General features: G+C 53.8%; 58 protein-coding genes, 2 tRNA genes and 1 riboswitch (2 of these 61 cut by a window edge). Of the genes, 20 read left to right on the top strand and 40 right to left on the bottom strand.

The window, feature by feature from the left end:
• The 5 genes from JXQ85_RS06260 to gltX all read right to left on the bottom strand — a co-directional run.
• Positions 1-693, bottom strand: the 5' portion of a protein-coding gene (locus JXQ85_RS06260; RefSeq protein ID WP_421748026.1) for a metal ABC transporter permease. It extends 183 nt beyond the left edge of the window; 693 of the gene's 876 nt are visible here — the first part of the coding sequence; it begins with the start codon at positions 691-693; its stop codon lies off the left edge, out of view.
• Complete coding sequence (locus tag JXQ85_RS06255) at positions 686-1,450, bottom strand: metal ABC transporter ATP-binding protein (RefSeq protein WP_421748025.1); 765 nt, start codon at positions 1,448-1,450, stop codon at positions 686-688. Before JXQ85_RS06255 ends, JXQ85_RS06260 begins: the two co-directional genes overlap by 8 nt.
• On the bottom strand, positions 1,450-1,626 hold the full coding sequence (locus JXQ85_RS06250) for a hypothetical protein (protein WP_421748024.1): 177 nt from the start codon (positions 1,624-1,626) through the stop codon (positions 1,450-1,452). Before JXQ85_RS06250 ends, JXQ85_RS06255 begins: the two co-directional genes overlap by 1 nt.
• Positions 1,627-1,725: 99 nt before the next feature.
• A riboswitch (cobalamin riboswitch) is annotated at positions 1,726-1,933 on the bottom strand.
• A gap of 133 nt (positions 1,934-2,066) precedes the next feature.
• Positions 2,067-3,362, bottom strand: a complete 1,296-nt coding sequence (gene gltA / locus JXQ85_RS06245; RefSeq protein ID WP_421748023.1) for a citrate synthase — start codon at positions 3,360-3,362, stop codon at positions 2,067-2,069.
• A 110-nt stretch (positions 3,363-3,472) separates the two neighbouring features.
• Positions 3,473-4,879, bottom strand: a complete 1,407-nt coding sequence (gene gltX / locus JXQ85_RS06240; RefSeq protein ID WP_421748022.1) for a glutamate--tRNA ligase — start codon at positions 4,877-4,879, stop codon at positions 3,473-3,475.
• A 144-nt stretch (positions 4,880-5,023) separates the two neighbouring features.
• On the opposite strand from gltX, the gene JXQ85_RS06235 reads away from it, so the two are divergent.
• On the top strand, positions 5,024-7,066 hold the full coding sequence (locus JXQ85_RS06235) for a ComEC/Rec2 family competence protein (protein WP_421748021.1): 2,043 nt from the start codon (positions 5,024-5,026) through the stop codon (positions 7,064-7,066).
• A 19-nt stretch (positions 7,067-7,085) separates the two neighbouring features.
• Here JXQ85_RS06235 and lexA read toward each other — a convergent pair whose 3' ends face one another.
• From lexA to JXQ85_RS06200, 7 genes are all read right to left on the bottom strand, one after another.
• Positions 7,086-7,793 (bottom strand): transcriptional repressor LexA, encoded by a 708-nt coding sequence (lexA, locus tag JXQ85_RS06230; RefSeq protein ID WP_421748020.1) that lies wholly within the window; start codon positions 7,791-7,793, stop codon positions 7,086-7,088.
• Positions 7,794-7,965: 172 nt separating this feature from the next.
• On the bottom strand, positions 7,966-9,141 hold the full coding sequence (gene glp / locus JXQ85_RS06225) for a gephyrin-like molybdotransferase Glp (RefSeq protein ID WP_421748019.1): 1,176 nt from the start codon (positions 9,139-9,141) through the stop codon (positions 7,966-7,968).
• Positions 9,138-9,623 (bottom strand): cyclic pyranopterin monophosphate synthase MoaC, encoded by a 486-nt coding sequence (gene moaC / locus JXQ85_RS06220; protein ID WP_421748018.1) that lies wholly within the window; start codon positions 9,621-9,623, stop codon positions 9,138-9,140. Before moaC ends, glp begins: the two co-directional genes overlap by 4 nt.
• Positions 9,623-10,435, bottom strand: a complete 813-nt coding sequence (gene trpC / locus JXQ85_RS06215) for an indole-3-glycerol phosphate synthase TrpC (RefSeq protein ID WP_421748017.1) — start codon at positions 10,433-10,435, stop codon at positions 9,623-9,625. Before trpC ends, moaC begins: the two co-directional genes overlap by 1 nt.
• Positions 10,432-11,073 carry a uracil-DNA glycosylase gene (locus JXQ85_RS06210; RefSeq protein WP_421748016.1) on the bottom strand — a complete coding sequence of 214 codons (642 nt, stop codon included), beginning with the start codon at positions 11,071-11,073 and terminating at the stop codon, positions 10,432-10,434. The genes trpC and JXQ85_RS06210 overlap by 4 nt, the downstream gene beginning before the upstream one ends.
• 23 nt (positions 11,074-11,096) lie before the next feature.
• Complete coding sequence (gene trpD, locus JXQ85_RS06205) at positions 11,097-12,119, bottom strand: anthranilate phosphoribosyltransferase (RefSeq protein ID WP_421748015.1); 1,023 nt, start codon at positions 12,117-12,119, stop codon at positions 11,097-11,099.
• On the bottom strand, positions 12,116-12,697 hold the full coding sequence (locus JXQ85_RS06200; protein ID WP_421748014.1) for an anthranilate synthase component II: 582 nt from the start codon (positions 12,695-12,697) through the stop codon (positions 12,116-12,118). Before JXQ85_RS06200 ends, trpD begins: the two co-directional genes overlap by 4 nt.
• A gap of 174 nt (positions 12,698-12,871) precedes the next feature.
• Between JXQ85_RS06200 and JXQ85_RS06195 the strand changes: the two genes are divergently transcribed.
• The 3 genes from JXQ85_RS06195 to JXQ85_RS06185 all read left to right on the top strand — a co-directional run bounded on the left by JXQ85_RS06195 (position 12,872) and on the right by JXQ85_RS06185 (position 15,920).
• Complete coding sequence (locus tag JXQ85_RS06195) at positions 12,872-14,254, top strand: divergent polysaccharide deacetylase family protein (protein ID WP_421748013.1); 1,383 nt, start codon at positions 12,872-12,874, stop codon at positions 14,252-14,254.
• 300 nt (positions 14,255-14,554) lie between these two features.
• Positions 14,555-15,190, top strand: a complete 636-nt coding sequence (locus JXQ85_RS06190) for a hypothetical protein (protein ID WP_421748012.1) — start codon at positions 14,555-14,557, stop codon at positions 15,188-15,190.
• A 106-nt stretch (positions 15,191-15,296) separates the two neighbouring features.
• On the top strand, positions 15,297-15,920 hold the full coding sequence (locus JXQ85_RS06185) for a LysE family translocator (RefSeq protein WP_421748011.1): 624 nt from the start codon (positions 15,297-15,299) through the stop codon (positions 15,918-15,920).
• Between the two features lie 29 nt (positions 15,921-15,949).
• Here JXQ85_RS06185 and JXQ85_RS06180 read toward each other — a convergent pair whose 3' ends face one another.
• From JXQ85_RS06180 to fabI, 7 genes are all read right to left on the bottom strand, one after another.
• Positions 15,950-16,342 (bottom strand): hypothetical protein, encoded by a 393-nt coding sequence (locus JXQ85_RS06180; RefSeq protein WP_421748010.1) that lies wholly within the window; start codon positions 16,340-16,342, stop codon positions 15,950-15,952.
• Positions 16,343-16,411: 69 nt separating this feature from the next.
• Positions 16,412-17,923 (bottom strand): anthranilate synthase component I, encoded by a 1,512-nt coding sequence (gene trpE, locus JXQ85_RS06175; protein WP_421748009.1) that lies wholly within the window; start codon positions 17,921-17,923, stop codon positions 16,412-16,414.
• 12 nt (positions 17,924-17,935) lie between these two features.
• The gene (locus JXQ85_RS06170; RefSeq protein ID WP_421748008.1) at positions 17,936-19,780 is read right to left on the bottom strand and encodes a SurA N-terminal domain-containing protein; all 1,845 of its coding nucleotides are present in this window, start codon (positions 19,778-19,780) and stop codon (positions 17,936-17,938) included.
• 213 nt (positions 19,781-19,993) lie between these two features.
• A complete protein-coding gene (locus JXQ85_RS06165; RefSeq protein WP_421748007.1) occupies positions 19,994-21,175 on the bottom strand; it encodes an aminotransferase in 1,182 nt (393 codons plus the stop codon).
• A gap of 3 nt (positions 21,176-21,178) precedes the next feature.
• Entirely contained in the window at positions 21,179-21,697 is a 519-nt protein-coding gene (gpt, locus tag JXQ85_RS06160; protein WP_421748006.1) for a xanthine phosphoribosyltransferase, read from the bottom strand.
• A gap of 40 nt (positions 21,698-21,737) precedes the next feature.
• On the bottom strand, positions 21,738-22,346 hold the full coding sequence (locus JXQ85_RS06155) for a LysE family translocator (RefSeq protein WP_421748005.1): 609 nt from the start codon (positions 22,344-22,346) through the stop codon (positions 21,738-21,740).
• Between the two features lie 114 nt (positions 22,347-22,460).
• On the bottom strand, positions 22,461-23,273 hold the full coding sequence (gene fabI, locus JXQ85_RS06150; RefSeq protein ID WP_421748004.1) for an enoyl-ACP reductase FabI: 813 nt from the start codon (positions 23,271-23,273) through the stop codon (positions 22,461-22,463).
• A gap of 109 nt (positions 23,274-23,382) precedes the next feature.
• Here fabI and pdxH point away from each other — a divergent pair, with 109 nt between their 5' ends.
• From pdxH to JXQ85_RS06130, 4 genes are all read left to right on the top strand, one after another.
• Positions 23,383-23,988: a pyridoxamine 5'-phosphate oxidase gene (pdxH, locus tag JXQ85_RS06145; protein WP_421748003.1), complete on the top strand. Its 606-nt coding sequence runs from the start codon at positions 23,383-23,385 to the stop codon at positions 23,986-23,988.
• Positions 23,989-24,112: 124 nt separating this feature from the next.
• Positions 24,113-24,637 carry a cold-shock protein gene (locus JXQ85_RS06140; protein ID WP_421748002.1) on the top strand — a complete coding sequence of 175 codons (525 nt, stop codon included), beginning with the start codon at positions 24,113-24,115 and terminating at the stop codon, positions 24,635-24,637.
• Positions 24,638-24,643: 6 nt separating this feature from the next.
• Positions 24,644-25,162 carry a DUF192 domain-containing protein gene (locus JXQ85_RS06135; RefSeq protein WP_421748001.1) on the top strand — a complete coding sequence of 173 codons (519 nt, stop codon included), beginning with the start codon at positions 24,644-24,646 and terminating at the stop codon, positions 25,160-25,162.
• Between the two features lie 69 nt (positions 25,163-25,231).
• Positions 25,232-25,308 (top strand) — tRNA-Pro (locus JXQ85_RS06130).
• Between the two features lie 13 nt (positions 25,309-25,321).
• Here JXQ85_RS06130 and JXQ85_RS06125 read toward each other — a convergent pair.
• The gene (locus JXQ85_RS06125) at positions 25,322-25,816 is read right to left on the bottom strand and encodes a GNAT family N-acetyltransferase (RefSeq protein ID WP_421748000.1); all 495 of its coding nucleotides are present in this window, start codon (positions 25,814-25,816) and stop codon (positions 25,322-25,324) included.
• A 169-nt stretch (positions 25,817-25,985) separates the two neighbouring features.
• Here JXQ85_RS06125 and JXQ85_RS06120 point away from each other — a divergent pair.
• The 3 genes from JXQ85_RS06120 to JXQ85_RS06110 all read left to right on the top strand — a co-directional run bounded on the left by JXQ85_RS06120 (position 25,986) and on the right by JXQ85_RS06110 (position 30,974).
• Positions 25,986-26,062 (top strand) — tRNA-Pro (locus JXQ85_RS06120).
• A 608-nt stretch (positions 26,063-26,670) separates the two neighbouring features.
• The gene (locus JXQ85_RS06115) at positions 26,671-30,309 is read left to right on the top strand and encodes a vitamin B12-dependent ribonucleotide reductase (protein WP_421747999.1); all 3,639 of its coding nucleotides are present in this window, start codon (positions 26,671-26,673) and stop codon (positions 30,307-30,309) included.
• A 299-nt stretch (positions 30,310-30,608) separates the two neighbouring features.
• Positions 30,609-30,974 (top strand): hypothetical protein, encoded by a 366-nt coding sequence (locus JXQ85_RS06110; protein WP_421747998.1) that lies wholly within the window; start codon positions 30,609-30,611, stop codon positions 30,972-30,974.
• 36 nt (positions 30,975-31,010) lie between these two features.
• Here JXQ85_RS06110 and JXQ85_RS06105 read toward each other — a convergent pair whose 3' ends face one another.
• Both JXQ85_RS06105 and soxR read right to left on the bottom strand, forming a co-directional pair.
• Entirely contained in the window at positions 31,011-32,552 is a 1,542-nt protein-coding gene (locus JXQ85_RS06105; RefSeq protein WP_421747997.1) for a trimethylamine methyltransferase family protein, read from the bottom strand.
• Positions 32,553-32,764: 212 nt separating this feature from the next.
• Positions 32,765-33,244: a redox-sensitive transcriptional activator SoxR gene (soxR, locus tag JXQ85_RS06100; protein ID WP_421747996.1), complete on the bottom strand. Its 480-nt coding sequence runs from the start codon at positions 33,242-33,244 to the stop codon at positions 32,765-32,767.
• A 74-nt stretch (positions 33,245-33,318) separates the two neighbouring features.
• Here soxR and JXQ85_RS06095 point away from each other — a divergent pair, with 74 nt between their 5' ends.
• From JXQ85_RS06095 to JXQ85_RS06075, 5 genes are all read left to right on the top strand, one after another.
• Positions 33,319-33,693, top strand: a complete 375-nt coding sequence (locus tag JXQ85_RS06095) for a VOC family protein (RefSeq protein ID WP_421747995.1) — start codon at positions 33,319-33,321, stop codon at positions 33,691-33,693.
• A complete protein-coding gene (locus JXQ85_RS06090; protein ID WP_421747994.1) occupies positions 33,686-34,594 on the top strand; it encodes a DMT family transporter in 909 nt (302 codons plus the stop codon). The genes JXQ85_RS06095 and JXQ85_RS06090 overlap by 8 nt, the downstream gene beginning before the upstream one ends.
• A gap of 173 nt (positions 34,595-34,767) precedes the next feature.
• Complete coding sequence (gene cysS / locus JXQ85_RS06085; RefSeq protein ID WP_421747993.1) at positions 34,768-36,276, top strand: cysteine--tRNA ligase; 1,509 nt, start codon at positions 34,768-34,770, stop codon at positions 36,274-36,276.
• A gap of 112 nt (positions 36,277-36,388) precedes the next feature.
• Positions 36,389-38,014 carry a citramalate synthase gene (cimA, locus tag JXQ85_RS06080; RefSeq protein ID WP_421747992.1) on the top strand — a complete coding sequence of 542 codons (1,626 nt, stop codon included), beginning with the start codon at positions 36,389-36,391 and terminating at the stop codon, positions 38,012-38,014.
• Positions 38,015-38,800 (top strand): squalene/phytoene synthase family protein, encoded by a 786-nt coding sequence (locus JXQ85_RS06075; protein ID WP_421747991.1) that lies wholly within the window; start codon positions 38,015-38,017, stop codon positions 38,798-38,800.
• On the opposite strand, the gene JXQ85_RS06070 is transcribed toward JXQ85_RS06075, so the two are convergent.
• Positions 38,784-39,476 (bottom strand): helix-turn-helix transcriptional regulator, encoded by a 693-nt coding sequence (locus tag JXQ85_RS06070; RefSeq protein ID WP_421747990.1) that lies wholly within the window; start codon positions 39,474-39,476, stop codon positions 38,784-38,786. The two genes, JXQ85_RS06075 and JXQ85_RS06070, sit on opposite strands and share 17 nt — an antisense overlap.
• A 161-nt stretch (positions 39,477-39,637) precedes the next feature.
• Between JXQ85_RS06070 and JXQ85_RS06065 the strand changes: the two genes are divergently transcribed.
• The 4 genes from JXQ85_RS06065 to JXQ85_RS06050 are packed head-to-tail and all read left to right on the top strand — an operon-like array spanning position 39,638 to position 42,010.
• Entirely contained in the window at positions 39,638-39,862 is a 225-nt protein-coding gene (locus JXQ85_RS06065) for a twin-arginine translocase TatA/TatE family subunit (protein WP_421747989.1), read from the top strand.
• A gap of 3 nt (positions 39,863-39,865) precedes the next feature.
• On the top strand, positions 39,866-40,294 hold the full coding sequence (tatB, locus tag JXQ85_RS06060) for a Sec-independent protein translocase protein TatB (RefSeq protein ID WP_421747988.1): 429 nt from the start codon (positions 39,866-39,868) through the stop codon (positions 40,292-40,294).
• The gene (gene tatC / locus JXQ85_RS06055; RefSeq protein WP_421747987.1) at positions 40,291-41,178 is read left to right on the top strand and encodes a twin-arginine translocase subunit TatC; all 888 of its coding nucleotides are present in this window, start codon (positions 40,291-40,293) and stop codon (positions 41,176-41,178) included. The genes tatB and tatC overlap by 4 nt, the downstream gene beginning before the upstream one ends.
• Positions 41,168-42,010, top strand: coding sequence for an ATP-binding protein (locus JXQ85_RS06050; protein WP_421747986.1), 843 nt, complete (start codon positions 41,168-41,170; stop codon positions 42,008-42,010). Before tatC ends, JXQ85_RS06050 begins: the two co-directional genes overlap by 11 nt.
• Positions 42,011-42,087: 77 nt before the next feature.
• Here the strand turns inward: JXQ85_RS06050 and JXQ85_RS06045 are convergent, their stop codons facing one another.
• The 17 genes from JXQ85_RS06045 to JXQ85_RS05965 form a co-directional block, all read right to left on the bottom strand.
• Positions 42,088-43,302: a peptidoglycan DD-metalloendopeptidase family protein gene (locus JXQ85_RS06045; protein WP_421747985.1), complete on the bottom strand. Its 1,215-nt coding sequence runs from the start codon at positions 43,300-43,302 to the stop codon at positions 42,088-42,090.
• Between the two features lie 136 nt (positions 43,303-43,438).
• Positions 43,439-44,086, bottom strand: a complete 648-nt coding sequence (locus JXQ85_RS06040) for a protein-L-isoaspartate(D-aspartate) O-methyltransferase (protein WP_421747984.1) — start codon at positions 44,084-44,086, stop codon at positions 43,439-43,441.
• Positions 44,083-44,865: a 5'/3'-nucleotidase SurE gene (gene surE / locus JXQ85_RS06035; protein WP_421747983.1), complete on the bottom strand. Its 783-nt coding sequence runs from the start codon at positions 44,863-44,865 to the stop codon at positions 44,083-44,085. Before surE ends, JXQ85_RS06040 begins: the two co-directional genes overlap by 4 nt.
• Positions 44,866-44,969: 104 nt before the next feature.
• Positions 44,970-45,614 (bottom strand): SDR family NAD(P)-dependent oxidoreductase, encoded by a 645-nt coding sequence (locus JXQ85_RS06030; RefSeq protein WP_421747982.1) that lies wholly within the window; start codon positions 45,612-45,614, stop codon positions 44,970-44,972.
• 82 nt (positions 45,615-45,696) lie between these two features.
• Complete coding sequence (locus JXQ85_RS06025; RefSeq protein ID WP_421747981.1) at positions 45,697-46,188, bottom strand: phosphoribosyl-AMP cyclohydrolase; 492 nt, start codon at positions 46,186-46,188, stop codon at positions 45,697-45,699.
• 116 nt (positions 46,189-46,304) lie between these two features.
• Entirely contained in the window at positions 46,305-46,733 is a 429-nt protein-coding gene (locus JXQ85_RS06020) for a DUF1284 domain-containing protein (protein ID WP_421747980.1), read from the bottom strand.
• Positions 46,734-48,242 carry an amidophosphoribosyltransferase gene (purF, locus tag JXQ85_RS06015; RefSeq protein WP_421747979.1) on the bottom strand — a complete coding sequence of 503 codons (1,509 nt, stop codon included), beginning with the start codon at positions 48,240-48,242 and terminating at the stop codon, positions 46,734-46,736.
• Positions 48,227-48,541 carry a hypothetical protein gene (locus JXQ85_RS06010; RefSeq protein WP_421747978.1) on the bottom strand — a complete coding sequence of 105 codons (315 nt, stop codon included), beginning with the start codon at positions 48,539-48,541 and terminating at the stop codon, positions 48,227-48,229. The genes purF and JXQ85_RS06010 overlap by 16 nt, the downstream gene beginning before the upstream one ends.
• 180 nt (positions 48,542-48,721) lie before the next feature.
• On the bottom strand, positions 48,722-49,276 hold the full coding sequence (locus tag JXQ85_RS06005; RefSeq protein WP_421747977.1) for a CvpA family protein: 555 nt from the start codon (positions 49,274-49,276) through the stop codon (positions 48,722-48,724).
• A 36-nt stretch (positions 49,277-49,312) separates the two neighbouring features.
• Positions 49,313-50,680 (bottom strand): DNA repair protein RadA, encoded by a 1,368-nt coding sequence (gene radA, locus JXQ85_RS06000; RefSeq protein WP_421747976.1) that lies wholly within the window; start codon positions 50,678-50,680, stop codon positions 49,313-49,315.
• Between the two features lie 43 nt (positions 50,681-50,723).
• A complete protein-coding gene (locus JXQ85_RS05995; RefSeq protein WP_421747975.1) occupies positions 50,724-51,152 on the bottom strand; it encodes a paraquat-inducible protein A in 429 nt (142 codons plus the stop codon).
• 125 nt (positions 51,153-51,277) lie between these two features.
• Entirely contained in the window at positions 51,278-52,081 is an 804-nt protein-coding gene (locus JXQ85_RS05990) for a DNA repair protein (protein ID WP_421747974.1), read from the bottom strand.
• 163 nt (positions 52,082-52,244) lie between these two features.
• Complete coding sequence (locus tag JXQ85_RS05985; protein WP_421747973.1) at positions 52,245-52,664, bottom strand: hypothetical protein; 420 nt, start codon at positions 52,662-52,664, stop codon at positions 52,245-52,247.
• Positions 52,661-53,419 carry an ABC transporter ATP-binding protein gene (locus JXQ85_RS05980; protein ID WP_421747972.1) on the bottom strand — a complete coding sequence of 253 codons (759 nt, stop codon included), beginning with the start codon at positions 53,417-53,419 and terminating at the stop codon, positions 52,661-52,663. The genes JXQ85_RS05985 and JXQ85_RS05980 overlap by 4 nt, the downstream gene beginning before the upstream one ends.
• Positions 53,416-54,201: an MlaE family ABC transporter permease gene (locus JXQ85_RS05975; RefSeq protein ID WP_421747971.1), complete on the bottom strand. Its 786-nt coding sequence runs from the start codon at positions 54,199-54,201 to the stop codon at positions 53,416-53,418. The genes JXQ85_RS05980 and JXQ85_RS05975 overlap by 4 nt, the downstream gene beginning before the upstream one ends.
• Positions 54,198-55,232, bottom strand: a complete 1,035-nt coding sequence (gene alr / locus JXQ85_RS05970; RefSeq protein ID WP_421747970.1) for an alanine racemase — start codon at positions 55,230-55,232, stop codon at positions 54,198-54,200. Before alr ends, JXQ85_RS05975 begins: the two co-directional genes overlap by 4 nt.
• A gap of 59 nt (positions 55,233-55,291) precedes the next feature.
• Positions 55,292-55,428 carry the final stretch of a hypothetical protein gene (locus JXQ85_RS05965; protein ID WP_421747969.1) on the bottom strand. The gene runs 238 nt beyond the window's last position, so the window shows 137 of its 375 coding nt (coding positions 239-375); its start codon lies beyond the right edge, outside the window; its stop codon occupies positions 55,292-55,294.

The following is a 55,428-nucleotide window of genomic DNA, read 5'->3' as shown; positions in this document are numbered from 1 at the left end:
GATAAAACCAAGAACCAGTTGTCCGGTGATGGTCGCCGCCCAATAGCGCGCAGCGGTGGCAGGCAGGATCATCAGTCCAACCGCCATTAATGTGCCAAGGGTCTTAAAGGCTGCCAGCAAATTCAAAACGAGCAGCAACATAAAGCCCTGATCGATCAGCCACGGATGTTTTGCACGTGCTTCGAAAAAGACCGGGTCACAGGTGCTGACGATCAAGGGGCGCAAAAGGACAGCAAAGCTAAGAAGCGTGACGGTTGCAACGCCTCCAACAAGCAGCATGGAGGCATCATCGATGCCCAAGATCGATCCAAAAAGGAAGCTTTTCAATGGCACAGCAGATCCGGCTGCTGACAGGATGAAGATCCCTGCTGCCAGAGCGATCAGGTAAAGCGACGCAAGGCTCGCGTCACTGCGCAGGATGGTTTTGCGCGCCAAAAGCGCGGTTAAGATTGCGACGCCAACGCCGGCAATAAGCCCGCCAATCAAAAGTGACATGACCGATAGACCCGCGGTGACAAAGCCAATCACGATGCCCGGCGTGATCGCATGCGCCATGGCTTCACCGGCCAACGACAAGCGGCGTAGCACCAAAAAGGCCCCAACAGGCGCAACAGAGGCTGACAGCACCGTGGTCGCCACAAAGGCGCGCTGCATAAAGGTGAAGCCGAACATTTCAGCAAAAAACTCAAACATGCTCTGCCCCTTCGGGTGTCGTTGAAGCGGCGCTGCGGAACATCCAAGAGGCTTGGCTTTCCGACATGTATTTCTGCCCAATCAGATTTTCTGGGGTCAGCACGTCATCGACGGCGCCATGCGTGGCGCGTCCACCGCCCAAAAGGAGCGCATCGGTGCAGTGATCCAATACCGACGAAAGATCATGCACAACCAGAACCACAGCCCGGCCTTCGTTGCGCCAGCGATCGATGATCGCCAAAAGATGTGCTTCGGTGCTTTGATCGACGGCTGCAAAGGGCTCATCCAGCAAGATAAGCGGGGCGTTTTGCATGATCACTCGGGCAAACAGCGTACGTTGCAATTGCCCGCCAGACAGGGTGTGAATCGGTTGGTCGGCAATCGACAAGACACCGGCTTCTGCAAGGGCGGCAGACACCCGGTCTTGGGCCGCGCGATCAAGACGACGGCGCATCCCAAAGCCACCCCAAGCACCCATCGCGGCAAGATCGCGGACACGGATTGGGAACCGGCTGTCAAATTCTGCCATCTGCGCCAAATAGCCAATTTCACGCGGACGACCGGCAGGCCAATTTAGCCCGCCAGATAGGGGTTTCATCAGGTTTAGCATCATTTTGACAAAGGTGCTTTTGCCAGAACCATTGGCACCAAGAACCGCCAAAGTTCTTCCAGCTTGGATGTCAAAGGACAGATGCTCAAACAGCACCTTATTCGGATAGCCGAGAGATAGGTCTCGGACCTCAAAAACTGTCGTCATCAGAGAACAGAGATGATCGCAATCCAAAGAAGAGACGAAAGCGCGAGCGCTCCGCCGACGAGACCCAGCGTGCTGAGTTCTGTCAAACAGGGCAGGCGACGTGCGTCGACCCTGACCTGAGTGTCAGACCACATTGATGTCTGTTCGGTGTTTGATGCGTTGGACAAGCTATTCACATCCGCCTCCATTTGACTGGGGCAGAAGGGAACCAAATTGTCTTTTGACGGCGTGCGTCAGATACATGTTGCCTCTCTTCCAGGACACCCCGCCTGGGTTGGTGATTCAGTTAAATGGCAGGTCTCCTGACTTGCGGGTCGATGCTTCCTCGGTCCTTCCCAGGCCTAAGCCCAGTGGTTTAATTCGAGGTCGCTCGCCGCTTACAGTTGCGGGGGCAGTCGCGGAATTGATGCGTGAACATCGCACCGCGTTCCTTTTTCAGCCTGCGTCACATGTGACGCAAACACCATTGATGACACAGGTGTCACACTGGAACTTTTCTGTCCAACGAAAAATCGACGCATCACGAAGTGTCTGCGACTTTTGGCTGGTTGGATCAGTTAAGGAAATAAAATAAGCCGCCCCAAAGGGACGGCTTTCTGTCTTAGATTTAAACCGTTTAGCGGTTTTCGATGTCTATGTAATCGCGGGTCGTTTCGCCCAGATACAGCTGACGCGGACGACCGATTTTGTTCTGAGGATCGCCGATCATTTCTTTCCACTGTGAAATCCAGCCAACTGTACGAGACAGCGCGAAGATCGGTGTGAACATAGACGTTGGGAAACCCATCGCTTCCAGAATGATGCCGGAATAGAAATCCACGTTCGGGAAAAGCTTCTTTTCCTTGAAGTAAGGGTCGTTCAGGGCTGTCTGTTCCAGCTCTTTGGCGACCTGCAGCAGTGGGTTGTCTTCGACACCCAGAAGTTCAAGCACTTCGTCAGCAGATTGTTTCAGAACCGTCGCGCGTGGGTCAGTGTTTTTATAAACACGGTGACCAAAACCCATCAGGCGGAATGGATCGTTCTTGTCTTTTGCACGGGCGATGAATTCAGGGATACGGTCAACAGAACCGATCTCTTTCAGCATCTCAAGGCAAGCTTGGTTCGCGCCACCGTGGGCAGGGCCCCAGAGGCAAGCGATACCAGCAGCGATACATGCAAATGGGTTTGCACCAGAAGAAGACGCCAGACGCACAGTCGAAGTCGACGCGTTTTGCTCATGATCCGCGTGCAGTGTGAAGATCCGGTCCATCGCGCGCGACAGGATTGGGTTCACTTGGTATTCTTCGGCAGGCACAGAGAAACACATGTGCAGGAAGTTTGCCGCATAATCCAGATCGTTGCGTGGGTACACAAACGGCTGACCGATGGAATATTTATACGCCATCGCAGCAATGGTTGGCAGCTTCGCGATCAGACGGATCGCAGCCACTTCGCGCTGCCATGGGTCAGAAATATCTGTGGAGTCGTGATAGAAGGCAGACATCGCGCCAACAACGCCCACGAGGGTCGCCATTGGGTGTGCGTCACGACGGAAACCACGGAAGAAGTTGTGCATTTGCTCATGCACCATGGTGTGGTTTGTCACACGTGTTTCAAAGTCTTCTAGCTGCGCAGCGCTTGGCAGTTCACCGTAAAGCAGCAGGTAGCAGACCTCGAGATAGTGGGATTTGCTTGCCAGCTGATCGATTGGATAACCGCGGTGCAGCAGCTCGCCTTTGCCGCCATCAATGAAAGTGATGGTGGAATCGCAAGATGCAGTAGATGTGAAACCCGGATCGTATGTGAATACACCCGCCTGCGCATATAGCTTGCGAATGTCCAGAACGTCTGGGCCAGCGGTCGGTGAGAAGATCGGCAGTTCGTAGGATTCGCCATCCAAAGTCAGTGTGGCGGATTTCTTGCTGTCGGTCATAGTATTCCCTTCCTCAGTTGACCCTGGGCTTTCACCCAGGTTGGGCCTTGGGTCGAAACCCATGGCCTTCGTTTGTGCAATAGGATCGGGTCGGCAGACCGACCGCGACCTTACATAGGCTCCGCTACATCCTGCAGGCGCGCGATGGTCTCGTCGCGCCCGAGAACGAGCATCATATCAAACACGCTTGGAGTCACCGCTCGGCCTGCAAGGGCCGCACGCAGCGGTCCTGCCATCTTGCCGAATTTGAGTTCCTTTGCCTCAGCAAAGGTATTGGTGACCGCCTCAAGCCCCTCGCGGGTCCAGCTAGCATTTTGCAACTGCGGCGTCAATTCACTGAGTATACCACGGGATACTGAATCTAGATTTTTTGAGGCCTTTTCGTCTGGCGAAATCGGACGCTCAGCCAGAACAAACTCAGCTTTTACAAGAAGTTCCGGGAAAGTCTTCGCGCGATCTTTAAGGCAGTACATTGCATCCCGTAGAAGTACGGTAACGTTGTTTTTTAGGGCTGGCTCACCTTTTACGTGTAGATAGGCTTCGATTTCTTGCAGCAGTGCGGCATCGTCGGACACAGCGATATGCTGACCACAGATGTTTTCCAGCTTTTTGAAATCAAAACGCGCTGGGGATTTGCCGATACCGCCAAGATCAAACCATTCTTGCGCCTGAGCGTCGGTAAAAAATTCGTCATCGCCATGGCTCCAACCTAAACGGGCCAGATAGTTGCGCATGCCAGCGGCAGGATAGCCCATCGCTTGATATTCTTGCGCACCTGTCGCGCCGTGTCGTTTGGACAGTTTTTTGCCATCTGGTCCGAAGATCAGCGGGATATGCGCCCAAACAGGAACATCCCAGCCCATGGCATTGTAGACTAGCATCTGACGTGCTGCGTTGTTTAGGTGGTCATCCCCCCGGATCACATGGGTCACGCCCATGTCATGATCGTCTACAACAACAGCCAACATGTACACGGGCGTGCCATCAGAGCGTAACAGGATCATGTCATCCAGTTGGTCGTTCTTGATGGTGACGTCGCCCTGAACCTCATCCTTGATGACGGTTTCACCGCTCTGAGGTGCTTTGATCCGCACCACATAAGGTGCATCTGGATGTGTTGAAGCATCCGCGTCCCGCCAAGGGGAGCGATAGAGCGTGGATTTACCCTCGGCGCGTGCTGCGTCCCGGAAGGCGGCAATTTCATCTTGGGTTGCAAAGCATTTGTAGGCTTTGCCTTCTGCCAGAAGCTGCAGCGCAACTTCGGCATGACGTGCTGCGTTTTCAAACTGGCTGACGATCTCGCCGTCATGATCCAGACCGAGCCACGCCATGCCCTGCAAAATGGCATCTGTTGCTTCCGGCGTAGACCGCTCGCGGTCCGTATCTTCGATGCGCAGTAGGAATTTCCCGCCGCGACCGCGCGCATAAAGCCAGTTGAACAGCGCCGTGCGGGCACCGCCGATGTGAAGGAACCCAGTAGGGGATGGTGCAAACCGTGTGACAACCGTGCCGGACATGACAGGCTTAACCTTTCAGTAACCAAAAGAGGAATAATTTGAGGTCTGTCTAGCGATCAGACAGCCCAAGAACAAGGTCCAGAACCAAGTGAAGTGAGCAAGTTCAATCCTGATAGTCGACGCAGCGATGGAAAAGGACAGGATGTGTCTGTCTTAACTTGGATCGAAACAGAGCTTTCTAAACAGGTTGGGCAGATCCTTTCCTGGACGGCCGTATGTTTCGGACTGGGTATCGCGATTTACTTTGCCTTACGCTTTGAACCCGATCTATGGGGCTTAGGTATCGGGGCAGGTGGTCTGTCACTGATCACGTTTTTTCTATTCAGATTAAAGGCGCCCAGCCGGTTCATCGCCTATTTCCCAACTGTGATCCTTTTAGGAGGATTTGCCGCTGGCCTTTCGGCTCATTTGCATAGCGCACCTCGGTTAAACTTGCACTACTATGGCCCGATTTATGGGCGGGTGGTGACGATTGATCGTTCTGGCTCTCATGCGGTACGCCTGACGTTGGATCAAGTTGTGCTTGCCCGTATCGAGCCTAAGAAAACGCCAACGCGCATTCGGATTTCAATGCACGGAGAGCAGGACTGGCTCGGTCCTATGCCCGGGCAATACATAGGGACTACCGGGCATTTGTCTGCTCCGAATGGTCCAACAGAGCCCGGTGGTTTTGATTTTCAACGACATGCTTGGTTTTTGCAGCTTGGGGCGGTGGGCTACACGCGGGTCCCGGTTCTAGAGATGAATCCGCCGGAAGGCGCAATGTATATTGGCCGTATGCGCCGGACGATTTCGCAATACGTTTCCACTTATTTGGGGGGTGACATCGGCGGCTTTGCAGCGGCTGTCACAACAGGTGATCGGAGTGCGTTCTCCACTGAAGCCATGCAAGCCTTGCGCGTGTCCAACCTTGCGCATCTTCTAGCGATTTCAGGCCTGCATATGGGGTTGTTGGCGGGATTTCTGTTTGCGGCCATACGTTATGCTTTGGCACTTTGGCCACCCTGGGCGTTACGATGGCCAGTGAAAAAGATTGCCGCTCTTACAGCGCTCAGTGGGGCCACCTGTTACTTGATTTTATCCGGCGCCAGTATCGCCACGCAAAGGGCTTACATCATGGCAGCAGTCGCTTTGATTGCAGTCAGTTTGGATCGGCGTGCTTTGACCCTGCGTGCCGTGGCCATCGCCGCATTGATGGTCATGGCCCAGAAGCCCTCCAGTCTGCTATCTGCGGGATTTCACATGTCTTTTGCAGCAACCACAGCCTTGGTTTGGGTCTTTGGCCTAATGCGTAATGGGCCGGATGTAGGGCTGAAATCCTGGCAGCGTACAGTCTTTGGTTTGTTTGTGTCATCAGCCGTTGCAGGGCTTGCCACTGCGCCCTTTGCTGCGGCGCATTTTAATCAATGGGCAGCATATGGGCTTTTGGCCAATATCACTGCAGTTCCCGCGATGGGGATCATTGTCATACCAGGGGCCGTATTGGCCGCGTTACTGCACCCAATCGGGTTAGACTGGGTCGGATTTGAGATCATGGGGCTTGGGCTGCGGTGGATATTGGCGATTGCACATTGGGTCAGCGCCATGGATGGCGCGCGGGTCGCAATTGTATCTCCGCATTGGGCTGTTCTGCCGATCTTAAGCCTTGCTGCGTGTTGGATGATATTATGGCAGGGGCGATTGCGTTGGCTGGGTGTGCTGACAATCGCCCTAAGTCTTTTCATTTGGACCCAATCTGACCGGCCTGAGGTCCTCATTTCAGGGGACGGTAAGCTTATCGGCGTCATGGGCGATGATGGGCGTATCCTGAGCAAAGCCAACGGTCAGGGATTTGTCGCCAAAAGCTGGCTTGAAAATGACGGGGATGCTGCGGATCAGTTCGAAGCTGCAGGGCGAAAACAATCCGACATCTTTGGTGTTTTTAGATCCTCAATCAACGCCAAGACCTTTGTGCATCTGCAAGGTAAACGCGGGGTGAAAGCCTTTACTGGATGTCATGAAAAGGAAATCATCATTTCCGATCAAGTCATTGAAAAACCTGTGGATTGTCAGGTTATTGATGCGCGTTTTTTGAAAAACTCTGGCGCCATCGCCATCCGGGTCACCAAGACGGGGGCCTTAAGAGTTCAAACGGTCACGCAAAGACGTGGGCAGCGATTATGGTCCCCGCCCACGCCCCTGCCATAAATGGGCAGGGTGTTTTGAATTAATAGCTTCGGATCAGTCCGACCAAGCGGCCCTGAACACGTACTTGATCGTCTGGAAATACGCGCGTTTCATAAGCTGGATTCGCGGCCTCAAGCGCAATTGAGCTGCCTACGCGCCGGTAGGTTTTCAATGTGGCTTCTTCGTCTTCGATCAGCGCAACAACAATGTCACCATTGTCGGCAGAACCGGTTTCACGCAGGATCACAACATCACCGTCGTTGATACCAGCGTTGATCATGGAATCGCCTTTGACCTCGAGTGCGTAATGCTGACCGCCTGATTTCAACATCTGGCCGGGCACTGCGACGTGGTGGTGCACATGGCTGATGGCCTCAATTGGGACACCGGCTGCGATGCGGCCCATCACGGGCAATTCACGGGCAAAGAGCTGAACTTCGTCTGGCGTCACATTGGCTGCTTGAGCAGGAGAGGGATGTGGGCCATCGATGACTTTGGGTTCAAAGCCGCCCATACGACCCACTGGCGCCATGCCTTCAGGCAGCTTAACGATTTCAATCGCGCGGGCGCGGTGCGCGAGGCGGCGAATAAAGCCACGTTCTTCCAAAGCGGTGATGAGACGATGGATGCCCGACTTAGAACGTAAATCCAGCGCGTCCTTCATTTCATCAAAACTGGGTGGAACACCGTCCTTTTGCAGCCGTTTATGGATGAACTCCAAAAGGTCTTTTTGCTTTTTGGTCAGCATTTGCTCGCCTCCACAGTGTCATGCAAGTGTCATGTACAGCTCTTTTGTTTGTTCTACCCTTGTTCTTGTTTTGTGTCAAGTGTTTGGGTTTTGTTCACTTTTGGTGCGTATCTTGGCATCGACAGGATGTCTTTGGCAGGCGCTTTTTGGGAGAGATGAAATTAGGGTCGCTTTAGATTGCGACACAACGCATGATCTCTCCTGCTTTGCGAGCTGGATCGTTCGGAGGCCGGATTACAAGCGTATCGGCGGCAGCCAATACACTGAGCAATGCACTATCTTGCCGCTCAAAGATGCTGACGCTGCCGTTTTCTTGGCGCGCGCGTGTGTAATGTTCGCGTGGGCCATTGGCTTTTACGTCATGTGCCAAAGGTGCAGTAAACTCGCGTGCTGGCGCTTTGCCCAAACCCAGCATGGCGCGGATCACCGGTTCCAAGAAGATCTTGCCACAGACCATGGCAGAAACAGGATTGCCGGGAAGGCCAATCATCATCGCGCCGTTTGATAAGCGCCCGGCCATCAGAGGTTTGCCGGGACGCATTGTGATTTTGTAAAAGCTGCGCTCCATCCCAAGATCAGCTGCGACATCACCAACGAGGTCATGATCGCCAACAGAGGCACCGCCGATGGTGACAAGAAGATCGGCATCCTCCGCAAGGGAGAAGGCGGTTTTCAAGCTTGCTTCATTATCCCTTGCGATCGGCAGGAGACGGGGTTCTGCACCAATGTCTTTAAGCATGGCATAAAGGCCAAAGCTGTTGGAGGCGATAATTTGATCTTCGGTTGGTTCCTCGCCGGGCATGACTAATTCGTCGCCGGTGGACAGGATCGCAACCTTTGGCCTGCGTGTCACCGTGACGTCGCTGATGTTCATTGCAGCTAGCAATGCGATATCTGAGGGGCCCAGTGTTTTAGAGGCAGGGATCACATCGCCGTCTTTGAAATCAAACCCTTTGGCACGCACGTATGGATTGCTGTCAAGGTTGTCGCCAAGGGTGATTTTGTCGCCATCGGCGGTGACATCTTCTTGGATTATGATGCGGTCAGCGCCTTTGGGCAGAGGAGCCCCTGTGAAAATTCGGACGCATTCGCCCGCATTGATCGCACCATCAAAGCGATGGCCTGCCGCGCTTTCACCGATCATTGTGAATGTCGCGCCTGTTGTTACGTCCGCATTGCGGACCGCATAGCCGTCCATTGCAGATGCAGAAAAAGGTGGTTGATCACGGCGGGCGATGGCATTTTCTACCAAAACGCGCCCGTTGGCGTGTTTGAGAGGTACAACCTCTGTTTCCAGAGGCTGGGCGAGATCAAATAGATGGGCGAGGGCCTCTGCGACTGAGATCATTTGGACTCAAGCCGCCCTGATTTTCCGCCGTCTTTTAGAACAACGCGGACGCCGCCGATTTCCATGGTTTTGTCGACGGCTTTGCTCATGTCGTAGACCGTGAGGGCGGCGACGTTGACGGCAGTCAAGGCTTCCATTTCAACCCCAGTTTGGCCGGTGGTTTTTACCGTTGCAGTGATGTCGACACCCGGAAGGTCTGCGTTCATTTCCAGATCAACAGAGACCTTGGTGATTGGCAGCGGATGACAAAGCGGAATAAGAGTGCTGCATTGTTTGGCACCCATAATGCCTGCCAGTTGCGCGACGGCGAGAACGTCGCCCTTTTTTGCGCGACCTTCTGCAATTATATCAAAGGTTTCTTTGTTCATTTTGATCTGGCCAACAGCTGTGGCGATGCGATCGGTCACGGCTTTGTCTGACACATCAACCATATGGGCTTCGCCCTTGGCATCAAAATGGGTGAGACCTTTGTTATCTGTCATCAGATGTTCTCCGGCATCAGGGGATTGGCGAGGATGGCCTTGGTTGCTGCGGTCACATCGTCCTGACGCATCAGGCTTTCGCCGATCAGGAAGGTGCGCGCATTGTGGCGGGCCATGTCAGCCAGATCGGCAGGTGTCGAGAGCGCGCTTTCACAGACGATCAAACGATCATCTGGTACCATTTTCGAAAGGATGCGTGTTGTGTCCAGCGTGGTTTCAAAGGTTTTGAGATTGCGGTTGTTGATGCCCATCAAAGGGGACTTGAGCTTGCTTGCGCGCTCAAGTTCTTCGGCGTCGTGTACTTCCAGTAGCACATCCATGCCCCATTCAAACGCCGCGCTTTCCAGTTCCTGGGCTTGGGCATCAGACACGGAGGCCAAGATGATCAGGATACAATCGGCACCCAGGGCGCGGGCTTCAGCGACCTGATAAGTGTCATACATGAAATCTTTGCGCAGGGCTGGCAGGTTTGTCGCTTCGCGGGCCTGTACCAGGAAGTCTTTCGCACCTTGGAAAGATGGGGTGTCTGTCAAGACCGACAGGCAGGTTGCGCCGCCATCTTCATAGGCTTTGGCCAATACTGGCGGATTAAAGTCTTCGCGGATCAAGCCTTTGGATGGGCTGGCTTTTTTGACTTCAGCGATCAGGCCATAACCTGTTTTTGATGCCTCGATGAGCGCATTTGCAAAGCCGCGAGTCGGGCTTGCGGATTTTGCTTCGGCTTCGACCTCTGCGTAGGGTTTCGCGGCTTTGTCAGCGGCGACTTCCTCGAGCTTATAGGCTTTGATTTTATCCAGAACAGTGATGGTCATTGCAGGGTCCAGTCGATGGGTTGCTCGCCGCGGTCGGTGAGCCAAGTGTTGATACGCGAAAATGGCCGGGAGCCAAAGAAACCGCGCCGCGCCGAAAGCGGCGAGGGATGGGCGGTTTCTATCATCAAATGATCCCCGGGGTGAATATGCTTTGAAAGCGCCTGCGCCTGTTTGCCCCAAAGGACAAAAGCGGTGGGTTTTTGTGAGACCTCTGCAAGGACTTGGTGGGCCAAAGTCTGCCAGCCGAGGTCTTTGTGCCCGTTGGCTTCACCAGCAGGGACAGAAAGCACCGTGTTCAGCAGTAGAACGCCTTGCTCAGCCCAGCCGCGAAGGTCGCCATTTAAAGGGGCAGCACCAAGGTCTTCGACCATCTCTTTGTAAATATTGTTGACGCTGCGTGGGAGCGGGCGCACATCAGGTTCAACCGAAAAGGCCAAACCATGGGCATGGCCCGGCGTCGGGTAGGGGTCTTGGCCAAGAATGACAACGCGGACGTTTTCAGGTGTGCAGGCCTCTAGGGCAGCAAAGCGTTGATGGGCTTGTGGCAGAGTGTCTCTGGTGTCTGCGGCGACTTGAGCTTCGATCGCCGCAAAATCAGATGCAAAGAAGGGAAGGTGTGCCCAAGTTTCAGGCGTCATAATATATCCGCCTGTTCTGCGCTTTAGGCTGCTTCGGAGGTCAGCTTTGCAAGACACTCTAGTTTGGCCTTTGCCTTGCCAGAATCAATGCTGTCTTCGGCAATCTCAACGCCTTGCTTCAGGTCGGCTGCCTTGTCGGCAATCACCAGAGCTGCTGCAGAGTTCAAGAGAACCGCATCACGATAGGCACCTTCAGCACCATCGAGCAAAACGCGCAAAGCGTTTGCGTTGTATTCCGGCGTGCCACCGACAGTTTCCTCAAACGCATGTACTGGAAGGCCTGCGTCTTCAGGGTGCAATTCGAAATCGCGCACTGTACCGTCGATTTCCAGCGCTGAAACGTAGCTTGTTCCGGTGATGGTCAGCTCGTCCGTGCCGTCAGATCCATGTACCAGCCATGCACGTTCGGAACCGAGCTTGCCCAGTGTTTCTGCCATGGGGCGGATCAAATCGCGGGAAAACGCCCCGGTGATTTGACGTTTTGCACCGGCCGGGTTGGTCAGCGGTCCCAGGATGTTAAAGATCGTGCGCGTGCCGAGTTCTAAGCGGGTTGGCATGACGTGTTTGATTGCAGGGTGATGCATTGGAGCCATCATGAAACCCACGCCGCAGGTTTCTAGTGCCTTTTCAACCACATCCGCGCCAACCATGACATTGATGCCAAGCTCGCTTTGTACATCCGCCGTGCCAGATTTTGAGCTGGCTTTGCGGTTGCCGTGTTTCGCTACAGGGACGCCAGCCCCAGCGACGGTAAAGATCGAAGCCGTTGAGATGTTCAGCGTGTGTTTGCCAGAGCCACCTGTGCCAACGATGTCGATGACACCTTCGGGTGCTTTCACCGGCACACATTTCGCGCGCATCACAGCGGCGGCGGCGGCGTATTCATCCACCGTTTCACCACGGGTCCGCAATGCCATCAATAGCCCACCAATCTGGCTAGGTGTGGCTTCGCCATTAAACAGAATTTCGAAGGCTTGTTCCGCTTGCTCTGGCGAGAGTGGTCCCTCGGCAGCCGCATGGATCAGAGGTTTTAGCGCGTCGCTCATGCTGGCACCTTCATCGTATCCAAGAAGTTCTGCAGCATGGCGTGGCCGTGCTCGGACGCGATGCTTTCCGGGTGGAACTGGCAGCCTTGGATTGGCAGTTCTTTATGCTGCAAGCCCATGATGGTGCCATCTTCCAACTCAGCTGTGATTTCCAGACAATCGGGCAGAGTTTCACGCTCGACAATCAAGGAATGATAGCGGGTTGCTTCAAACGGTGTTGGCAGCCCTTTGAACAACCCTTTGTCGTGGTGATGCATCATGCCCATTTTGCCGTGCACGATCTCATGACAGCGCACAACGTTACCACCAAAAGCCTGACCGATGGATTGATGGCCCAAACACACACCCATCAAAGGCGTTTTGGTTTCCGCGGCCGCTTCGACAAGCGCTAAACAAATACCTGCATCATCAGGCGTACAAGGACCCGGGGAGAGCAAAATGCCCTCAGGCTTCATCGCCATGGCTTCCTGAGTGTTCAGCGCATCGTTCCGCCAGACCTCTACGTCGGCCCCAAGCTCGCCCAAATAATGCACGAGGTTATAGGTGAAACTGTCGTAGTTATCGATCAGAAGCAGCATAGCGGCACTCATTTTCATTCAAAGTAAGAACAGGGTATTAACCCAGCCCATAGACGGGGTATACATGGACAGGCTTGGCCGGAAGGGTCAAGAGGGGCTGCGGGTCAACAGCACAAAAAGCGACCCAAAAATACGATGTTAAATCGAGTTGAGTTAAAACTGAGGGCAAGAGCGATGTTACGCGGGATTTTCACAGGTTTGTTCTTTGGCGGTGTGTTGGGCTTGATGCTGGCTGGCGTCGTGTCGTTATTGGCGCCATTGCCGTCAAATGTGGCTGTGCCACAGGCACAAGGGCCTGCAACTGCTGCGCCAGAAGCGGCTGTGAACACGCCTTTGGCCGTAACCTCTGATACAGATGCACCGGTGAATGCCGACGCTACAGCGCAGACGCCTGCCGCAGTTGAAGGTGCGGATGGGGCGCCAGTCGCTGACTTTGCCTCAGCGCCTAAGCCCAACACTTCGACGGTGGCGGATACGCCGTCGGCCCCTGCGCAAAATGGGGCCGTGGATGTCGCTGTAAACTCTGAATCGCCAGTTTTACCCAATCCGCAAGCCAATGCGATCGCAAGCCCAGGGGCAGATGATGAACCGTCGATTTCGGTAGACCCGGCGCAACCACTCAGCCCGCAGACGGCTGATACACAGGCTTTTGATAATCCTGAAGCCGTTGCTGATGAAGGTGCTGAAGCCGCCCCCGCGGTTGTGGAATCCGGTGCAGATATCGTGGCGCCAGACGTGAGCGACGAAGAGACCACATCGCTGCTCAAACCCGTAACAGGGTTCCAAGAAAGCTTCACCCAACACACCTCAACCCGCTTGCCAACAGTATATGCAGAAGCCGATCAACCGGCTACTGAAGACGTCGCGGTCGAGATGGCAAAGCCTCCGCTAGAAGCATTTTCAACGGCCTTTGAAGGTGAGGCGGACAAACCTTTGCTTTCGATTGTGTTGCTGGATGACCCTGCGGCCGGCATTGATTTGCAAACCCTTGCAGAATTTCCAATGCCGATGAGCATTGCTGTAAACGCGCAATCGGCTGACGCGCTGGCGCGTGCGGCAGCGCTACGCGGTGCGGGGCTTGAAGTCTTGGCCCTTATGGATTTCCCCGTGGGTGCAACCGCAAGCGATGTGGCGGTAAATATTGAAAGCCAATTGGCCAATGTGCCAGAGGCCGTTGCCCTGATGGACGGCTTTGACGGAGGCGTTCAGGAAAACCGTGCTGTGTCAGATCAAGTGATCGCTTATGCTCTTTCCAGCGGCCATGGCGTGGTCTTCCAGCCCAAGGGTTTGAACACCGCCCAGAAGCTCGCCGTGCGCGAAGGTGTGGGCGCGGTGACTGTTTTCCGCGATTTTGATGGCAGCGGGCAAAGTGATGTTGTGATCCGTCGATTCCTGGATCAAGCCGCCTTTAAGGCGCGCCAGAACGAGGCGGTATTGATGTTGGGACGGATGCAAAACAGCACCATTGCGGCCTTGGCCAGCTGGGCATTGCAAGACCGTGCCAGCACGGTTTCAATTGCGCCGGTTTCGGCGTTGTTGGCCCAAACGGTGCAATAGATCTGCTAAAACAATTGGCAAAGTAGGCCGGGCTTTAGCCCGGCTTACGGCAATTGATTACGAATTGTGCTATTCTTGACCCAATGAACGGATAGGGACGCTACGCGAACTCCTGCCGTTTCCCTCTGCAAAACAGCGGAAATGCGCGGTGATATTGAATAACACTTGTCGGTTTGCCTAGCTGAACGCAGGTAACAGCCAAGCTGCGATCCAGGTTTGCTCGATCGTCAAGCATGGAGATCGCCTGCGGTTGTGTTGATCGACCCATCCAACCGTTTGGCTCATGAAAGGAATAGACCCATGAAAGTTCTACTAATCGCTGCAGCGGCAATACTGATCACTTCGCAAGCCTTTGCAGGCACCTACGAAACCCGCTGCACCACATCCTCTGTGCCTTATCAGGCGACCGTCAAAGGCGGGCAGCCGGAAAAGGTCATCGGCGGGGCCATCATCGGCGGCGTCATTGGAAAGGTCATAACTGATAACGGCGCTGGCACCGCTGCAGGGGCGCTGATCGGTGGCGCTGTCGGTCATGAGAACAGCAAAAAGACGGTCACGCGCTACAAAGACGTAGAGACTTGTAAAAATATCTTCATTCCGGAGCGCATCACGGATCAATACGCCTTGGAGCAGGCCTTGCTTGATCTAAATTCCGGTCGCCCGGTGAGTAAAGAGATGACCAAGGACGTGCAGTATACCATTGGCGTCTCTCATGATGGGAAGTGGGGGCCACGCTCTCGTGGTGCCGCCGAGGAATATCTGGCCAGCCTTGACACAAGCTCCGATGCTCAGGCCGAAGCCACAGCCCCTCTTTACTCTTTGATTGTGAATGATGTTCTGATTGTCAGCTCTGCAGATGCAAACGCTCTTGATGAAATCAAGACTGCTCTGGCTTCGGCTGGGGTTGAAGCGCAAATCTTTGTGGATGCCTACTGACATTTTTTCAAACCCTTCATCGGTGAAGCGCGGCAATTCCAACCCATATTGCACAGCAGTTTGGCGCGGATTAGGGTGCTGTGAGACGTTTTAATGGAGCCTAGTTGTGATTGGTGATCTGAACTTGATAGCCATTTTACTTGCGGCTTTGGCCGCAAGCCTAAGTCCTGGACCAGCGTCTCTGGCGATAGCAGGCACATCGATGGCACGAGGCAGACGGGCGGGCATGTTTCTCACCTTCGGCATCATCATTGGATCGCTGACTTGGTCGATCGCTGCAGCACTGGGACTTGGGGCGGTTATGATGACAAACGCCTGGGTGTTTGAATTAATTCGCTATCTGGGCGCAGCATACCTCCTTTACCTGGCTTGGAGGTCGACACGTTCGGCATTGTCTGCAACGCCTGTTGAAACACGCATGATTCAAGGTTCTGCAAGATTGCTTATCCTGCGTGGCGCAGCGCTTCATATCATGAACCCAAAATCGATTTTGTTCTTTGGCGCTCTCTATTCGATTGGTATGCCTGCCTCGGCGAGCACCCAGCAATTGACGTTGGTGGTGGGGGCGGTCGGGCTGCAGGCCACCATAGTCTATTGCTGCTATGCAATCCTGTTTTCGTCGTCAAAGATGACGTCTATCTATGTAAAAGCGCGCCGTTGGTTTGAAGCCGTGTTCGCAGCCGGGTTTGGATTGGCTGGCTTGAAGATTGTAACTGCTAAGTTGCCATAGCGGACTAGGCTTACAAAGACAGCTAGGATTCAAATCTCTTCATCGGTTTGCGGAAGAGTGTTTACATCTACATTGATGAAATCAGGTGCAGGTGTTTGCGGAAATCTGATGGCTTGGATTGTGTCACGCCCTTCAGACAGGGCTTTAACGACACGGTGCATACCGTCCATCAATCGTCCATCGCTGCACAGTAAGATTGGAAACCGCAGGTCCGTCTGTTGTACCAATTGCATGTGCTCTGCAATCGAGCGCGGCGTTGGAATGTCATCAGCAGTTTGAAACCACCAGAGTTCGTCCAGTTCAGCGATGTCAACCAGCGCAATTGAGATCACGGGCAGATCTTGAGATGCGCGCACCAGCTTGTGAACGTCCCAGATGTGACGATCACCGTTCACATCCCTGTTGTGATATTGCTTTCGCATCCCAATCTCCCCGCGCGATTTTCGGGAAGACTACGTGTTTAAGCCAAGACATAAAGAGGGAAGCGCGGTTTAGCTGTTCCCGTGCCCATCAAAGCGGCCAGCGTCTTCAGCTGCGCGGCGGATCGCGTTGGATTTGTGGACAGTCTCCATGTACTCAGCCTCTGGGTCGCTATCGTAAACGACACCGCCACCGGCTTGCACATAAAGCTTTTTGTCTTTCACAATTGCCGTGCGCAGCGCGATACACATGTCCATATCGCCACCGGCTGAGAAATACCCAACACCGCCGCCATAGACGCCGCGTTTTTCAGGTTCCAGCTCGTCGATGATTTCCATCGCGCGGACTTTTGGCGCACCTGACACGGTGCCCGCAGGCATGCCCGCAAAGAAGGCCGAGAGCGCGTCTTGGTTGTCAGCAAGTTCGCCAACGACGTTTGATACAATGTGCATCACGTGGCTGTAGCGCTCGATGATGAATTTTTCAGTCGGGCGCACGGTGCCAACTTTAGAGACCTTGCCAGTGTCGTTGCGACCCAGATCGAGCAACATCAGATGCTCTGCCAGTTCTTTCTTGTCGGCTAGCAAATCGGCCTCGTTCGCACGGTCTTCTTCAGGTGTTGCACCACGCGGGCGCGTGCCAGCGATCGGGCGAATGGTGACTTCGTTGCCAAAGACACGCACCAAAATTTCCGGGCTTGCACCGATGACCTGATAGCCGCCGAAGTTGAAGTAAAACATAAAGGGCGACGGGTTGGTGCGGCGCAGCGAGCGATACAATGCAAACGGCGGCAGTGGGAAATCATGCGTCCAGCGTTGGGCTGGCACGACCTGAAAGATGTCTCCGGCTTTAATGTATTCCTTGGCCTTGTTGACCGCGTCCATATAGCCCGATTTGGTGAAGTTGCTGACCGGATCACCGACCTGTAGCTCATCCCCAAGATCACGGCTGGCTTGGGGCATGGCGCGCTCTAGATCGCGTACGGCGTCCATCACGCGCTCACCAGCCTGGGCATATGCCGCACGGGCAGATTGGCCCTCGGCTACCCAAACAGGGGAGACCACGGTCACTTCGCCTTTGACACCATCCAAAACAGCGACAACGGAAGGGCGCATCATGCAGGCGTCAGGCAGGCCCAGCGGGTCTGGGTTTACGTTTGGCAGATGTTCAACCAAGCGGATCATGTCGTAGCCGAGAAAGCCAAACAGACCGGCAGAGGCTTGCGGCAGATCATCAGGCAGATCGATTTTGCTTTCCGCAATCAAGGCGCGCAGGTTTTCCAGAGGATCACCATCCTGCGTCGTGAAAGCGTCGCCATCAAAGCGGGCCTGACGATTGATGCGGCTTTGCTTGTCGTGGCACTGCCAGATTACATCTGGTTTCATGCCGATGATGGAATAGCGCCCACGGACCTCGCCGCCGGTCACGGATTCCAGCATAAAGGCGTCTTTCTGCGCACCCGTCAGCTTAAGCATTAAAGAAACGGGCGTATCAAGATCCGCCGCAAGGCGGGTGTAGACAACCTGATTTTGGCCAGCCTTATAGGCCGCTTCAAATTCGTCAAAAGAAGGGGTTAGGGCCACGGGTCTTCGTCCTTAGTGCAGTTGAGCATGCACAGCGGCAAGCGCGTGCTGGTCAATTTCGATATCGGCGTTTGCACCAATATGGGTCGCATATGCGTTCAGAATGTCTTGCGTCAGAGACTGGCCAACCTGTTGGCTGATCACATTCTGAATGGATGTGTTTTCAGCATTGCTCAGGTCAGCTTGTGCAACTGCATCAAGCTCGACGATCAGATAGCGGCCTTGATCTTCGATTGCGCGGATGTCGCCTTGGTCCATTTCAAAAACGGTTTCCAGAAGGCTGCGCGGTACGTCTGGCAGGAAATCGCTGCGGGTCAGATCTTGTTCCTGCGCAACAACGAGGCCCAAGGTGATGATGTCAGCGCCTGCTTCCATCTCTTTGACCAATGCGTCTGATTTCGTGGCCAATGCGACTTGCAATTGTTCTGCGCGCCATGCGGTTTCAACCGCGTCGCGCGCCTCGTCAAATGGCAATGGAGCGGCTTCAGACGTGCCATCCAGACGCAGGGCAAAGATGCCGCCGTCATCCAGGCTTGCTACTTCTGGGAAGTCGCCTTCTTGGGCCGCTAGGGCGGCTGTGCGGAAGTCTGCATAGCCTGCGATATCTTCGTCAGACCCGGTGTGGTAGTTGATGGTTGCCAGAACCAGATCGGTTTCTGCAGCCACTTCTTCCAGTGTTGCGCCACCTGCAAGTAGGTCATCAACGGTGTTGATTTCAGCGTCGATCACACGGCGAGCGCGGTCGATGGCGATTTCATCACGCAAGTCGGATTTGGCATCCTCAAAGCTGGTGCTGCGCGCCGCCAGAACGGCGTTCACACGGAAGAGGGCCGGTCCCAGATCGCTTGTGAAGGGTCCGACAACATCGCCGGAGTTTGCGGCAAAGACACCTTCGCCCGCATCTCCAAGAGACGATTGAGTAACATCACCCATATCGACATCCGCGAGGTCCAGACCGCGTGCTTCAACCTGTTCTTCAAACGTGGCATTACCAATCTCGATCGCGCGTTGTGCTTCTTTGGCTTCCTCTTCGGTCCCAAAGACCAAACGCTCAACCAGGCGGCGTTCTGGTTGGTTAAATTCTGCATCGCGGTCGTCGTAAGCCGCTTTCAGGCTTTCTTCGTCAACCTCGACCGTGTCCAGCAGCATAGAAGGCGCGACCCAAGCATAGGTAATGTCGCGTGTGGCAGGCTGCATGAATTGATCGGTATTGGCGTCATAAAAGCTGCGCAGATCCGTATCAGATGGAACTGGGACGGCTGCATCCAAATTGGCTTCGCTAACGCTGACATAAGAAAAATTGCGGGTCTCACCCAAGAATTGCGCTAGAACCGTCGCGTAAGCATCAGGCATTTCAATACCGCCAACAATTGCCGATTGCAGCAGAGTGCGGGCCGCGTCTTCGCGTAGGCTGTTTTCGAAATCAACTTCGCTCATGCCAGAGTTCTGCAGCGCAAAACGATAGGCTTCGCGGTCAAAGGACCCGTCCAGAGATTGAAAGGCAGGAATGGTCACGATCTGATCGCGCAGGTTTTCATCGCCCATCGACAAACCTAGACGTTCTGCTTCGCCATCAAGAGCGCGCTGTGACACGAGGCGGGAGAGAACTTGTTGAGACAGACCAAATTGCTGCGCCTGAGCAAAGGTGATGCGCTGACCCGTTTGGGCTTGGATCGCGTTCAATTCCTGCTCAACCGCGCGGTAATAGTCGTTCACGCCAATGGCTTTACCGTCGACTTTGCCAACGGATTGAACGGAGCCACCAAGGTTGGTGATGCCAAAGCCGCCAAGGCCGAGGATCAACATGCCCATCAGTACCCAGACCAGAGTTTTGGTGAAGGAGTTTTGTACGGCCATTTGGTTCTCTTTCTTGCTTTGCCCTGCGTGTTATTCCGGGGCGCTTTGCCAAGGCGTGAAACCTGAGCAAAAAACCGGTTTGTGGATGTCTACGACGCACCAAAGGGGGGAGCAAGCGCTAACACCTGAATAATAGGTGATCCAGCGGTCTGCGCTGGCGTGCAGGCTTGAATTTGGGCCTGGCTCTCGGGATTTGGCGTGAATGGCCGGGGCTTAGCTTATGGGGCGATAAGCTTCGAGCCGATCAAAGAGCGTTGCGATCTGATCCGCGTTCACATTTGCAAAGGCCAGACGAATCTCTGTTTCGCCACGGTTGCTGCCCGCCGGATGAAACATGATGCCGGGTAGGGCCAAGACATGCGCCTCATCCACAAGCTTTTGCGCAAGCTCCAGTGAAGACAGTTCAAACGGGTGTTTGAGATAGGCAAAATAAGCGCCGAGCCCCAGTAGCTGCCATCCGCGCGCTTCTAATGTCGGAAAGCACTCTTTGATTGCTGTTCGACGATCCAGCACTTTCAGGCGTTCGGCCGCCAGCCAGCCATCAAGATTTTGCATGCCCCAAAGGGCGGCATGTTGAGCCAATTGGTTCGGGCAGATCGTAACCGTATCGAGGAACTTTTCAAGCTCAGCTAATAGGGGTGCGCCGGTGATCACCGCGCCGATGCGGTGCCCGGTTAGGCGGTAGGCTTTGCTGAAGGAATAAAGATGGATCAGCGTCTCGGCCCAATCAGGGTCAGCAAACAGTGGGTGCGGTGCGCCTGTGCGGCTGTCAAAATCGCGGTAAGTTTCGTCAACAATCAGCTTAAGCCCGTGTTCACGGGCCAAGTCAAAGAAGGCGCGTACCAGTTCAGACGGATACTCCACACCTGCCGGATTGTTCGGAGTGACCAATGCAATGGCGCGGGTTTTGTCGGTGATCAGAGACTGGGCAGTTTCAATGTTGGGCAATAACGCTGCGTTTGTTTCAAGAGCTACTGCTGTCACACCTTGCATATCCAACCACATTTTATGATTGAAATACCATGGTGTTGGCAGAATGACCTCATCACCTTCCGCGGCAATCGCGCTGACCGCGGCAGCGAAGGCTTGGTTGCAGCCTGATGTTATTGCAACCTGACCACTGCTTATCTGCCCGCCGTATTTTGCTGTCCAACGGCTGGCCAGTTCTGCCCTTAGCGCTGGCAGACCAAGTACGGGCCCATACAGATGCGCCTCGGGCACAGTGAGTGCAGTTTCTGCGATATGCGCGCGCAATGCCTCAGGCGGAGGGTCCATGGGGGCGGCCTGGCTGACGTTGATCAACGGGCGCTCCGCTGGAAATTCCTTTCCCGCAATCCACCGCCGAGCCTCCATGACCGGCGGGGAAAACGTGTGCTGCGTGCGTCCGCCCTTCATAGATTAGTCGTTGCCGCGATACGGCTGAACATATTGCAGCGCCATATCCCATGGGAAGAAGATCCATGTGTCCTGGCTGACGCCGGTGATGAAGGTATCCACCTGCGGCTCGCCTTTTGGTTTGGCATAGACAGTTGCGAAATGGGCGTTCGGATAAAGCTCTCGAACGAGTTCCAGTGTTTTGCCAGAATCTACCAGATCATCGATGACCAGAATGCCGGTGCCATCGCCCATAATGTCGTCAGACGGCGATTTTAGAACTTCGGCTTCGCGACGCTCGGCTGTGTCGCCGCCACCTGCGCTGTAGGATTTGACGCTGATCGTATCGACCACGCGTATATCAAGCTCGCGCGCGACAATCATTGCTGGCGCCATGCCACCACGAGTAATGGCCACAACAGCTTTCCAAGCGCCATCATCCGGACCTTTACCATCCAACCGCCACGCCAACGCGCGCGCATCGCGGTGCAATTGGTCCCAACTGATGTGAAAGCCTTTTTCATGTGGCAAACGTTCACTCATAGTCTTTTCCTTTCGTGTCTTGGTGCTCTGTCGCGACGCCTTACGAACGATCTAGCAACAGACGCAGTCCAAGCGCGCCCAACACGAGGGCAGCGACTCGGTCAAAAATCGGTTTGAGGCGCAAATAGCCCGTTTTTGACCGTTTGGTCGAGAGCAGGAGGGCAAAACCTGTATAGAATACCAATTCAACACAGAGATGGTTGAGCACTACCAGTGCTTTTTCCGCCAAGATCAAATCCCGTGGGAAGATCACAAGCAATACGGCTGAGGCAAAAAGCACGGATTTTGGGTTGGCGAAGTTCACAAACACGCCGTTTAGAAACGCACGACGGGCAGGTATTGATTTGGCTTCCGTCAAAGGGGTGCTTGCGGTGCGCCAGGTCTTATAGGCGATCCAGATCAGATAAAGCGCGCCCAGAGTTTTCATCGTGACATAGGCCCATGGGAACAGCAGAAACAGGCTTTCCAATCCTAAAAGCGCCATCGTTGTCCAGCCAGCGGCCATCATGCCAAGGCCAAACCCGGTCAAAATACCTGCACGCCGCCCCTGAGCCAATGTGGCGCGCAAAGCAACCAGCATCGCTGGACCGGGGCTGAGAATGGCTGCGATCAGCGTCAGATTAAAAGCGATGATGTGTGTCAGTTCCAAGCCCTAGCCTCCAACTTGCGTTTCAGCAGGGAAGGGCGCTGAGGGGCAAATGTCAAAGAAAAACGGACCGCAGCGTGGCTGGGTCCGTTCTTTTGTCTGCTTATGAGGCTGCGTTTACTTTTTACCAGCGTCGATGTCAGGCGCATCAACCGCCTTCATGCCAACCACGTGGTAACCTGAATCGACGTGCAGGTTTTCACCGGTCACACCAGAAGACAGATCGCTCAGCAGATAAAGCGCAGAGTTACCAACTTCGTCGATGGTCACTGTTTTACGCAGCGGTGAGTTGTATTCGTTCCATTTCAGGATGTAGCGGAAATCGCCAATCCCGGAGGCTGCCAGCGTTTTGATTGGACCTGCAGAGATTGCATTAACACGGATGCCGTCTTTACCAAGGTCTTCTGCAAGGTATTTCACAGAGGCTTCCAAAGCAGCCTTGGCAACACCCATGACGTTATAGTGCGGCATCACTTGCTCAGCACCATAATAGGTCAGGGTCAGGGCAGAACCACCTTCAGTCATCAGTTTCTCAGCACGCTTCATCACGGCAGTGAAGCTGTAGCAAGAGATGTCCATGGTCATCAGGAAGTTGTCACGGCTGGTATCGACATATCGGCCGCGCAGCTCGTTTTTGTCTGAGAAACCAATGGCATGAACGATAAAATCAATCTTGCCCCACTTCTCTTCGATCTGAGCGAATGCTGCGTCGATCGACTCTGGATCAGAGACATCACAGTCGATCAGCGTGTCGACGCCCAGTTGATCAGCCAAAGGCTGAACACGTTTCTTGAAAGCGTCGCCCATGTAAGAGAACGCCATTTCCGCACCTGCATCGGCGCAGGCCTTCGCGATACCCCATGCGATCGACTTATCATTCGCGAGGCCCATGATCAGGCCGCGCTTGCCTGCCATCAGATTGTTTGACATTTGGACAACTCCGTCCCTTATTTCCTTTTAAGGCACCTTTAGGCGATCACCCCCTCAGCATCAAGGCCGCAGAGCAGGGGTTTTGCCCACCATGGCATCGGAGAAACACATGTCAGACCGCACTGGAATATTTGCTGGCGATAACCCGTTTGAAATCACTCGAACGTGGCTGGCTGAAGCTGAAAAGACGGAGCCCAATGATGCAAACGCGATTGCGCTGTCCACAGTGGATGCCCAAGGTATGCCAAATGCGCGGATGGTGCTGTTGAAAGATATCGAAGATACGGCGTTTGTGTTTTACACCAACTACGGCTCGGCCAAGTCCCAAGAGATAGAGCATGGCGGTAATGCTGCTTTTGTCATGCATTGGAAATCACTGCGCCGTCAGGTGCGAGTGCGCGGTACAGTGACACGCGAGGATGGCGCCAAGGCTGACGCCTATTATAACTCGCGCTCCCTAAAAAGCCGGCTTGGGGCCTGGGCCAGTGATCAGTCTCAACCTTTGGACTCACGCGCCAGTCTTGTGGCGAAAGCTGCGAAGATGTCGGCACAACATGGGCTTAGTCCAAAACGCCCGCCATTTTGGGGCGGTTTTCGGATTGAACCAGTTGAAATTGAATTTTGGGCTGACGGGGCGTTTCGTCTGCATGATCGCTTTGTCTGGAAACGCGCAACCCCTTCTGATGCTTGGGAAACTATACGTTTGAACCCTTGACTTTCACGTCACGTAAAATGCAACCCTATGAAAGAGTTAAGATTTTTCCCTTGCCGTTATAAGGGAATTGTCGCAAGTAAGGGGTGACCCTGGGGATGGGGTTACGTAAGGTAAGGCCGTGAAAATGGAAAATGTAACTGCCCAAAAAGTTGGGGGGCAGGTGAAGTGGTTTGATCCGGTAAAAGGATTTGGCTTTGTAGTTGCAGACAATGGCGGGCCAGACATTCTGTTGCATGCCAATGTGTTGCGGAACTTTGGACAAAGCTCTGTGGCTGATGGTGCCCGCATTGAATTGGTTGCTCAGGAAACACAACGCGGCGTGCAAGCCGTCGAAATTCTAAGCATCCATGTTCCAGAATCAGAACAAACTGCACCTCTCGCTGATTTTGAAGAGTTCGATCCGTCTGAGATTTCGAAACTGCCACTCGAGCCTGCTCGGGTGAAGTGGTTTGATAAAGGCAAAGGCTTTGGTTTTGCCAATGTCTTTGGTCAGGATGAAGACATCTTTGTTCACGTCGAAGTGCTGCGCAAGCAGGGGCTGGCAGAGTTGCAGCCCGGTGAAGCGCTTGCTATCCGTGTGATCGAAGGGCGCCGCGGCTTGATGGCTGCGCAGGTCAGCCCTTGGGAAAGTGCAATAGAGCCAGGATAATGCGCAATGACTTTAAGCCTCCGTTTTCTGAAACGACTAACGGGGGCTTTGGTTTTCAGCCTCATTACTGTGTCTGCGCAGGCGGCCTGCCGGCATGACACCGTGCATTTGCGTGGTGACTGGGGCGAAGCGCGCTTTTCGGTTGAAGTTGCAGACAATGCCTCAGAGCGTGCAAAAGGTTTGATGGATAGAATGTCGATGCCCATGGGGCAGGGCATGTTGTTTGTTTATCATCAGACCCGTCCGGTATCGTTCTGGATGCGGAACACGTTTATTCCACTTGATATTATCTATCTCGATCAAAACGGGACGGTGGTGAACATCCACCATCAGGCCAAACCGTTGGACGAAACGCCTTTGCCCAGTATTTTGCCCACTCGGTATGTGCTTGAGATCAATGGCGGGTTGGCCAAAGCATTGGGAATGACGGTGGGTAGCGCGTTGCGTCACCCAGCTGTACTGCAAACCCAAGCCGCTTGGCCCTGCCATGAAGATTCTGAACAAAGTGAAAAAGACGCTGGTTAAAAAAAAATCATAATCTGCGCTTTTCCTCTTTTCATTCCAGCGCGTAACGACTAATTCCCCCCTCACGGTCGGGGCGTAGCGCAGCCTGGTAGCGCACCTGTTTTGGGTACAGGGGGTCGTGAGTTCGAATCTCGCCGCCCCGACCAGTTTTCAAAAATATTAAGAGCTGCTTTGAGCCTTCGGGAGAGCCAACCGGTATTTGAGGAAGGTTTGATCTGCATAACTGACTTCACCGACAAATTCTGCGCCGAAGCGCTTTAGCGCACTCAGATTTTTGCGGGACGGTGCTAGCAAGAATGTGACCTCAGAAATATCCGGGTGTTCTGCGGCGTAGCGGAGCGCTTGATGTGCTATCTTTAGTCCATGGCCAAAATGATCAGGATGAAGCACCAAGCCAAAGTCCCATTCATTTTCTTCTTTTTGAAAACCGCCCCATCCAAGATAAGTATCGCCAGACAGAATTGCCCAATGCCCCAGGCCATCGTTTGTCCAACAGGCCTCTTTCACTTTGATAAAGGACTCGACGTCGCTGTCTTGCCATTCATTCTTCGTCATAAGGGGGAGGTGTTTGGCGACCCGCGGATCTGACATATGTTCACGTATGGACGCGGTTGGAATGTCGGTTAGGCGTACAAAGCTATACTTGCTTGTCATAGTTGGGTTTAATCCACGATATTGAAAATTGGACTTCATTCAAGTCTACATATCGCGGCTCGATCAGAAACGTCCCGACCTTGATTTGCGGAAATATTGGATCAAGGCAAAAATCACACATTTTCCTCTTCCCTTTCCCAATCACGAAGTTTAAACGGTGCGAACGGTCCGGGGCGTAGCGCAGTCTGGTAGCGCACCTGTTTTGGGTACAGGGGGTCGTGAGTTCGAATCTCGCCGCCCCGACCACTTCCTTCACATCACCAAGACATGTCGATCACCCAGCTATGACGTGTCCTGTAGATTGCAAAGTTTCCACAAAGTTGAGACTTGTTATGTGAACCGGGACAGCTTTACTGCCTCAATTATAATCATTGTTATCGAACGCATCATATATTTAGTGATTAATGCCGCGTTAACCCCGATATGTTGCGGTTTTGGGGGCGTGGTTAGCTGCGATTTCAATTTTTTGTTTTGTTTGAAGGGCTTCGAGTGAAGTCCTCAAACAGGTGGTTCCTGCCGCAAATATGAACGTGCAATTAAGAATCGTAATCAAAGGTCGTGACCTTCGGAAATCCCCCTTTGGTCAACAGCAAAGACATCAAATTTTCTCAAATAAAATCGTTGACCCAATTGGTCGACATACGCCAGATTGTATGGGCGGATCAGATGGCCACCATATATTGTGGGCGCGGCGACCGCAGAGGGACTATACATAAAAGACGTTGTCCAGAGTTTTCTCTGGCTTCCGCGCGCACTGCTGGTGCACGCTAGATGTAGTTTTGCCCACTGTTTGCTGCCAGGCCATCACGCCATCCGCGTGTAGATTTGAGCAAGTTTAAGACTTCGGGGCAAAAATGAAGATCGAGCGTAAATTCACCAAGGCAGACCAAGACGCATATGCGGACCTAGACTTTATCACCACCACATCAGAGATCAAAAACCCGGACGGGTCGATTGTCTTTCAGGCGGAAAATGTCGAGATCCCAGCAAAATGGAGTCAGGTTGCCTCGGATGTGATTGCGCAGAAGTACTTCCGTAAGGCGGGCGTGCCGTCCAAGCTGAAGAAGGTCAAGGAAAAGGGCGTTCCAGAGTTCCTGTGGCGCTCTGTTCCAGATGAGGGCGCCGAAATGAGCGGCGAAACCTCGGCTAAGCAGGTGTTTGATCGTCTGGCTGGGGCTTGGGCCTACTGGGGTTGGAAGGGTGGTTATTTCACCACTGAAAACGATGCCCGCGCATATTTTGACGAAATGCGCCATATGTTGGCCTCACAGCGCGCTGCTCCGAACTCTCCGCAGTGGTTTAACACCGGCTTGCATTGGGCTTATGGCATCGATGGTCCGGCACAGGGCCACCACTATGTGGATTACAAAACCGGCAAGCTGACCAAATCCAAGTCGTCTTACGAGCACCCACAGCCGCATGCTTGCTTTATTCAATCCGTTTCGGATGATCTGGTGAACGAAGGCGGCATTATGGACCTCTGGGTCCGCGAGGCGCGTCTCTTTAAATATGGCTCGGGTACTGGCACCAACTTCTCCAGCCTGCGCGCAGATGGCGAGTCACTCTCTGGTGGTGGGCGTTCATCTGGTCTGATGGGCTTTTTGAAAATCGGTGACCGTGCAGCGGGCGCGATCAAATCAGGCGGCACAACCCGCCGCGCCGCCAAAATGGTGATCTGTGATGCCGATCACCCGGACATCGAAGAATTCATCAACTGGAAAGTGAAAGAAGAGCAGAAAGTGGCGTCCATCGTCGCGGGCTCCAAAGTTCACGAAGAAAAACTGAACGAGATTTTCTCGGCCATTCGTGGCTGGGACGGCTCAACTGAAGATGCGGTTGACCCTAAGAAAAACGATCAGCTGAAAACAGCCATCAAAGGGGCGCGTAAGTCCAAGATCCCAGAGACTTACGTGAAACGTGTGTTGGACTATGCCAAACAGGGCTACGCCAGCATTGAATTCCCTACATACGACACTGATTGGGACAGTGAAGCCTATGCCTCTGTGTCGGGTCAGAACTCCAACAACTCGATCCGCGTGACCGATGCCTTCTTAAAGGCCGTGCGTGAGGATGCTGATTGGGAGCTGATCCGCCGTACTGATGGCAAGGTGGCAAAGACCATCAAGGCACGTGATTTGTGGGAGCAAGTGGGCCACGCCGCATGGGCCTGTGCAGATCCTGGCATTCAGTTCCACGACACTGTAAACGCCTGGCACACCTGCCCGGAAGATGGTGAAATTCGCGGTTCAAACCCTTGTTCTGAATACATGTTCCTTGATGACACGGCGTGTAACCTGGCCTCGATGAACCTGCTGACCTTCCTCAAGGACGGAAAGTTCCAAGCCGAAGATTACATGCATGCAACCCGTCTTTGGACGGTGACGCTTGAGATCTCGGTGATGATGGCGCAGTTCCCATCCAAGGAAATCGCGCAGCTGTCTTATGACTTCCGTACCCTGGGTCTGGGCTATGCCAATATCGGTGGCCTCTTGATGAACATGGGCTTTAGCTATGACAGCGACGAAGGCCGCGCGCTGGCAGGGGCTCTGACAGCGATCCTGACCGGTGTGTCTTATGCGACGTCTGCGGAAATCGCGGGCGAGTTGGGGCCGTTTTCAGGTTACAAACGCAACGCTGATCACATGCTGCGCGTTATGCGCAACCACCGCAATGCGGCTTACGGTGCCACAGATAACTATGAAGATCTGGCTGTAAAACCTGTGCCGCTCGATTTGGCCAATGTACCGGATCAGGACTTGTCAAAACTGGCTATGGCAGCCTGGGATGAGGCGCTGGAGCTGGGTAAAAAGCACGGATATCGCAACGCGCAGGTTTCGGTGATTGCACCGACCGGAACGATTGGTCTGGTCATGGATTGCGATACTACAGGTATCGAGCCGGACTTCGCGCTGGTGAAGTTCAAAAAGCTCGCAGGTGGTGGGTATTTCAAGATCATTAACCGCTCTGTGCCATCCGCCCTTGCAAAACTGGGCTATGGTTCTGCACAGATCGAAGAGATCATCTCTTACGCGGTTGGACACGGTACATTGGGCAACGCGCCTGCGATTAACCCAACTACACTGAAGGGCCATGGATTTACACAGGCAGAACTCGATAGGGTCGACGGCGCATTGGCAACGGCTTTTGATATCCGCTTTGTTTTCAACCACTTCACCTTGGGGGAAGAGTTCGTGACTGGCACGCTTGGCGTACCTGCAGCGAAGTTGATGGACCCAGAATTCAACCTTCTGAGCCACCTTGGTTATTCGAAAGCGGATATCGACGCGGCAAATGACCACGTTTGCGGGACGATGACCCTAGAAGGGGCGCCGCATCTGAAAGAGGAGCATCTGCCAGTCTTTGACTGTGCGAACCCATGCGGCAAAAAGGGTAAGCGCTTCCTGTCGGTGGATAGCCACATCACTATGATGGCGGCGGCGCAGTCCTTTATCTCTGGCGCGATCTCAAAAACGATCAACATGCCGAATGATGCAACGATCGAAGACTGCCAACAGGCTTATGAACTGAGCTGGTCCTTGGGTGTGAAGGCCAACGCACTCTATCGCGATGGCTCGAAATTGTCACAACCTCTGGCTGCAGCACTCATTGAAGATGACGAAGAGGCCGAAGAGATCCTTGAAAGCGGCACGCCGCAGGAAAAAGCGGCTGTATTGGCAGAGAAGATCGTCGAAAAGATTGTCATCAAAGAGGTCTTTAAAGCTGATCGGGAAAAAATGCCTGAGCGTCGTAAAGGCTACACCCAAAAGGCCATTGTGGGCGGTCATAAGGTCTATCTGCGGACTGGTGAATACTCTGATGGCTCCCTCGGTGAAATCTTTATCGACATGCACAAAGAGGGCGCTGGCTTCCGCGCGATGATGAACAACTTCGCAATCGCCGTGTCAGTTGGTCTGCAATACGGTGTGCCACTGGAAGAGTTCGTAGATGCCTTCACCTTCACCAAATTCGAGCCAGCGGGCATGGTGCAGGGCAATGACTCTATCAAAAATGCGACATCTATCCTGGATTATATCTTCCGTGAACTGGCTGTTTCTTATCTAGATCGAACAGATTTGGCGCATGTGAAGCCAGAAGGCGCATCCTTCGATGATCTGGGTCGTGGCGAGAATGAAGGTGTTTCTAACATCAAAGAGATGAGCGAAAACGCAGCCTCACGGTCACTTGAGATGCTGAAGCAAGTGTCCTCAACCGGGTATCTTCGTAAGCGTTTGCCACAGGATTTGGTGGTGCTTAATGGCGGTGTGGACGCCGAAGTTGCTTTGAAGAAACTTGTACCTGAAACAGCAGAGCCAACGGCCATGACTTCGGGTACGGCGGTTGCTTCTGGCACTATGACAATGGACGAGCGCACGAAAGCCAAAATGCAGGGCTATGAAGGCGATCCATGCGGTGATTGCGGCAACTACACGCTCGTACGCAATGGAACTTGTATGAAATGCAACACCTGTGGTGCGACCTCAGGTTGTAGTTAAGGAACACCTGGGGATGGCCCTTGGGCCAGACCCGTCCCCCGGCGGAGGGTCAATTCCGCCACGAATTCTAGGGCAGGTGCGCTTGCCCTGATACGACGCTTAAGCCGCAGGCAAAAAACATCGAGCGGTATAAGAGTGAGCTTAAGCGGCGAAACTTAGGGGGGCCTGGCCCCCCAATTTTATGTGGTGCACTGCTCCGTCTGCCACAAAATTTCCCCAATTAGTTTCAATTTGAGCCAAGAATCACCTCTAGGTTGCTTTTAGGAAATCTAATCAATCTTATGTAATGAGGTAAGTCTATGAGCACGCCACACGAAACAGACGGATATTATGATGTCAGCTTTTCCAGCAACGAAGGTGTTGTTGGGGCAGGGAAGTTAACCATGAAAGATCTATCGATCTCGGGTGTTGACGTTGGCTTTTTCTACGATGGCGCTTTTGAACACCTGAATGAAGATGAATACACAGGCCATGTCGAAATTCGCCAGCATAACAAAGATATGCCCTCTGTATTCGGCGATTTTGACAGTTACAAATTGATGCTGAAGGGGCGGATCAAAGAAGGTAAGGCAGATTTGAAAGCAACCATGGTGGGTATGGAAGACCTTAGCCTGACTGTTTCAATGTCTCGTGTAAGCGCCCATCGTCGCCCGCGAGGTTTTTAAGTTGGGGCGTCTTTAACGCCCCCTCTTTACCCCTGATTACGGTTGTTTGAGGTGGATCGCAAACATCTCGCGCAACTCTTTATCAAGCTGCGGATCAAATCGTGCAGAAGCAGGTTTGGACAGGATTTCTTCTTTGCGCGCGATGGCTTTTTGAACCAAATCCGGCTTTGATCTTTCTTCCCATTCCTTGGGTGAGCTACGGCTTGCAAGGTTTGGATAAACAAAGTCTTTTTGCATTCGAGATAGAGTTTCATCTGTCCCCAGATAGTGACCCGGGCCGCCGATGCAGACATCTCGAATTTGGTCGACAGCCAGCGTCGTGTCATCGACTTCGATACCGCGCAGGCAACGCATCGCGTGGCCAATCAAATCGTCACCTAGGATCAGGCTTTCATGACAAAAGCCAAGCAGCGAAGCATGCATGCCCGCGGCTTCATACACCATATTGGTGCCTGATAGGGCGCTCATAACGTTGGAACACATCTGCTCCCAGCCCGCTTGCATATCCGGTAGTTTGGCATCGGTCATCCCTGCTGGTGCCCCGCCGGGGACCCCATAATAGTGATGAAGCTGAGCGCATGCAGCGGACAAAAGCGCCTGTTCGCCTGAACCGGAGGTCATCGCCCCGGTGCGCAGATCTAGACCAAAGGGCCATGTGCCAAAGATAGCAGGGTGGCCGGGTACAATAGCGTTTACATAGACAAGACCTGCCAAGCATTCAGCGACGGATTGCACGATTGCACCGGCAATGGTGGACGGGGCGGTGGCCCCTGACATGCAGGCGGAGAGGAGCAATACTGGCATGCCTCCGAGAATGCACCGCTCCATCACTTCGCAGCTTTCTGTTGCGAATTTCATTGGTGGAACAACAAAACAATTTGTGTTGGCTACAAAGGGGCGCGCGCGCCATGCGTCTTCGCCACCTGCGATTTTATGTAGCATTTTCAAAGCGTCATCAACGAAATCGGGTTCTGTGAACGAGGTGCCGATGTGTTTCTTCGTGCCAGAGCATGTGGCATAGATCGTGTTCAGATCCATCTCGCGATTGTCAGCAATATCACGGCAGACCATTGGGCGCTGTACAAAGTGAATATTGTCGAGCTCTTCACTGATTTTCGACGCATCGTGCAAATCTTGCACTGTACTGTCGCGATACGAACGTCCTTCGACATCAACCATGCTGACGGCGGCACCAGCAGTGCCAAAATGCACGCGCGACCCATTTAGGTGCAGATCATGTTTAGGATCACGCCCGTAGAGCGTGATGTCCTTGCAGGCTATATCAAGCGCTGCCTGTACAGCTTCACGGGGGAAGCGGAGCCGCCCATCCTCACCCAAAATCGCACCAGCCTTGGTCATATAAGCCACACCGCTTTCCGGAGCATCGGCAAGACCGATTTCCTCGAGCGCGCGTAGGGCGGCTTCGTGAATGTTTTCAATGTCAGCCTGGCTGAGCGGTTTGTAGCTGCCGCCTGACATGCCGGGATGAACGGCGCGTTGGTCTTCTGTCAGGGCGGAGGCCCGCATTTCACGGCGGGCATTGCGGCCACCGGAACGACGGGTAGCGGATCGGGTCATAGGATGTGTCCTTTGGTAAGTGCTTGAGAAAATGTTGAAATCTCAAACAGCAGGACGACCCCGCGCAGCTTTCCCGCGCTCAGCCCCGATGGTGCGGCTGACCAGGCAAATGATCCAATAGCAGCTTTTACGTAACGCCTTCATAGCGCCAGTATGGGGCATATTGTACGATTTTCGCAGAACATTTGCGACCATTCGCGTGGAAAACCGACTTACATAACGTCGCTGGCGCTATCACCCAGAATGTAGCGCGGGCCGCGACCATTGTGGCGGATGCGGTCTTGAGGATTGTAGAGTTTGCAGGCTTTAAGGGACAGACACCCACAACCAATGCAGCCATCTAGCTTGTCGCGAAGCGCTTCCATCTGGGCGATACGTGCGTCCAGATCATCTTTGAACTGGTTGGACAGCCGCGCCCAATCCGCTTTGGTCGGAGTGCGATTGTCAGGCAGGCTCGCCAAGGCGTCTTTGACCTGTTTGATCGAAAACCCAAGCTGCTGAGAGATCATTACAAAGGATAGCCGTCGAATATCCGCGCGCTCAAATCTCCGCTGACCGCCGGCATTGCGAAAGGGCGAAACAAGGCCTTCTTCTTCGTAATACCGTATGGCGCTTGGGGCAAGGCCTGTGCGTTCGGAAATTTGACCGATGCTAAGGCCGCGATTTGTTATCTGTCTGTTTTCTATAGGCATTTTATATTTGACCTCAAGTGTACTTAAGAAATTAGAACTGATTCAGTTACAAATCAATAGCTAGGAGATCAGTCATGCGGCTAGAACATGTGAACGTCACCGTTGGAAACCCCAAGGAGATGGCGGGTATTTTGCAGCAGTTATTTGGGTGGAAAATACGTTGGGAGGGTTCTTCAATTTATCATGGCTATACAGTGCATGTGGGGGATGATGACAGTTATTTAGCGCTGTATTACCCAAATAAGGAATTGACCATAAACGAAAATTCTTACGGCCAGCTAAGCGGGCTTAACCACATTGGTATTGTGGTGGATGACATCAAATCCACCGAAGCGCGGGTTTTGCAGGCCGGATATAAACCTCATAGCCATGCGGATTATGAACCGGGCGAAAGGTTTTACTTTGATGGTCCTGATGGCATTGAATTTGAGGTCGTAAGCTATGCTTGAGGCCATTTACAAAAGCCCCGGAGGACTGCTGATTTATACCGGTGGGCTGTTCGGATTGACCTTCCCGTTAGGAAAACTTGCATCGCAAGCGGGCGTGCCTCCAACGGTTTGGGCGATGGTGATTTCACTTGGCGCAATTCTGTTTATTGCACCCGATCTTTGGAAACGACGTGATTTCATCCCGCCACGGGGGCCAGTGCTGCAGTATGTGATGATTTCAGGTCTGATGTCCTTTGCGCTGGTGAATGTGATCATCTTTGCTTTGATCCCGAGACTTGGCGCGGGGCAGGTTGGTCTGATGTTTGCCCTGTCACCGGTGTTCACTTTGGCATTGTCGGTGCTGTTTAAGCTGAAGGGAGTTTCCGCACTAGGTGTTTTGGGAATTGTCGTTGGCTTGTTTGGCGCAATCAACGTGGTTCTGGGGCGTGACGGCGCAGGGTCGGGCATAAGCTTTTGGGCGCTCCTGGGTCTGGTGCTGCCTATGATCCTCGCAGCCGGCAATATCTATCGCACGCTGCATTGGCCTGAAGGCCAACACCCGGCCAGCCTAGCCTTCTGGAGCCAGGGGGCGTCGTTGCTGGGATTGATTATCGTTCAGATTGCCTTTTATGGCGCGCTTCCTGTGGCTTGGGTTGCGGAAATTCCGCTTGTTACGGGTGTTCAGCTGATCTCAGCAGCGCTGATTTTTCCGGCTTATTTCAGGTTGCAGCATTTGGGTGGACCCTTGTTGCTGAGCCAAACCGGTTATGTCGCGGCGGCCACCAGTCTCTTTTCCGCAACGCTGTTCTTAGGCGAGCGGTATTCCACCATCACCTGGGCCGGGGCCGGGCTTGTGTTTTTTGGCATCGCCCTCACGATTTTGGCGCAATCAAAGGTCTCTCTGCGCCGATTGTGGGTCTAGGTTTTCCTTGACCCATCTGGGGCGGCCTTCTAGGGTCGCCCCCATGAACAGCCAACGCACCATCATTATTTGTTGCATTCCCTGCTAAGACAACTTGGCGGGCCGTTCTTCTATTTCAAAACATTGATGAAGTTGCTATGCCCGCCAGCACGTAAGCCGTGTAAGGACGAGCCATGACCGACGTAGATCTGACGATCAAACTGCACAACACAAAGACCCGTAAAAAAGAGGTTTTTGAGCCTTTGGATACGCAGAATGTACGCATGTATGTCTGTGGACCAACGGTCTATGATCGCGCCCATTTGGGGAATGCGCGCCCGGTTGTGGTGTTTGACGTTTTGAACCGTCTGCTGCGACACGTCTATGGCGCGGATCACGTGACCTATGTGCGCAACTTCACGGATGTCGATGACAAGATCAACGCCACTGCGCTGATGCGCAAAGAGGCTGGCGCCGCTGGGACCTTGGAAGAGCTCGTCACTGAACGCTCTGATGAGACCATCGGCTGGTATCTTAAAGACATGGGTGCTTTGGGGGCGATGGAGCCTGATTTCATGCCCCGCGCCACCGGCTATATCGCGCAGATGATCACCATGATCGAAGGGTTGATTGAAAAAGGCCATGCCTATCCTGACGGGGCAGGTCATGTGCTGTTTTCAGTGAAATCCTATGACGACTACGGCAAGCTTTCTGGGCGTTCTGTGGACGATATGATCGCCGGTGCGCGCGTGGAAGTGGCTGATAACAAACGCGATCCGATGGATTTTGTGCTGTGGAAACCATCAACCGATGATCTGCCCGGTTGGGATAGCCCATGGGGTCGTGGTCGTCCGGGCTGGCACATCGAATGTTCCGCCATGGCGCATGATTTGCTGGGCGAAAGTTTTGACATTCATGGCGGTGGCAATGATCTGCAGTTCCCGCACCATGAAAACGAAATCGCCCAAAGCTGCTGCGCCCACCCGGAAGGGGAATTCGCGCGTTACTGGATGCACAATGAGATGCTTCAGGTTGAAGGGAAGAAGATGTCCAAGTCTTTGGGCAATTTCTTCACCGTGCGCGATTTGCTGGACAAAGGTGTGCCTGGCGAAGTGATCCGCTTTGTCTTCCTATCAACCCATTATCGTAAGCCGATGGATTGGACCGCAAGGAAAGCCCAAGATGCAGAGAAAACGCTGCGTTCTATCGCTCAGGTGTTTGGTGGTGATCCGCAGACACAAGAAACGTATTTAGCCGGAAAAACAAATGCTCCTCAGGAAGTTCTGGATGCTCTCGGCAATGATCTGAATACTTCTCTGGCGCTGACGCACATAAAAAAATATGTGAAAAACCACGAGCTTGCAAAGCTCGATGCCTCGCTACGTTTGATTGGTTTTGAACCGGATGTACTTGTCGAAAAGTATCACAGTTTCGAGGTGAAGGCTGGAGATAATGGTGTCGCAAAAGGCATGAGTTACCAAGATGATGGTAGCATTTCAAAAGACGTGGCAGAGCTATTACAGTCGCTGACGATACAATTAGCCAACACCCGAGAAAAGGCGATGGAAACCAAAGACTTCTCTGAAGTGGACCGTTTGAAATCAGGCCTGCTTTCTGCTGGCGTCGAAGTGCGTATGAGTAAGGCCGGTGTTGAACTCCTGCCGGGTGCCGACTTTGACGCTGCGAAGCTGGAAGCGTTGTGATGGCGTCGTGTTACTACAAAGGGCTGAGCCTGACCGCGTGCGGAAGCGAAGCGCCCGCCCATGGGGGCGGTCGGGCGCTGCCCGGCGGTGCCGGGCTTAAAGGAACGACACAATGACCAAAGAAAAGCTCTACCTCTACGACACGACGCTCCGCGATGGTCAGCAAACCCAAGGGGTTCAGTTCTCTACCGCTGAAAAACAACAGATCGCCAAGGCCTTGGATGGCCTGGGCATAGATTATATCGAAGGTGGTTGGCCGGGCGCGAACCCAACGGACAGCGAATTCTTTGAGACCCGCCCGGACACCAAAGCGACTTTTACAGCCTTTGGCATGACCAAACGCACGGGCATGTCGGCGGAAAACGACGATGTACTTTCCGCTGTTCTCAACGCGGGAACGCCCGCGGTTTGTCTGGTTGGCAAAAGTCATGATTTCCACGTGGAAACCGCGCTTGGCATCACCCTAGCAGAAAACACCGACAATATCGCAAAGTCGATCACCCACATCAAAGTACAGGGTCGCGAGGCGCTGTTTGATGCTGAACATTTCTTTGACGGTTTCAAAGCTAACCCGGCATATGCCATCGAAGCGGCGAAAGCTGCATATGACGCGGGCGCGCGTTGGGTTGTCTTGTGTGACACCAATGGCGGCGCTTTGCCCGGTGAAGTCAGCGACGCGGTGAAGGCCGTGATTGCAGCCGGCGTTCCCGGCGATCATGTCGGCATCCACACCCATAATGACACCGAACATGCGGTGGCAAACTCCTTGGCTGCGGTTGATGCAGGCGCGCGTCAAATCCAAGGCACGTTGAGTGGCCTCGGTGAGCGTTGCGGCAATGCTAATCTGACCACTTTGATCCCGATGCTGTCGCTGAAAGAGCCATACGCCAGCCAATTTGATATTGGTGTCAGCCGAGAGGCCTTGAGCAGTCTGACCCGGATCAGCCGCATGCTGGACGACATCCTGAACCGCATTCCGATGAAGCAAGCAGCTTTTGTCGGGGCTAGCGCCTTTGCCCATAAGGCCGGGCTGCACGCCAGCGCTATCCTGAAAGATCCATCCACATACGAACATGTGGATCCGGCCACAGTCGGCAACCAGCGTGTCATCCCGATGTCTAATCAAGCTGGGCAATCCAACCTACGTCGTCGCCTGAGCGAGGCGGGGATCGAAGTTGAAAAGGGCAATCCAGCGCTTGCGCGTATTCTTGATAAAATCAAAGAAAAAGAAGCGCTTGGCTACAGCTTTGACACGGCTCAGGCCAGTTTCGAACTGCTTGCACGGCGCGAGTTGGGCTTCTTGCCAGAGTTTTTTGAGGTCAAACGCTACCGCGTGACTGTCGAGCGGCGCAAAAATAAACGCAATCAAATGGTCAGCCTGTCAGAAGCCGTGGTTGTCGTGAAAGCTGGCGACGAAAAATTCCTGAGCGTCAGTGAATCTATGGATGAAACTGGATCTGACCGGGGGCCGGTGAACGCCTTAGCTAAGGCCTTGGCGAAAGATTTGGGTCCGTACCAAGATGTCATCGATGACATGCGGCTTGTCGACTTTAAGGTGCGCATCACACAAGGCGGCACCGAGGCGGTGACGCGCGTCATTATTGACAGCGTGGATGGGCAGGGGCGGCGCTGGTCAACTGTTGGCGTCTCTGCCAACATCGTGGATGCCTCATTTGAGGCGCTAGTGGATGCCACCATCTGGAAGCTGGTGCGCGACGGCGCGCAGCCGATGGTTTGAATGGCACCTGATCCCGACATCGCGGCCTGTGCTGGGATCGTCCAAAAGGGCGATCCAGATCGGTTTCTGGCCATTATGTCGGGGCCAGTGTGGCTGCGTGAAAAACTCTTTCCGCTTTTTGCATTCAATGTAGAGGTCGCTCGCGCACCCTGGGTCACACAGGAAAGCATGATTGCAGAAATGCGCCTGCAATGGTGGCTGGATGCGCTTGATGAGATTGCCTCTGGCAGCGAGGTTCGCCGGCATGAGGTGACCACGCCTTTGGCACGGGTTTTGACCTCGGATCAAGCACAGCGTCTGACCGCTTTGGTCAATGCGCGCCAATGGGACATCTATGATGCGCCCTTTGATGAGGATGATCATTTTCATCGCTATTTGTCGGACACATCAGGTCTTTTGCTATGCATTGCTGCCGAAATCGCCTCAAAATCCGATGGTGCAGTTATGACAGATTTGATTTCTGACGTGGGTGTCGCTGATGGGCTTGCGCGCTGGTTTCAAGCCATTCCGATCCTCGAAAATAAAGGGAAACGCCCTTTGGTGGATGGCCGTCCCGAGGCTGTTCAACAACTTGCCGCGGATGCGCGCAGGTCATTGAAAAATGCGCGCCGAAACCTCACGGTTGGTAAGGATGTGAAGGCTGTTTTGCGCTGCGCATGGCAGGCGGATGCAGTTCTGAAACAAGTGGAACGCGATCCTATACGAGTGGCGAATGGTGACATGGATTTAGGCGAGTTTCACAAGAAATTCAGCCTTCTATGGCGATCTTTTAATGCAACTTGGTAATCTTTGAACCTTGAATACCATCAAGTCCTTTGCCCGTTTCTTCCACAAACAGACCGGGTAAAACCAAGACTTCTTTGATGTCATGCACTGCGAGTTTGACATAGCTTCCGCTGGTATCGCCGTATCCGGACAGCATCCAAACCCGTCCCCAATAATCCAGCGCCAAAGGCCTAAGGTCTTCAAAACTTCCTGACCGCAAAGTCACCCTCAGACGTTGCCGAGACCGAATGGCAGATCTAAGTGTTGTCAGGTGTTGAAGCGCCAATCCCGCGTCATCAAAAGGGTAGACGGCAAGTGCGGGCTCTGGTTGTTCGCCCTCTACAGGAAAGGCCTCTTCAAGTTTATGCACCAAAGATTGGGCAGAGGCTTGAAGGCTATCATCTGCGCTGGCGGCGATTGCAAGCAATCCTAGATGCAAAGCTTCAAGCTCGCCGTCTGTCAGATGCAGCGGGGGCAGGGTGGTCACCGCAGCAGCGCGATAGCCTGCGCCTTGCGTGGCCTCAATCGGCATACCGCTGGCTTTTAACGTGTCCATATCGCGATAGATGCTGCGCACCGAGATATCAAATTCAAAGGCAAGGTCTTCTGCGCGCAACAGTTCCCCACCTGAGAGGCGTTCCATGATTGCGGCCAATCGAGCACTTCGACTGGAGCGAGGGTTCGATTCTAAAGCCATTTTTTGGGTGTGATTTTCATTACTGACATAATGGTGTCAGTATTAATGTGATTTGCCACAAAATCCAGTGGCTTTGTTGCTTTTCCCTTCGCAAGCAAGGGCATAGAACTGGGGGCAGATACATTCATGCCCAAAATCTGGGCCGCACTGGGAGAAAACTCATGCTTAATAACATTGGCTTGCCGGGTCTGCTGCTGATCGCTGTTGTCGTTCTGGTTCTATTTGGCCGGGGCAAAATCTCGTCTTTGATGGGCGAAGTTGGCAAGGGCATCACCGCTTTTAAAAAGGGCGTTGATGACGGCAAGAAAGAGATCGAAGAAGGCGAAGCGGAAGTGGCTGAAGTGGCCAAAGACGTCACTCCTGAAGACGAAAAAGACAAGGTCTAACAGATGTTTGACCTCGGTTGGACCGAACTTCTGGTCATTGGCATCGTGGCCCTGATCGTGATCGGGCCAAAGGACTTGCCCGTGATGTTCCAGCAGGTGGGTCGTTTTGTTGGCAAGGCGCGCGGTATGGCACGGGAGTTTTCCTACGCCATGAACCAAGCTGCTGATGAGGCTGGTGTCAAAGACGCCACTTCTGGCTTCAAAAGCGCGACCGATGGGCTGAATTCCATCGCCAACCCTTTGAAATCGGCGACGGATTCCGTGAAGGAATCGGTCAGAGAAGATACAGATTTCAACTTGGACTTGAACAGCGACTCCCTGAGCGAAGACCGTTCAGAAGCTGCTAAGAAAATCCAAGAGGCGACGGCGCAAAAGGCACAAGCCAAACTAGCGGCTGCAGATGCAGCTGAGAAGGCGAAGGATGCGGAATGAGCTCCTCTGACGAAATCGAAGACAGCTCTGCACCGCTGATTGAACATCTGGCAGAGCTGCGCACGCGGCTGATCCATTCGGTCGGGGCCTTTGTCGTTGGCTTGGTGATCTGCTTTACAGTAGCGACACCCTTGTTCAACTTCTTAACCGCACCGCTGTGCCAAGTATTGGGCGAAAGAGGGCAGGATTGCGATCTGATCTTTATCAGCCCTCAAGAAGGCTTCTTTGTTGCCATTAAGATCTCGCTTCTGGGCGGCTTTATTCTGGCTTTCCCTTACATTGGCCTGCAGATGTGGCGCTTTGTGGCCCCGGGGCTTTACAAAAACGAACGTGGAGCCTTTCTGCCGTTTCTGATCGCTTCGCCGTTCATGTTCTTTCTGGGCGCATCCTTTGCCTTCTACGTTGTCACCCCGCTGGCCTATGATTTCTTCTTAGGATTCCAGCAGTTTGGCAATGAAGGCGAGGCTGTTGTCGGTGAAGAGGTTGCCCAAGGCCTGTCCGTGGTCTTCCAAGGTTCGGCGCAGGAATACCTGAACTTGACGATCAAATTCATCGTCGCCTTTGGCCTTTGCTTCCAGCTCCCTGTTCTATTGACCCTGATGGGCAAGGCCGGCCTTGTGAGCGCCGAAGGCCTGGGCAACATGCGCAAATACGCTGTGGTGGGCATTCTGGTCTTAGCCGCGCTAGTAACGCCGCCTGACGTCATCACTCAGGTGATCTTGTTTGTTGTGGTCTATGGCCTCTATGAGATTTCGATCATGCTTGTGCGTCGCGTTGAAACCAAGCGCGAAGAAAAGTTGCGCGCTGAAGGTTACTATGACGACGAGGAAGACTTTGACCTCGAAGAAGAACACGACACAGATGGCAAGGCCGATGGCAAATAAGACCTTAAAACGCATTGCAGAGGCGCTGGAGCGGATGGCTCCGGCGCCTTTGCCTTCTCCAGATTTTGAAGCAGCAGAGGCCTTTGTTTGGCATGTCGAACCAGAGCGTTTGGAACCCGTGCCAAATGTCAGCCATGTGGGCATTGATCTACTGGTCGGCGTGAACCGCTCTCGTGACACATTGCTGGCCAATACCATTCAGTTTGCCAAGGGGATGCCTGCCAACAACGCGCTCTTATGGGGTGCACGTGGCATGGGAAAATCCTCTCTGGTCAAAGCGGTACATGCAGAGATCCTGCGCCAAGGCTTGCCACTGAAAATCATTGAGTTGCAGCGCGAAGACCTGCCAAGCGTGTCTCGGCTGCTTAATCACCTGCGCGACCGAGAAGAACGTTTTGTGCTCTTTTGCGATGATTTGTCGTTCTCTCATGACGACCAGCACTACAAAAGCCTAAAGGCGGTGCTGGATGGCGGTATCGAGGGAAGGCCTGAAAACGTGGTGTTCTATGCGACCTCAAATCGTCGCCATCTGATGCCACGTGACATGATTGAAAATGAGCGCGGTTCAGCCATCAACCCGTCTGAAGCGGTGGAAGAAAAGGTCTCGCTGTCGGACCGCTTTGGTCTTTGGCTGGGCTTTCATCCCTGTTCTCAGGATGAGTATCTCGAAATGATCCGCGGATACTGCGCCACCTATGGCGTTGAAATCGATGAAGGAACCCTTTGGGCTGAAGCCATTGAGTGGCAGGCGACCCGAGGCAGCCGGTCAGGGCGTGTGGCCTGGCAATATTTCACAGACTTGGCAGGGCGCCGAGGTGTGCAAATCAAATAACCAGATACAAAAAAGGGGCCTGTTACGGCCCCTTATTCTTTTTGCCATCCAGTCCTAGGGGCAAAGCCCCTCAAACATTATTGCAGGAATGGCATCGGATCGATGCTGTCAAAGCCCTTACGTACTTCAAAGTGCACGAAATTATCCTTGGCAGGGATCTGCGCGATTTTCGCGTTGCGTTTGACCTTCGCTCCTTTGGCCACGGAAATCGTATCAACGTTGTAGTAGACCGTCATGATGTTATCGGCGTGGCGTACGACCAGGATTTTCACACCATCCGCATCGGTGGTAATGGCTGCCACAGTGCCATCGGCTGCTGCCACGACAGGCGTGCCGGCGGAGGCTGACATATCAATCCCGTTGTTTTTGCCTTTGGCATACGTGCGAATTATTTTGCCATTCACAGGGAAGGACATTTTTGCGCCGGAGTTCACAGGTTTGGTTTGAGTCTTGGAAAGATCCTGTGCCGCAGGTTTTTCAACCTGTGTCGATGGTTTTTCATCCGGCAATGGCGTTGCAGCACTTGGTGGAACCGGGGTGGGGCTGCCTTGACCCGGCGCGCTTGTTTCCGAACGGGCCTGTGGGCGCGGGCTTTCTGATGGGGCAGAGGGCTGCGCTGGCGGGATCAACAGGATTTGGTTTTCACGGATGGTGAAATCCTTGCCCAGACCGTTCCATTCAGCCAGCGAGCGCACCGAAACGTTGTGCAGACGCGAAATCGTAAAGGCGGTCTCGCCGCGCTGCACTTTGTGGCGCACAGGTTCGTATCCGATCTGCGTATCTTCTGTCACCTGAACAGGGGCAGCATCCAATGTATCGGTTTCAACCGCAGGGGCCGCATTGTCGATGGCAGATCCGGCCAGCGAAGCAATATCGACATTGGTTGGTGAAACTACCTGACCGGCCGCTGGTTCTGACACGCGGGACGGCAGGGCTATAATCTCACCTTCACGCAGCGGATCATTGGTTTTCACAGCGTTATAACTTGCTAGCGTCGCCGCATCGATGCCGACCCGGTTGGCGACGTCTGACACAGTATCACCACGGCGAGCCACAGCCACCTGATAATTTGGATAAGAGATAATGCCACGCGCATCAGGCGTTGGACGTTCTGCCGTAGCGCCAACAGCTGCTTCAGACGTGTCTAGGCGCTGGCCAAACATGTCGCGCAGATCCAGATCAACTGGGCCACTACAGGCCGACATGACGGCAAAGGCGGAAACAGCCAGAACTAATCGGGCCTTTGTATCTTTGGCTGGGTTTTGGGCCAGGTGTCGCAGCGAAGCTGTCATCTCGATATCCTCGTAGAACCCTGTTTATTAAGGTGCCTCTTTGGCGGCAGGGTTTCTTTACGTATAAACTTTACCGGACTTAGATGATCTTCGCGGCCCGGTCACATGAACTGGCGTCTTATAGGCAAATAACTGCCTAATTGTCACGTGCCATCCCTTCCAGTAGCGGCACAAAGCGCACCGGACGGATTTCGTCATATTCAAACCCATCCTCAGAACGCGTGACTTTGATCATGGATTGCACCGCATCGGATTGTCCGACGGGGACCACCATGATGCCGCCCACTTTGAGCTGAGCCAGCAACGGCCCCGGAGCATCCTCAGCAGCGGCAGTTACAATGATGCGATCAAAGGGTGCTTGGTCCGGCAGACCAAAGCTGCCGTCCGCAGCAAAGGCGGTGACATTGGCCAGATCCAGCTCTTGGAAAATCTTTTGCGCACCAGCCACGAGGCGGCGGTGACGATCCACGGTATACACGCGACGCGCCAGTTGGCTGAGAATGGCGGCTTGATAGCCAGAGCCCGTGCCAACCTCCAAAACCTTATCGCGTGGCGAAACATTCAGCGCTTGGGTCATCAGACCCACAACAGACGGCTGACTGATTGTCTGACCGCAGGGAATGGGCAGGGGGGTGTCCTCATAGGCGCGATCTGCAAACAGACCTTTTACAAACAGCCCGCGATCGATCTTTTCCATGGCCGAGAGCACAGACATATCCGTGACACCCTTGCTGCGCAGGGCGAACATGAATTGCATTTTGCGTTCTGCGAGGGAGTCCGTCATTCGATCTCTTTCAAAGCCTCAAGCGCATCATAGGCCGTCAGATCTGCCCGCATAGGGGTGACGGAAATATATCCGTCAAGGTTGGCATTTGAATCACTGCCTTGGCCGGCATCCGCCCGTTGATCACCACCTGTTACCCAAAGAAAACGACGTCGAGCAGGGCTGGTTTCGGCTTTGACCCCAAAGTTCACATCCTGACGACGCCCCTGCGTGACAACCTTGATGCCTTTGACGTCGACAGCTGGCACGGGTGGGAAGTTCACATTGTAGAATAGGCGATAGGGCTGATCATCGGGCATGTTTGCCGCTAGGATTTTGCGCACCACGGCAACGCCATGGGCCGCACTTGCTTCAAACGGATCGTCCAAATCTGCATTGTCAGGCCCGTAGAATTGCGACAGCGCGATTGCCGGCACACCTTGAAGTGCAGCCTCCATCGCAGCACCAATGGTGCCGGAATAGACCGTGTTCTCAGCAGAGTTATTGCCCTTGTTCACACCGGATAAAACCAGATCAGGGCGTGCCCCTTCAAAGACATCGTAGATGCCCGCCAGCACACAATCCGCCGGACTGCCTTCAGCGGCATAGCGTCGGTCGCCCATCTGGCTGATCATGGTGGGATGCGTGTAGCTGATGCAATGGCCTACGCCGGATTGCTCGAAAGCCGGGGCAACGGTCCAGACTTCGCCCTCGGGGCCCGCAATTTCGGTGGCTATCCTGTGCAGTACCTCAAGACCCGGAGCGTTGATGCCATCGTCATTGGTGATCAAAATGCGCATGCTTCGGCCTCGGGATATGTCTGCGTTTCTCCCTCTCTATGCGAGAGGGACCAGTGCAGCAAGCATCAGAATGAAAGTTCGCCAATTCCCGGTCGCATTAGGGATTAAACGGCAAGTTCTTTCAGCAGACGCGCGGCTTCATCATGAGGATTTGCAAGCGCTTCGCGCGGCTCACCCGGGAAGAAACGCGCACGGGTGCCAGTTGGCATCGGCTGTGGCGCAAGCACGTGCACCTTTGGGCCGGTGGTTGCAGTTTCGGCCTGCCAGCTTTTCGCCAAAGCGATCTGCGCGGCTTTTGTGGCCCCATAGGAGCCAAAGAACTTCTCACCAGCCTGCGGATCGTCAAAGAAGATCGCCTGACCTGTTGTGCCCAACAGCGGAGACAAAAATGGGATCAACTGACCGGTCGCGGTGACGTTGCTGGCCACGGATTTAGTCCAGTCTTTGGCGTCGATATGATCTGCAGGTGTCAAAGGCGCACCATGTACAGCCGCATGCACCCAAAGGTCGATCTTGCCCCAGCGATCGTAAACCGACCGGCAAAGCTGCGCCATGGCGTCAACATTAGTGATGTCCATCGGGGCCAAAGTGGCTTGACCACCTTTGGCTTTGATCTTGTCATCAAGATCTTCAAGCCCACCTACCGTGCGCCCAACGGCGACGATATGATAATCCGGTGCCAATGCTTCGGCAAAAGCAAAACCAAGGCCGCGCGATGCGCCTGTGACGAGTGCGATTTTATCAGTCATGGGGTGGGTTTGATCCCTTGTGCGCGATTGGTCAAGGTCATTCCGGCAGCCTGAATGACGCAGGCTACCGAAGAATTGTCATTTAGCCCTGAAATGGCAGAGAAGAGTGGTGCAGCACAATGCGCAGAGTGCCTGCTTCGTCTTTCTTGTAGCCGAAAGTCTTGTCGACCTTAGTGACGTTGCCGTCTTTGTCGGTGAAGGTCACCCAGCCCATCCACATAGCCACGTCGCCTTCGACAAAGGTTGCAGCCGTGTCAAAGACCACGGTGCGCCAGTTTTTGATGCCGAAGCCGCCGTCCTTTGGGTATTCCGCATCGTGCCCCACGAAATAAGACAGCGCGCCTTTGCGAGTGGTGCGGAAGGTTTGTTCGCCACCGGCGAGGGTAGGTTTGAAGAGCACCGGGCCAAGGTTATAGCCGTAGGCCGCATCCAGAGCACCTTCGGCCACTGCACGCGCGCCATCGATGCCATCAGCTTCGTAAGCTTTAGAAACGGCAACCAATGCGTCGCCCCAGATTTTACCAGCTGCTGTGATTTCTGCTTCGGTGATCGACATGTTGTGATCCTTTGTCATGTGTAAGCGCGTTGTTCCGGCGCGGTTTTAGCGGCTGAGGGGACAAGCGTCGATGAAAAACGTGCCTGTTGTGCCTACACTTCGATGCAACGAAGCGTCACATTCTGTGAAATACACTATTCGGCGTTATGTAATCGCTCCAAAGCTGCTTCACAGGCCCCAAGCTCGAGCCATTGGCAATTCTGGCACAGTGTTGAAAGCGACCCCGGCTGCACATTTGCCTTGATGCGTTTCAGGGCCTCGCCCCAGGAAATACAGTCACCATCTCGCAGGCCCAAAGCCTTGGCGTGGCGCTCATCGAGCTGTTTGATCGTGTTGATCTTCACGCAGCCCAGACCGCGGCGTTCCGGGCAGGGGGTGCAGATGCTATCGGCGACAAAGGTCACGGTGATCTTGGTGTTTTCACCGCCTGCTTCGCGCAAACGCCCATCGACGATGTCGCTCATATTGGCGGTGAAAGCTGAGGAATACCCCGCGCCCTGAAAGCCCAGCGAACACAGAAAGTGATGCGGGCGATATCGTATGGGGGCGCCGCGGCCGGTCATTTAGGCGGTCGCTGCCATCTTTTTCCCAGATGGCATGTCTTTGATTTTCGCGCTCACGCGTGTGCTTTGTTCTAGCTGATCCAGATAGTTTTCGGACACCGAGCCGGTGATGTACTCGCCGTTAAAGCAAGAACAGTCAAATTGCTCAATCTCTGGGTTGCCTTCTTTGGCAGCCCAAATCAAATCTTCCAGATGTTGATAGACCAAGGCGTCGCAACCCAGCTCTTCGCGGATCTCTTCAATGTCGCGGCCATTGGCAATCAACTCGTGCTTGGTCGGCATGTCGATGCCATACACATTCGGGTATTTTACCGGTGGAGAAGCACTTGCGACATAGACCTTCTTGGCACCGGCTTCGCGACACATTTGAACGATCTTTTTGATCGTGTTGCCGCGTACGATGGAGTCGTCAATCAGCAGCACGTTCTTGTCTTTGAATTCCAGTGAAACAGCGTTCAGTTTGCGACGCACGGATTTCTGGCGCTCTTCTTGGCCCGGCATGATGAAGGTCCGGCCCACGTAGCGGTTTTTCACGAGGCCCTCGCGATAGCGGATGCCTGTGGCGTTAGAGACTTCCAGGGCAACAGGGCGCGCTGAATCAGGTACAGGAATGATGCTGTCGATTTCCAGATCCAGATCTTGGATTTGCTTTGCCAAAGTTTGGCCCATGCGGATCTGTGATTTGTAGACAGAAATCCCATCCAGCAGCGTATCGGGACGCGCCAAATAGACATATTCAAAGATGCAAGGTGTCAGCTTGCCTTCAGCGGCCTGATACGTGTGCATATTGCCATCCAGATCAATCAGGATCGCTTCGCCAGGTTTTACGTCGCGCAGTTTTTCAAATCCGTTGATGCCAAAGGCAACATCTTCAGAGGCAAAGGCATAGTCGTCGCCTTCACCTTCGGCTTCGCGTTTTGCAACAGAAAGCGGGCGAATGCCATGTGGGTCACGGAAGGCCAACATGCCCACACCTGCGACCATGGTGATCACGGAATAGGCGCCTTGGATGCGCTCCATCATCATTTTTACGCCAGCAAACAGATTGCGGATTGGCTCGTTGTTGCCATTCACTTTGATCGCGTCTGCCACTTTGTCGGCCAGGACGTTCAGCATGATTTCGGAATCAGATGTTGTGCGCAGATGACGGCTGTATTTGCCAGTAACCTTAGAGCGCTGCTCTTCGGTGTTGGTGATGTTTCCGTTGTGCACGAGATAGATGCCGTACGGTGCGTTCACAAAGAATGGTTGCGCTTCGGCGGCAGACAATGAGCCAGCAGTTGGGTAACGCACATGGCCGATGCCCACTTTGCCCAGCAGAGTTTCCGCCTCGGCGGCATCAAAAACGTCTTTCACCAGGCCATTGGCTTTCTTCTCGCGGAAGAATTCACCGTTGTAGGTCACCATGCCAGAGGCGTCTTGGCCCCGGTGTTGCAGCATCAGCAAGCCGTCGTAGAGTTCCGCAAAGACGTGGCTGTTGCGATTAGAGATGCCTAGAATGCCGCACATGCGCTGGCTCCAATGTCGTGAGGTGTTGGTCGTTCAAAAGGTGATGCCACCATGCCATCCGATGTCTCGTCATCAGACAATAAAAAACACCTGCGCGGATCGGGCAGGTGTGAAGGCAGATGTGCAGATGCAATAGGGGCGATCTTGCGAGTATGAGGTTTCGGCGTCCAATAGCCATAGGCCGCGTTCATCTTATGAGGATGCGACAGACCCGCAGAATCGCGCACGGACAAAAGCCCGATCGTGGCGCTGGCTGTGGTCTGCTGGCTTGGCAAGGAGCTTACTCCGAATCCATTCATCTCGCTGGGCACCTCTTAGAGGGTTGGGCCGCATATGTCACGAAACTAACACATTCGTTTTCAAGCAGGTTAACAAAAGCGACAGGCCACATCACAAAAGCAATAAAAAACGGGGTACTCAGCGCGAGTACCCCGTTTCAATTTCAACCAATTTTCGGTCTTTGTGATCTAGGCGCTGTCTTACTGACCGCAGTTTCCAACAAGCTGTTCGTATTGACCGGTGATCCAGCCCAAAGCAGCAGTTGGGTTGCGATCTTCGATTTGGCCAGTGACACGGGCAAAGACTGCCGCGGAACGGCTGTCATCCACCATGGCAATGTCTTGGCTTGTCACGACGGTTTCGTAGACAAAGAAGGCGACGGCCACCAACAGGATGCCGCGCAGCACGCCAAAAAGGAACCCAAGGCCCTGATCCAAGCCGCCGAGGGCTGAGCGTTGCACCAAAGACGAAAAGAGCGGGGTAAAAAAGGATACCAGCACCAGCGCGCCTGCAAATACGGCACCGGCTGCTGCGATCATCGCCAGTTCACAACTGTCTGCAAGGAATTCGCCAACGACCGGGATCTCTTTCACAAGAGGTTCGACCTGAGGTGCAAACATGAAGGCCAGAACCGCCGCAGCGACCCATCCTAGAATGGCCATGCCTTCGCGCACCAGTCCTCGCGAATATGCCAGCAGTGCCGACAGGATGATGACGCCCGCCACAACGGCGTCGATGATGGTGAAACCTTCCATGGTTTTCTATCCCTCTGTCCCAAGTCGCCGTGGCCCTTAGCCTGCGCCGAATGTGTCCCCTACGAATTGCGTCAAATCTGCCAATTGGTTGAGCGCCATGCCTGCCACGCTCGGAGATTTGCCACCTTTCGGAGCTATTGCAGACGTGAAACCAAGTTTTTGAGCTTCTTTCAACCTGTTTTCTGTCTGACTGACCGGTCTGAGGGCACCGGAGAGGGAAATTTCGCCGAAAACGACAGTGTCAGCGGGGATACTCGCGTCTTCCCGCGCAGATAGTAGCGCGGCGGCAACAGCTAAATCAGCGGCAGGTTCATTGATTTTCATGCCACCGGCGACGTTTAGGTAGACATCAAGCCCTGTGAATGGGATGCCGCAGCGCGCCTCTAGGACGGCAAGGATCATCGCAAGGCGGCTGTTGTCCCAGCCGACAACGGCGCGACGAGGCTGCGCGTGGGGGCTTGGAGCCACAAGCGCCTGCAACTCGACCAAAACCGGCCGTGTACCTTCAATGCCTGCAAAAACAACAGAGCCGGGGGCGGGGGTGCCACGCTCTGACAGGAATAGAGCTGATGGGTTGGTCACCTCTGCAAGACCGCGGCCTGTCATTTCAAAGACGCCAATTTCATCTGCCGCGCCAAACCGGTTTTTCACTGCGCGCAAGACGCGGAACTGATGACCACGCTCGCCTTCAAAGTAAAGCACCGTGTCGACCATATGTTCGACCACACGCGGACCTGCGATTTGGCCGTCTTTGGTCACATGTCCCACAATGACAATCGCGATGTTCTTGCGTTTGGCGAATGACACCAACTCATGTGCTGCAGCACGGACCTGACTGACCGATCCCGGCGCAGAACCGACGTTATCCGACCACATGGTCTGGATTGAATCGATAATAGCCAATTGCGGCTTCTCTTGATCCAGAGTTGTTAGGATATCACGCAGGTTGGTTTCAGCCGCCAATTGCACAGGTGCATCCGTTAAATCCAGACGCTGTGCGCGCATGCGCACCTGAGCAGAGGCCTCTTCGCCTGAGACATAGATGGTTTTCAAACCTTGGCGGGCAAATTGTGCAGCGGCTTGCAGAAGAAGCGTGGATTTACCAATGCCCGGATCGCCGCCCACAAGGATAGCAGAGGCGGGGACCAAGCCGCCGCCAAGGACGCGATCAAGTTCAGCCAGACCGGATAGGCTACGCGGAGGTGGTGATTCCTCGGTACGCAGATCGGTCAGGTGCACCGATTTACCTTTGGAATTACCAAGCGTCGCCTTGGTTGGTCCCGCTGAAATACCTGTGTCTTCGCTGATTGTATTCCATTCGCCACAGCCATCGCAGCGCCCGGACCATTTGTTAAAGACCGACCCGCAGGCCGAACATGAGAATGAGGTTTTTGCCTTTGCCATGTTCTCGTTTTACCCCAATTTTGAATGGGGTCAATGAAAGACCTTAAGAAAGGCGTTTTGTCAGGTGGCTGATTGCAAGCGAGGCGAGGATGCAACCGCTGAACAAATAAAGCCCCCAAGCGGTTTCTACAGTGGCCAATCCAACGCCTTTTACGATCACCACATAAAGCGCGATCAGAAACACATCGGCCATGGCCAATTTTCCCATGACCTCAAAGAAGGGCTTCGCGCGATCAGTTAATCTTCCAAAATGGATCATTGCGATGCCAACGGTCTTGGCCATCGGCGCAACCAATGCAAAGACCGTGATGAGTAGGGCCAACAGGATATCGCTTTGAAAAAGCTCGATGAGGCCGGAGATAACGGAAATCTCTGACAGGCCAAAAATTGGTAAGATCCCGGCGCGCATCAACGGGGCGAACCAGCTGATCGGAAACAAGATCAGCAGGGCAAGGTTCAGATAACGTAGCATTGGATCTCCGGCATGCTTTATTGTCGCGCCAGAGGTAAGCCATCTTGGTGTTGATTTCACCCATGAAGGATGAAAATCCGTTTCGATCGCATAGTTGGGCTTAGAATTGAGGGCTGAAGAACGACCTAGCTCAACCGTTTCGGGCGGCTATCATCCTTGCCAGAGGCTTTGTCGGCTCCGGATTTAGGTTCTAGTTTGACCACATTTGGGTCTCCGTCGAGCTCATATCCAATGCTAGGCAGTAATTCGAAGAGGTCAGATTCGAGGCGTTCGATTTGTTGTTTGGCGATCCGTTCTTCGGCTTCAACGTCCTCAAGCCAGCGACGCAGCTCGTCACAGGTCTGACGCGCAGCAGCAAGGCGATCCGCCATTTTATCGGCCTCTTCCTGACGATGGGTCAGGAACTGATAGGCGCGCTCAACCTTGTCCTCAGAATAGATTTTCGCAAGGTCACGGGACTGGAAAGACATCTGCGCCGCGATATCCAAAATCTCGGGCTCAAGATCGCCAAGATCGGGATGTTCGCGCAAATGCTTCAGGCGTTCGCGCACGGAGTCAAATTCCTTGGACAGCGCGAAAACGCCTTTGCGATCAGACTGATGGCTGATTTGGTAGGCGCGTACGATATCATCCATATCAACGGAAAACTTGCGGTGCGATTTTTCAAGGCTAAGGATGCGCGCATTGGCCGGCAGGAAAACACAAAGACCAATTGCAAGCACGGTCAGACCGATTTGAACATAGAGGCCAGCGTTTTGAACGATGGTCTCACCAAGTGTCAATTCCAGCCCAAGCCAAGGCCAAATGCCGACGGCCGCCAGGGCGGACCAAAGCAGCATGGCGAGCGCCGCTGCGACCAAAGCTGTAAGTGCCAAAGACTGAACCAAACGCACTGCTGTCAGTGCGAAACCGCTGAACCCATTACTCATATCTTGTCCCCTTAGGGGGCCATGATCTCATTTGGTTAACGATTTGTTAAGTAAAAAAATGTTTACAAACAGTAATGTAGTGTGGGGGGGATTGTTTCTTAGGGGGAAACACTGACAAACAGACAAGCTAAATTCAGCTAAGATAAACATCCGGCACTATTTGTTAATGAGCGGGATGAAACTTCAGAAGAAGCACGAAGGTTAGCAACGGCAAAACAAAAATGATGAATGTTAGAGCGTCAAGTATCCAGTAGCGTAGTCCGGTTATTTTAAACGTTACGATCCAGTCGATGAGTACGAAGAAATAAAGAAACACCCAAATATAGTTTACAAGTGGTTTCGGAATTACTTGGCGACGAAAGTCCGGGAATACCAACGATAACAACAACCAGCCCGCCCAAATGCTTGCCAAGAATAACCCTGTATAAATAGTCGGATGTAACTCACCCATTTTTCTTTTCACAAAGAAGGATAGGCCCGCAAATAGAGGGGCTCCGAAGATACTCAATCCCAAAATCCAATAACCCATCAACTCCCAGCGGGTCGGAGGAATCTCAGATACTAGGAATAACGGCTCGTTCATCTCACGGCTTCAATCGGCCCTTCAGCACGGCCATGAATGAATTGATCCAAGTAGGGATCGCCGCTTTCATCCAACTGTGCGATCGGGCCCGTCCATTTGATCACCCCGTCATGCAACATAGCGACCTTGTCTGCGATGGCGCGCACAGAGGTCATGTCATGGGTGATGGTCATCGCGGTGGCGCCCATTTCGACGACGATTTCGCGGATCAGATCGTTGATAACGCCCGACATGATCGGATCAAGACCAGTCGTGGGTTCGTCAAAAAAGATGATTTCAGGCTCTGCCGCAATGGCGCGGGCAAGGCCGACGCGTTTCTGCATGCCGCCAGAGAGTTCTGACGGAAAAAGGTCGGCCACATCGGGTGTCAGGCCCACTCGGCGCAGCTTTTCGATGGCAATCTCGCGGGCTTCGGCTTTTGGTTTTTTCAAAGAGCCACGTAGTAGACGAAAGGCAACGTTTTGCCAGACGGTCAGACTGTCAAAGAGGGCGCCACCCTGAAAAAGCATGCCAAAGCGCGCCAAAAATGCGTCGCGGTCTTTGCCAATCTGGGCATGGGTGACGTCTTGCCCGTCGACAATAATCTTGCCTTGATCCGGTGTCACAAGGCCCAGAACGGATTTCAAAGTGACGGACTTCCCAGTGCCAGAGCCGCCGATAATGACCATGGACTCGCCTTTGGGGATGGTCAGATCGACGCCGCGCAGAACCTGTTTGGGGCCAAAGGACTTATGCACATTCTCAAGCGTAATCATGATGTGAAAAACACCGACGTCAGAAGGAAGTTAGCAGCCAAGATCAAAACAGCGGCGGCTTGCACCGAGGCTTTGGTGGCTTGACCCACGCCCTGCGCGCCGCGCCCTGACTGCATGCCAAAGTAGCAGCCCATGGTTGCGGCGATGCCCCCAAAGACGCAGCCCTTGACCATGGAGCTGAAAATATCAGCGAATTCAAGGAAGTTTACCGTGTTCTTAATGTAGCTTGCTGGATTGAAACCCAGTTGCTGCGTGCCCACAATGTAGCCGCCAAAGATGCCGATGATATCTCCGACGCCAACCAGTAGTGGCACCACAATAAGAGCGGCCAAGACACGTGGTGCGGTGAGGTATTTCATTGGATGGGTTGAGAGCGTCACCAGGGCGTCGATTTGCTCTGTGACTTTCATGGTGGCGATTTCGGCGGCAATCGAGCTGGTCACACGAGCCGCGATCATCAGGCCAACCAAAACGGGACCCAGCTCGCGCACCATGCCGATGGCTACAATCTGGGGCACCACAGCCTCAGCTGAGAAACGCGCGCCGCCGGCGAAGATTTGCAAGGCCAGCGCACCACCTGTGAAGAAGGCGGTCAGACCTACAACGGGCAGCGACAGCCAACCAATCTGCAAGAGCGCCGTAAGGAACTCGCGCCAGTAGAACGGTGGGCGAAAGATATGGCTGATGCCATCAAAGGCAAATAGGGACACGCGGCCAGTGACAGCTAGAAAGCCCAATACAGCACGACCGATATGGGCCAAAGGCGCCGTTAAAGCCGTCATGATGTGTAGCGCCGCATATAGCGTCCACCCAAGGACGTCAGGATTTCATAGCCAATGGTACCAGCTGCATCAGCCAGGACATCAACGGTTTGATCCTCAGTCAGAATGTCGAGCGCTTTGGGATCTTCGCCAAGGTCTGTGATGTCTACCGCGATCATATCCATCGAGATGCGACCAATGACGGCGCAGGCTGTGCTGCCGTGATAGACCGAGATATTCTCGCCCATAATGCGGGGCAGACCATCGGCGTATCCTGCCGCAATGGTGGCCACACGGCTTGGGCGGTTTGCGGTCCATGTGTTGGAATAGCCTACGGTTTCACCGGGATCGACGTCGCGGCATTGGATAACTGGAATTGAGACATGCGCAACCGGTTCCGCATCTTCAAACGGTGCGCCACCGTAAAGGCCAACGCCCGGGCGGGTCAGGTCAAAATGGTAGTCTTTGCCCAGCAGAATGCCGCCGGTCGCCGCTAGGCTGCGGGGAACATCCAAACCCTCTGTCATCTCTTTGAAAACACGCAACTGTTGGGCATTCATGGCGTGATCTGGCGCGTCAGCGCAAGACAAATGAGACATGATCAACGTCGGGTTTTGCTGCAGGGCAATGTCGCGCAAGGCAGCCCATTCGGCGGGTTCCATGCCGAGACGGTTCATACCTGTGTCCAGTTGGACGCCAAACGGGTGATTGGGCAGGCTTTCCACGTGGCGCAACATTTGATCGATGGAATTCACGATCGGCGTTAGTTGCAGATCACCGATCATATCGGTGTCGCCTGACATATGGCCTGAAAAGATATTGATTTCTGGTCCAGGTCCTAAGGCTTGGCGTACTTCGGCACCTTCCTCGGTAGCGGCGACAAAAAACTTGCGCACGCCCGCATTGGCCAAAGTCTTAGCGACGCGGGTCGCACCCAGCCCATAGCCATCAGCTTTGATCACAGCGGCGGTTTCGCAGTCGGTTTTCGCGTCGAGTGCTTGCCAATTGCGCACCAGCGCAGCGAGGTCGATTGTTAGTCTTGCAGTAGCCATGGGTGTTTGTTGAAGCCAAGGAGAAGAGAGGTCAAGTATGAAGTCACAGCGGGCCGCATTCAGGTCTTGCTGTGACGGAAATAAAGCGCAGCCAGAATGCACTCGGTCACAGCGGCCAATAGAATACCTGGGCCCGCGAAACCTCTGAAGAATTCATAGAAGCTGAGCCCTGCCAAGATCAGAAACATGGTGATCA

The organism is Cognatishimia sp. (assembly GCF_049116455.1).
GTDB lineage: Bacteria > Pseudomonadota > Alphaproteobacteria > Rhodobacterales > Rhodobacteraceae > Cognatishimia.
This window is presented reverse-complemented; position numbering and strand designations above follow the sequence as displayed.

Bases quoted from the DNA above. Each gene is read 5' to 3' on its own strand.
- moaC (WP_421748018.1), bottom strand. From the start codon at position 9,623: ATGACAGATAACAAAGGTCTCACCCATTTTGATGCCAAGGGCGAAGCC.
- JXQ85_RS05985 (WP_421747973.1), bottom strand. From the start codon at position 52,664: ATGAACGAGCCGTTATTCCTAGTATCTGAGATTCCTCCGACCCGCTGG.
- tatC (WP_421747987.1), top strand. From the start codon at position 40,291: ATGAGCTCCTCTGACGAAATCGAAGACAGCTCTGCACCGCTGATTGAA.
- JXQ85_RS06165 (WP_421748007.1), bottom strand. From the start codon at position 21,175: ATGAAGGGCGGACGCACGCAGCACACGTTTTCCCCGCCGGTCATGGAG.
- cysS (WP_421747993.1), top strand. From the start codon at position 34,768: ATGACCGACGTAGATCTGACGATCAAACTGCACAACACAAAGACCCGT.
- alr (WP_421747970.1), bottom strand. From the start codon at position 55,232: ATGGCTACTGCAAGACTAACAATCGACCTCGCTGCGCTGGTGCGCAAT.
- JXQ85_RS06075 (WP_421747991.1), top strand. From the start codon at position 38,015: ATGGCACCTGATCCCGACATCGCGGCCTGTGCTGGGATCGTCCAAAAG.
- JXQ85_RS06195 (WP_421748013.1), top strand. From the start codon at position 12,872: ATGTTACGCGGGATTTTCACAGGTTTGTTCTTTGGCGGTGTGTTGGGC.
- JXQ85_RS06140 (WP_421748002.1), top strand. From the start codon at position 24,113: ATGGAAAATGTAACTGCCCAAAAAGTTGGGGGGCAGGTGAAGTGGTTT.
- trpC (WP_421748017.1), bottom strand. From the start codon at position 10,435: ATGACCATCACTGTTCTGGATAAAATCAAAGCCTATAAGCTCGAGGAA.
- gltA (WP_421748023.1), bottom strand. From the start codon at position 3,362: ATGACCGACAGCAAGAAATCCGCCACACTGACTTTGGATGGCGAATCC.
- JXQ85_RS06255 (WP_421748025.1), bottom strand. From the start codon at position 1,450: ATGACGACAGTTTTTGAGGTCCGAGACCTATCTCTCGGCTATCCGAAT.
- JXQ85_RS06125 (WP_421748000.1), bottom strand. From the start codon at position 25,816: ATGACAAGCAAGTATAGCTTTGTACGCCTAACCGACATTCCAACCGCG.
- JXQ85_RS06095 (WP_421747995.1), top strand. From the start codon at position 33,319: ATGCGGCTAGAACATGTGAACGTCACCGTTGGAAACCCCAAGGAGATG.
- JXQ85_RS06210 (WP_421748016.1), bottom strand. From the start codon at position 11,073: ATGACGCCTGAAACTTGGGCACACCTTCCCTTCTTTGCATCTGATTTT.
- JXQ85_RS06050 (WP_421747986.1), top strand. From the start codon at position 41,168: ATGGCAAATAAGACCTTAAAACGCATTGCAGAGGCGCTGGAGCGGATG.
- soxR (WP_421747996.1), bottom strand. From the start codon at position 33,244: ATGCCTATAGAAAACAGACAGATAACAAATCGCGGCCTTAGCATCGGT.
- JXQ85_RS06105 (WP_421747997.1), bottom strand. From the start codon at position 32,552: ATGACCCGATCCGCTACCCGTCGTTCCGGTGGCCGCAATGCCCGCCGT.
- JXQ85_RS06070 (WP_421747990.1), bottom strand. From the start codon at position 39,476: ATGGCTTTAGAATCGAACCCTCGCTCCAGTCGAAGTGCTCGATTGGCC.
- JXQ85_RS06030 (WP_421747982.1), bottom strand. From the start codon at position 45,614: ATGACTGATAAAATCGCACTCGTCACAGGCGCATCGCGCGGCCTTGGT.
- JXQ85_RS06110 (WP_421747998.1), top strand. From the start codon at position 30,609: ATGAGCACGCCACACGAAACAGACGGATATTATGATGTCAGCTTTTCC.
- trpD (WP_421748015.1), bottom strand. From the start codon at position 12,119: ATGAGCGACGCGCTAAAACCTCTGATCCATGCGGCTGCCGAGGGACCA.
- JXQ85_RS05975 (WP_421747971.1), bottom strand. From the start codon at position 54,201: ATGACGGCTTTAACGGCGCCTTTGGCCCATATCGGTCGTGCTGTATTG.
- JXQ85_RS06090 (WP_421747994.1), top strand. From the start codon at position 33,686: ATGCTTGAGGCCATTTACAAAAGCCCCGGAGGACTGCTGATTTATACC.
- JXQ85_RS06170 (WP_421748008.1), bottom strand. From the start codon at position 19,780: ATGGCCGTACAAAACTCCTTCACCAAAACTCTGGTCTGGGTACTGATG.
- JXQ85_RS06200 (WP_421748014.1), bottom strand. From the start codon at position 12,697: ATGCTGCTTCTGATCGATAACTACGACAGTTTCACCTATAACCTCGTG.
- JXQ85_RS05990 (WP_421747974.1), bottom strand. From the start codon at position 52,081: ATGAGTAATGGGTTCAGCGGTTTCGCACTGACAGCAGTGCGTTTGGTT.
- JXQ85_RS05995 (WP_421747975.1), bottom strand. From the start codon at position 51,152: ATGCTACGTTATCTGAACCTTGCCCTGCTGATCTTGTTTCCGATCAGC.
- JXQ85_RS06010 (WP_421747978.1), bottom strand. From the start codon at position 48,541: ATGAATGGATTCGGAGTAAGCTCCTTGCCAAGCCAGCAGACCACAGCC.
- radA (WP_421747976.1), bottom strand. From the start codon at position 50,680: ATGGCAAAGGCAAAAACCTCATTCTCATGTTCGGCCTGCGGGTCGGTC.
- lexA (WP_421748020.1), bottom strand. From the start codon at position 7,793: ATGCTGACCAAAAAGCAAAAAGACCTTTTGGAGTTCATCCATAAACGG.
- surE (WP_421747983.1), bottom strand. From the start codon at position 44,865: ATGCGCATTTTGATCACCAATGACGATGGCATCAACGCTCCGGGTCTT.
- JXQ85_RS05980 (WP_421747972.1), bottom strand. From the start codon at position 53,419: ATGATTACGCTTGAGAATGTGCATAAGTCCTTTGGCCCCAAACAGGTT.
- JXQ85_RS06065 (WP_421747989.1), top strand. From the start codon at position 39,638: ATGCTTAATAACATTGGCTTGCCGGGTCTGCTGCTGATCGCTGTTGTC.
- fabI (WP_421748004.1), bottom strand. From the start codon at position 23,273: ATGTCAAACAATCTGATGGCAGGCAAGCGCGGCCTGATCATGGGCCTC.
- JXQ85_RS06180 (WP_421748010.1), bottom strand. From the start codon at position 16,342: ATGCGAAAGCAATATCACAACAGGGATGTGAACGGTGATCGTCACATC.
- tatB (WP_421747988.1), top strand. From the start codon at position 39,866: ATGTTTGACCTCGGTTGGACCGAACTTCTGGTCATTGGCATCGTGGCC.
- JXQ85_RS06040 (WP_421747984.1), bottom strand. From the start codon at position 44,086: ATGACGGACTCCCTCGCAGAACGCAAAATGCAATTCATGTTCGCCCTG.
- JXQ85_RS06020 (WP_421747980.1), bottom strand. From the start codon at position 46,733: ATGACCGGCCGCGGCGCCCCCATACGATATCGCCCGCATCACTTTCTG.
- pdxH (WP_421748003.1), top strand. From the start codon at position 23,383: ATGTCAGACCGCACTGGAATATTTGCTGGCGATAACCCGTTTGAAATC.
- JXQ85_RS06005 (WP_421747977.1), bottom strand. From the start codon at position 49,276: ATGGAAGGTTTCACCATCATCGACGCCGTTGTGGCGGGCGTCATCATC.
- JXQ85_RS06190 (WP_421748012.1), top strand. From the start codon at position 14,555: ATGAAAGTTCTACTAATCGCTGCAGCGGCAATACTGATCACTTCGCAA.
- JXQ85_RS06115 (WP_421747999.1), top strand. From the start codon at position 26,671: ATGAAGATCGAGCGTAAATTCACCAAGGCAGACCAAGACGCATATGCG.
- gltX (WP_421748022.1), bottom strand. From the start codon at position 4,879: ATGTCCGGCACGGTTGTCACACGGTTTGCACCATCCCCTACTGGGTTC.
- glp (WP_421748019.1), bottom strand. From the start codon at position 9,141: ATGATCTCAGTCGCAGAGGCCCTCGCCCATCTATTTGATCTCGCCCAG.
- purF (WP_421747979.1), bottom strand. From the start codon at position 48,242: ATGTGCGGCATTCTAGGCATCTCTAATCGCAACAGCCACGTCTTTGCG.
- cimA (WP_421747992.1), top strand. From the start codon at position 36,389: ATGACCAAAGAAAAGCTCTACCTCTACGACACGACGCTCCGCGATGGT.
- JXQ85_RS06025 (WP_421747981.1), bottom strand. From the start codon at position 46,188: ATGACAAAGGATCACAACATGTCGATCACCGAAGCAGAAATCACAGCA.
- JXQ85_RS06045 (WP_421747985.1), bottom strand. From the start codon at position 43,302: ATGACAGCTTCGCTGCGACACCTGGCCCAAAACCCAGCCAAAGATACA.
- gpt (WP_421748006.1), bottom strand. From the start codon at position 21,697: ATGAGTGAACGTTTGCCACATGAAAAAGGCTTTCACATCAGTTGGGAC.
- JXQ85_RS06135 (WP_421748001.1), top strand. From the start codon at position 24,644: ATGACTTTAAGCCTCCGTTTTCTGAAACGACTAACGGGGGCTTTGGTT.